This is a genomic window from Nitrospirillum guanabarense, assembly GCF_034653355.1.
Classification (GTDB): domain Bacteria; phylum Pseudomonadota; class Alphaproteobacteria; order Azospirillales; family Azospirillaceae; genus Nitrospirillum.
The window spans coordinates 208,188-264,694 of the sequence record NZ_JAYEER010000004.1; the positions used below are offsets into that span (position 1 = coordinate 208,188).

Annotated in this window: 48 protein-coding genes and 1 pseudogene (2 of these 49 cut by a window edge); 19 read left to right on the plus strand and 30 right to left on the minus strand. The window is 67.1% G+C overall.

Translation table 11 applies throughout. The features are described 5' to 3' along the window. Positions 1-1,920 carry the end of an AAA family ATPase gene (locus tag UAA55_RS19005; RefSeq protein WP_322954708.1) on the plus strand. The gene continues 2,118 nt to the left of window position 1, outside the view, so the window shows 1,920 of its 4,038 coding nt (coding positions 2,119-4,038); its start codon lies off the left edge, out of view; its stop codon occupies positions 1,918-1,920. A 13-nt stretch (positions 1,921-1,933) separates the two neighbouring features. Here the strand turns inward: UAA55_RS19005 and UAA55_RS19010 are convergent, their stop codons facing one another. From UAA55_RS19010 to UAA55_RS19030, 5 genes are all read right to left on the minus strand, one after another. Beyond that, complete coding sequence (locus tag UAA55_RS19010; protein WP_322954709.1) at positions 1,934-3,097, minus strand: hypothetical protein; 1,164 nt, start codon at positions 3,095-3,097, stop codon at positions 1,934-1,936. A gap of 42 nt (positions 3,098-3,139) precedes the next feature. Continuing rightward, on the minus strand, positions 3,140-5,374 hold the full coding sequence (locus UAA55_RS19015) for a type IV secretory system conjugative DNA transfer family protein (RefSeq protein WP_322954710.1): 2,235 nt from the start codon (positions 5,372-5,374) through the stop codon (positions 3,140-3,142). An 18-nt stretch (positions 5,375-5,392) separates the two neighbouring features. Next, positions 5,393-5,620: a hypothetical protein gene (locus tag UAA55_RS19020; RefSeq protein ID WP_322954711.1), complete on the minus strand. Its 228-nt coding sequence runs from the start codon at positions 5,618-5,620 to the stop codon at positions 5,393-5,395. 101 nt (positions 5,621-5,721) lie between these two features. Next, positions 5,722-6,840 carry a helix-turn-helix transcriptional regulator gene (locus tag UAA55_RS19025; protein ID WP_322954712.1) on the minus strand — a complete coding sequence of 373 codons (1,119 nt, stop codon included), beginning with the start codon at positions 6,838-6,840 and terminating at the stop codon, positions 5,722-5,724. 211 nt (positions 6,841-7,051) lie between these two features. Next, positions 7,052-7,297, minus strand: coding sequence for a helix-turn-helix domain-containing protein (locus UAA55_RS19030; protein WP_322954713.1), 246 nt, complete (start codon positions 7,295-7,297; stop codon positions 7,052-7,054). A 200-nt stretch (positions 7,298-7,497) separates the two neighbouring features. Between UAA55_RS19030 and UAA55_RS19035 the strand changes: the two genes are divergently transcribed. The 4 genes from UAA55_RS19035 to UAA55_RS19050 all read left to right on the plus strand — a co-directional run bounded on the left by UAA55_RS19035 (position 7,498) and on the right by UAA55_RS19050 (position 9,688). Next, positions 7,498-7,845 (plus strand): hypothetical protein, encoded by a 348-nt coding sequence (locus tag UAA55_RS19035; RefSeq protein ID WP_322954714.1) that lies wholly within the window; start codon positions 7,498-7,500, stop codon positions 7,843-7,845. A 59-nt stretch (positions 7,846-7,904) separates the two neighbouring features. After that, positions 7,905-8,609 (plus strand): hypothetical protein, encoded by a 705-nt coding sequence (locus UAA55_RS19040; protein ID WP_322954715.1) that lies wholly within the window; start codon positions 7,905-7,907, stop codon positions 8,607-8,609. A gap of 177 nt (positions 8,610-8,786) precedes the next feature. After that, a complete protein-coding gene (locus UAA55_RS19045; RefSeq protein ID WP_145619456.1) occupies positions 8,787-9,053 on the plus strand; it encodes a hypothetical protein in 267 nt (88 codons plus the stop codon). Continuing rightward, the gene (locus UAA55_RS19050) at positions 9,053-9,688 is read left to right on the plus strand and encodes a hypothetical protein (RefSeq protein ID WP_322954716.1); all 636 of its coding nucleotides are present in this window, start codon (positions 9,053-9,055) and stop codon (positions 9,686-9,688) included. Before UAA55_RS19045 ends, UAA55_RS19050 begins: the two co-directional genes overlap by 1 nt. Positions 9,689-9,709: 21 nt before the next feature. On the opposite strand, the gene UAA55_RS19055 is transcribed toward UAA55_RS19050, so the two are convergent. From UAA55_RS19055 to UAA55_RS19070, 4 genes and pseudogenes are all read right to left on the minus strand, one after another. Continuing rightward, the gene (locus tag UAA55_RS19055; RefSeq protein WP_322954717.1) at positions 9,710-10,168 is read right to left on the minus strand and encodes a hypothetical protein; all 459 of its coding nucleotides are present in this window, start codon (positions 10,166-10,168) and stop codon (positions 9,710-9,712) included. 2 nt (positions 10,169-10,170) lie between these two features. Then, positions 10,171-11,670 (minus strand): annotated as a pseudogene (locus UAA55_RS19060) (type IV secretory system conjugative DNA transfer family protein). 142 nt (positions 11,671-11,812) lie between these two features. Beyond that, positions 11,813-13,495, minus strand: a complete 1,683-nt coding sequence (locus tag UAA55_RS19065) for an AAA family ATPase (protein WP_322954718.1) — start codon at positions 13,493-13,495, stop codon at positions 11,813-11,815. 51 nt (positions 13,496-13,546) lie between these two features. Beyond that, a complete protein-coding gene (locus UAA55_RS19070) occupies positions 13,547-14,614 on the minus strand; it encodes a dsDNA nuclease domain-containing protein (protein ID WP_322954719.1) in 1,068 nt (355 codons plus the stop codon). A gap of 576 nt (positions 14,615-15,190) precedes the next feature. Here UAA55_RS19070 and UAA55_RS19075 point away from each other — a divergent pair. Both UAA55_RS19075 and UAA55_RS19080 read left to right on the plus strand, forming a co-directional pair. Further along, on the plus strand, positions 15,191-16,123 hold the full coding sequence (locus UAA55_RS19075) for a S1/P1 nuclease (RefSeq protein ID WP_322954720.1): 933 nt from the start codon (positions 15,191-15,193) through the stop codon (positions 16,121-16,123). Between the two features lie 208 nt (positions 16,124-16,331). Further along, on the plus strand, positions 16,332-16,568 hold the full coding sequence (locus tag UAA55_RS19080; protein ID WP_322954721.1) for a hypothetical protein: 237 nt from the start codon (positions 16,332-16,334) through the stop codon (positions 16,566-16,568). A 125-nt stretch (positions 16,569-16,693) separates the two neighbouring features. Here UAA55_RS19080 and UAA55_RS19085 read toward each other — a convergent pair whose 3' ends face one another. Then, positions 16,694-17,320 (minus strand): YitT family protein, encoded by a 627-nt coding sequence (locus UAA55_RS19085; protein ID WP_322954722.1) that lies wholly within the window; start codon positions 17,318-17,320, stop codon positions 16,694-16,696. Positions 17,321-17,597: 277 nt separating this feature from the next. Between UAA55_RS19085 and UAA55_RS19090 the strand changes: the two genes are divergently transcribed. Beyond that, positions 17,598-17,837 carry a hypothetical protein gene (locus UAA55_RS19090; protein WP_040846647.1) on the plus strand — a complete coding sequence of 80 codons (240 nt, stop codon included), beginning with the start codon at positions 17,598-17,600 and terminating at the stop codon, positions 17,835-17,837. 67 nt (positions 17,838-17,904) lie between these two features. Here the strand turns inward: UAA55_RS19090 and eat are convergent, their stop codons facing one another. From eat to UAA55_RS19145, 11 genes are all read right to left on the minus strand, one after another. After that, positions 17,905-19,296: an ethanolamine permease gene (gene eat, locus UAA55_RS19095; RefSeq protein ID WP_322954723.1), complete on the minus strand. Its 1,392-nt coding sequence runs from the start codon at positions 19,294-19,296 to the stop codon at positions 17,905-17,907. Positions 19,297-19,358: 62 nt separating this feature from the next. Next, positions 19,359-19,643 (minus strand): transposase, encoded by a 285-nt coding sequence (locus UAA55_RS19100; RefSeq protein ID WP_322954724.1) that lies wholly within the window; start codon positions 19,641-19,643, stop codon positions 19,359-19,361. A 41-nt stretch (positions 19,644-19,684) separates the two neighbouring features. After that, positions 19,685-20,827 (minus strand): N-acetylglucosamine-6-phosphate deacetylase, encoded by a 1,143-nt coding sequence (nagA, locus tag UAA55_RS19105; protein WP_322954725.1) that lies wholly within the window; start codon positions 20,825-20,827, stop codon positions 19,685-19,687. Next, positions 20,827-21,864, minus strand: coding sequence for an SIS domain-containing protein (locus UAA55_RS19110; protein ID WP_322954726.1), 1,038 nt, complete (start codon positions 21,862-21,864; stop codon positions 20,827-20,829). Before UAA55_RS19110 ends, nagA begins: the two co-directional genes overlap by 1 nt. A gap of 34 nt (positions 21,865-21,898) precedes the next feature. After that, entirely contained in the window at positions 21,899-22,795 is an 897-nt protein-coding gene (locus UAA55_RS19115; RefSeq protein ID WP_322954727.1) for a glucosamine kinase nucleotide-binding domain-containing protein, read from the minus strand. Between the two features lie 296 nt (positions 22,796-23,091). Beyond that, the gene (locus tag UAA55_RS19120) at positions 23,092-23,994 is read right to left on the minus strand and encodes an ABC transporter ATP-binding protein (RefSeq protein ID WP_322954728.1); all 903 of its coding nucleotides are present in this window, start codon (positions 23,992-23,994) and stop codon (positions 23,092-23,094) included. Then, positions 23,991-24,848 (minus strand): ABC transporter ATP-binding protein, encoded by an 858-nt coding sequence (locus UAA55_RS19125; protein ID WP_322954729.1) that lies wholly within the window; start codon positions 24,846-24,848, stop codon positions 23,991-23,993. The genes UAA55_RS19120 and UAA55_RS19125 overlap by 4 nt, the downstream gene beginning before the upstream one ends. Then, entirely contained in the window at positions 24,845-25,711 is an 867-nt protein-coding gene (locus tag UAA55_RS19130) for an ABC transporter permease (protein ID WP_322954730.1), read from the minus strand. Before UAA55_RS19130 ends, UAA55_RS19125 begins: the two co-directional genes overlap by 4 nt. Before the next feature lie 5 nt (positions 25,712-25,716). Continuing rightward, a complete protein-coding gene (locus UAA55_RS19135; RefSeq protein WP_088870783.1) occupies positions 25,717-26,694 on the minus strand; it encodes an ABC transporter permease in 978 nt (325 codons plus the stop codon). Between the two features lie 55 nt (positions 26,695-26,749). Then, positions 26,750-28,504, minus strand: coding sequence for an ABC transporter substrate-binding protein (locus UAA55_RS19140; protein WP_322954731.1), 1,755 nt, complete (start codon positions 28,502-28,504; stop codon positions 26,750-26,752). 80 nt (positions 28,505-28,584) lie between these two features. Continuing rightward, positions 28,585-29,688, minus strand: coding sequence for a glycoside hydrolase family 3 N-terminal domain-containing protein (locus UAA55_RS19145; RefSeq protein ID WP_322954732.1), 1,104 nt, complete (start codon positions 29,686-29,688; stop codon positions 28,585-28,587). Between the two features lie 291 nt (positions 29,689-29,979). Between UAA55_RS19145 and UAA55_RS19150 the strand changes: the two genes are divergently transcribed. The 5 genes from UAA55_RS19150 (at position 29,980) to UAA55_RS19170 (ending at position 41,246) form a co-directional block, all read left to right on the plus strand. Beyond that, complete coding sequence (locus UAA55_RS19150) at positions 29,980-31,479, plus strand: hypothetical protein (protein ID WP_322954733.1); 1,500 nt, start codon at positions 29,980-29,982, stop codon at positions 31,477-31,479. A gap of 323 nt (positions 31,480-31,802) precedes the next feature. Continuing rightward, positions 31,803-34,463 carry a TonB-dependent receptor gene (locus tag UAA55_RS19155; RefSeq protein ID WP_322954734.1) on the plus strand — a complete coding sequence of 887 codons (2,661 nt, stop codon included), beginning with the start codon at positions 31,803-31,805 and terminating at the stop codon, positions 34,461-34,463. 365 nt (positions 34,464-34,828) lie between these two features. Then, complete coding sequence (gene ptsP, locus UAA55_RS19160; protein WP_322954735.1) at positions 34,829-37,420, plus strand: phosphoenolpyruvate--protein phosphotransferase; 2,592 nt, start codon at positions 34,829-34,831, stop codon at positions 37,418-37,420. Further along, positions 37,420-39,177 carry an N-acetylglucosamine-specific PTS transporter subunit IIBC gene (nagE, locus tag UAA55_RS19165; protein WP_322954736.1) on the plus strand — a complete coding sequence of 586 codons (1,758 nt, stop codon included), beginning with the start codon at positions 37,420-37,422 and terminating at the stop codon, positions 39,175-39,177. The genes ptsP and nagE overlap by 1 nt, the downstream gene beginning before the upstream one ends. A gap of 47 nt (positions 39,178-39,224) precedes the next feature. Next, the gene (locus UAA55_RS19170; RefSeq protein WP_322954737.1) at positions 39,225-41,246 is read left to right on the plus strand and encodes a beta-N-acetylhexosaminidase; all 2,022 of its coding nucleotides are present in this window, start codon (positions 39,225-39,227) and stop codon (positions 41,244-41,246) included. On the opposite strand, the gene UAA55_RS19175 is transcribed toward UAA55_RS19170, so the two are convergent. Then, positions 41,243-42,160, minus strand: a complete 918-nt coding sequence (locus tag UAA55_RS19175) for a LysR family transcriptional regulator (RefSeq protein ID WP_322954738.1) — start codon at positions 42,158-42,160, stop codon at positions 41,243-41,245. The two genes, UAA55_RS19170 and UAA55_RS19175, sit on opposite strands and share 4 nt — an antisense overlap. Before the next feature lie 95 nt (positions 42,161-42,255). On the opposite strand from UAA55_RS19175, the gene UAA55_RS19180 reads away from it, so the two are divergent. Next, positions 42,256-43,047, plus strand: coding sequence for an NAD(P)H-dependent oxidoreductase (locus UAA55_RS19180; RefSeq protein ID WP_322954739.1), 792 nt, complete (start codon positions 42,256-42,258; stop codon positions 43,045-43,047). Here UAA55_RS19180 and UAA55_RS19185 read toward each other — a convergent pair. From UAA55_RS19185 to UAA55_RS19200, 4 genes are read right to left on the minus strand one after another with little or no spacing between them, the layout of a single operon-like run. Continuing rightward, positions 43,037-43,963 carry a branched-chain amino acid ABC transporter permease gene (locus UAA55_RS19185; RefSeq protein WP_322954740.1) on the minus strand — a complete coding sequence of 309 codons (927 nt, stop codon included), beginning with the start codon at positions 43,961-43,963 and terminating at the stop codon, positions 43,037-43,039. The genes UAA55_RS19180 and UAA55_RS19185 overlap by 11 nt on opposite strands. Continuing rightward, positions 43,963-44,832 (minus strand): branched-chain amino acid ABC transporter permease, encoded by an 870-nt coding sequence (locus UAA55_RS19190; protein WP_322954741.1) that lies wholly within the window; start codon positions 44,830-44,832, stop codon positions 43,963-43,965. Before UAA55_RS19190 ends, UAA55_RS19185 begins: the two co-directional genes overlap by 1 nt. A 1-nt stretch (position 44,833) precedes the next feature. Next, positions 44,834-45,538: an ABC transporter ATP-binding protein gene (locus UAA55_RS19195; RefSeq protein WP_322954742.1), complete on the minus strand. Its 705-nt coding sequence runs from the start codon at positions 45,536-45,538 to the stop codon at positions 44,834-44,836. Then, positions 45,531-46,295, minus strand: coding sequence for an ABC transporter ATP-binding protein (locus tag UAA55_RS19200; RefSeq protein ID WP_322954743.1), 765 nt, complete (start codon positions 46,293-46,295; stop codon positions 45,531-45,533). Before UAA55_RS19200 ends, UAA55_RS19195 begins: the two co-directional genes overlap by 8 nt. 205 nt (positions 46,296-46,500) lie before the next feature. Here UAA55_RS19200 and UAA55_RS19205 point away from each other — a divergent pair, with 205 nt between their 5' ends. Both UAA55_RS19205 and UAA55_RS19210 read left to right on the plus strand, forming a co-directional pair. After that, complete coding sequence (locus UAA55_RS19205; RefSeq protein WP_322954744.1) at positions 46,501-47,748, plus strand: ABC transporter substrate-binding protein; 1,248 nt, start codon at positions 46,501-46,503, stop codon at positions 47,746-47,748. 159 nt (positions 47,749-47,907) lie between these two features. Beyond that, on the plus strand, positions 47,908-49,860 hold the full coding sequence (locus UAA55_RS19210) for a potassium transporter Kup (protein ID WP_322954745.1): 1,953 nt from the start codon (positions 47,908-47,910) through the stop codon (positions 49,858-49,860). On the opposite strand, the gene UAA55_RS19215 is transcribed toward UAA55_RS19210, so the two are convergent. Further along, entirely contained in the window at positions 49,857-50,765 is a 909-nt protein-coding gene (locus UAA55_RS19215; protein WP_322954746.1) for a LysR family transcriptional regulator, read from the minus strand. The two genes, UAA55_RS19210 and UAA55_RS19215, sit on opposite strands and share 4 nt — an antisense overlap. Positions 50,766-50,936: 171 nt before the next feature. Between UAA55_RS19215 and UAA55_RS19220 the strand changes: the two genes are divergently transcribed. From UAA55_RS19220 to UAA55_RS19230, 3 genes are read left to right on the plus strand one after another with little or no spacing between them, the layout of a single operon-like run. Further along, on the plus strand, positions 50,937-52,379 hold the full coding sequence (locus UAA55_RS19220; RefSeq protein ID WP_322954747.1) for an MFS transporter: 1,443 nt from the start codon (positions 50,937-50,939) through the stop codon (positions 52,377-52,379). 55 nt (positions 52,380-52,434) lie between these two features. Further along, complete coding sequence (locus tag UAA55_RS19225; RefSeq protein WP_322954748.1) at positions 52,435-52,710, plus strand: hypothetical protein; 276 nt, start codon at positions 52,435-52,437, stop codon at positions 52,708-52,710. Beyond that, the gene (locus tag UAA55_RS19230) at positions 52,707-53,387 is read left to right on the plus strand and encodes a DUF1826 domain-containing protein (RefSeq protein WP_322954749.1); all 681 of its coding nucleotides are present in this window, start codon (positions 52,707-52,709) and stop codon (positions 53,385-53,387) included. The genes UAA55_RS19225 and UAA55_RS19230 overlap by 4 nt, the downstream gene beginning before the upstream one ends. A gap of 4 nt (positions 53,388-53,391) precedes the next feature. Here UAA55_RS19230 and UAA55_RS19235 read toward each other — a convergent pair whose 3' ends face one another. From UAA55_RS19235 to UAA55_RS19245, 3 genes are all read right to left on the minus strand, one after another. Continuing rightward, positions 53,392-54,684: a DUF1501 domain-containing protein gene (locus UAA55_RS19235; protein ID WP_322954750.1), complete on the minus strand. Its 1,293-nt coding sequence runs from the start codon at positions 54,682-54,684 to the stop codon at positions 53,392-53,394. Between the two features lie 18 nt (positions 54,685-54,702). Further along, on the minus strand, positions 54,703-56,301 hold the full coding sequence (locus tag UAA55_RS19240; RefSeq protein ID WP_322954751.1) for a DUF1800 domain-containing protein: 1,599 nt from the start codon (positions 56,299-56,301) through the stop codon (positions 54,703-54,705). A 174-nt stretch (positions 56,302-56,475) separates the two neighbouring features. Further along, positions 56,476-56,507, minus strand: the end of a protein-coding gene (locus UAA55_RS19245; protein WP_322954752.1) for an OPT family oligopeptide transporter. It continues 1,996 nt past the right edge of the window; the window shows 32 of its 2,028 coding nt (coding positions 1,997-2,028); its start codon lies off the right edge, out of view; the stop codon is at positions 56,476-56,478.

The window sequence follows — 56,507 nt, forward strand, 5'->3', positions numbered from 1 at the left end:
CTTGCCGCCAGCGAGCATGCGCTGGCGGCGCAGATGTCCCGGGCCAGCGACGACGAGGCCAGCCTGTCCTACGCCACCGGGGCGGAGGTGATCGACCTCGACAAGGCGCGTGAAGGCCGGGGCGATCAGGGGCGCGGCGGCCAGGGCGATGGTCAGGGCGATGCGGGCGGCAGCGCGCCGACGGCGGGACGCCTGCCGCGCGAAGAGGCGGACAGGCTGCGGCGGCTCGACCTCACCGAATATGCGCGCACCGCGCACGGCTATACCGTCACGCCCGATGCGAAAGACCCCGCCCGATATATACTGACACGCGAGCGGCCCGAGAGCGGCGCGGATCGGCTTGAGGCGCGTCGTGCCGATGATGGGCGTTGGATGTGGCGCAACCCGTCTGATGCCCGCCAGCGCGGCGACATCCTCGATTTCGCGCGGCGCGAGGGGGCCGCGGATTTAGCCGCGGCGCGGGCGGCGGTCGCGGCCTATGAAGAGCGGAGCAGCGAGATGGCGAAGGAGCCTGAGAACCGCAAGCAGCGCGCCGAGGCCGAGCTATTGCCCGAGATCGCGGCGGACGATCCCGCCCGCGCCGCCAAGCTGGCCGACGCCGCCGACGAGCGGCGACGCAAGATCGTCGGGGCCGAGGAAGAGGACCGCCGCGACGCCATCGTTGCCGATGAAGAGAAGCGGCTGGAGGCCGTGCGCGAAGCGCAGGAGGCCGAAGCGGCGCGCATCGGGCGGATGGATGGCGAAGCGTTTGAGGCCAGCCGGACCGAGCAGGCCCGGCTTGCCGGGATGCGCGAGGAACGGCCCCGGCATCATGCGGCCTTTGTCGCCGAGCGCAACGCCGAGGCCGAGACGGCGCGGGTTGCGCAGGACGAGGAGCCGCCGCGCGAGGCGGTGCGGATTCAGCCGGTTGTTGATGACCGGGCCTTTCCGGCATCGGCGCAGGTCCGCTACAGCGAGGCGTTGGCGCGGCACTATAGCCCGCGCAATCCTTACGGCTCGCTGGCCCAGGCCAGCCTTGCCGAGGCCGCCGCCTGGCAGCGCGAGCGGCATGAGTTGGATCGCGCGATAGCGACCGAAGCCGATCCCGCCAAACGCGACATGCTGGCGCTGCGCCGGGATATCGAGCATGCCGATTACATGGCGCAGGCGTATGACCGCATCGCCGGAATGGACCGCGCCATCGGCGGCGATGCGCATGAGCGTGCCGCCATTGAGGACGCGGTGCGGGCGGAGGGCTTCCGCGACCAGGCCAAAGAGGCGCGGCAGGAATGGGAGGCGCGCGGCGTCGAAGAGCCGTCGCTGTATCCCGCGCTGAATGAGGAGATGCGCGCGCGGCAGGACGAGGCTCGTGCGGTTCAGGAGCGCCAGCAGGCCGCCGAACGCGAGCCGCAGCAGCAGCCCGAGCCGGAGCCGCCGGGCCTTGAACGGGAAGAGCAGCCGACCGTCGAGCGCAGCTATGAGGAAGAAACCCAGGCCATGCGCCGCATGGACCTTCCCGGTTACGCCGAACAGGCCCACGGCTATGCGGTCGAATGGAAGGGCGACACGCACCACGCCGCGACGCTGCGCAAGGGGCATGAGACCTTGCACGCCAGCCAGGGCGAGGATGGCAGTTGGAGCTATCGCAACCCGCAGCGGCCCAATGACAAGGGCGATATCGTCCGGTTCGAGGCGACGCGCAGCGGCGTGACCGTCGGCGATGCCCGCGAAAACCTACGGCCCGCACTGGCCCAGGAAGAGGCCGAGCGCGGGCCGCTGCATGATGCACCGGAGACACGGGACAGGAACGCGCGCAGGAACGGGATGGGCGCGAGCGGGATGACGAGCGGGAAAGGTAAATTCGACATCTCACATGCCAGAATCTCGCTTCCTCAAATAAGTGATGCAATAACAGTGGGTGACAGGTATGCCATCTACTAAGCGTACCGTGGAGCTAGCGGCCAAGGCATTTTTCTGCCGGGAAATTATGTATCTCACAACGCTTAAGAGCTTCATAGTATAGGCCCGTTGAGCGGAATTGCGCAGAAGTGCTCTCTCTTTCCTTCTGCGTCGCGGCCGAAAGTCTATCTATACCGTCTGTTGCCGTTTTAAGGCTGTCGCCACGCATACCACTCGTTTTAAGGGCACTTGCTATATCGGTGCGGGACATTTTTAGATCGCGTTCGGGGGTAGTAGACAAGGCGCTCACTTGTAGTTGGGCTCTTTCTTCGACCGGAGGTGCGGCATTTACGAAAAGCATGACATACGGATTATTCAATGGAGAATAGTGACCGTCATCGCATGTTCCGTCGTTATTTTTTGTGGTAAATTTTATGCCATAGGATGCGCCCAATAGAGGCTTAAAGCAGAATTTGTCATTCTTTATATCTCCTATGTTTATATATCCTTTTCTTATGTCTCCATTTTCGTATCCCTTTCGAGGATACACTATAGCCTTTGTGCCGGTTCTTTCTTGGTCTCCAGTACAGTTGTACGAATCGGCAAAGCTCATATAAATATTAGAATTATATCTCGCCTCCGATTTCTTTTCTGCTCCTTTGATAAGTGGGTCTAATGCGCCGGTTACATAGGCAGACGCGGTCTTATAGCCATTTTGCAAAAGACCGGAGCCGGGGAAAGTTATAGTTCCAGCCAAGGATGAAAGATTTTTTATTACTTCAACCGCTTGAGACGCTCCTTGTTCTTTAATTAACGTAATCGATAGACCAATTGAATGGTAGGATACGCTTCCATCCGTAAGTGAAAAATCATCCAAAAGTCCATCTTCAATTCCAGCGGAAACCAATCCGTCGTCATACTCGGTAGTTCCGACTGCGATAGAACGAGAAAGAGAGATGGTTGGAGATTCATCTTGGCTTCTGATTTTGACCCTTGTTGCGATATATAAGGTTACGCTTTGATCAGCGCGGAACCATCCGTCTTCATGTTCCAAGATAAACTTCCGAAGATTGATAACAACATGGTCCTTCTTGTAATTTATGCACGTTGATTTTACGCCGTCATCCATGCGGATTATTTCCGCTCCCTGTTGGGCAAAAGAAGCATGCGGTATTAGGAAAAGGAACGGGAGGAAGGCGGCGATCTTAAAGCGCTTCATTGTCGGCTCCTTTCATCTTGAAGTGTAAATGGCGGATGCTTTCTAAACTATTCCAGGGCGTAACCTGACCACATCCCGCCTCGGCACCCTTGCGCGCGTCAGTACGGCGAGGGCGGTGTTGGGTTCGACGACAAGTTCGTTGACCTCTTCCGCCGTCACGATGGGCGCGACGGCGATTTTCGAGGTGGGGCGGTCTTGCTGGCCTGCGAGGTTGGCCTTGAAGAGTTGAAAGGGGTTGATCGCGGATAGCAGGTCGGCGACGCGCCCGCCCTGACCGAGTTCGATGGTGCTGGCGAGCAGAGGCTGATTTTTTGCGGCGGCGATGCGGCCTGTCGCCTGTTGCGCCCAGACCGCGCCGCGTAGCGTCGGCACGCCGGGGATCGTGTCGAGCGTCGGGCGGTACGTCGCACCGATGCGGCTGGCGACGAGGGCCGCCGTTTTCGGCGAGCGGTTTTGCAGGGCGATAACCGAGCTGAACAGCGTCAGCCACTTTGCGGCGTCGAACTCGCCAAGCTGGGCCTCGACGCCCTCGACCGTCTGCGTCGCGGCGACGACGGCGAGTTGCAGGCTGCGGGCGATGCCGAGAATGTCGGCATCCTCCTTCATCGCAATTTCCTGCGCCTCGTCCATGATCAGGACCACGGGCGTTTCGCCTTCCGCAAGGCCCTTGTCGGCGCGGTCGCGGATGGCGGCGTAGAGGCGCGCCTTGATCAGCGCCATCACGACGCGGCCCGCCGCGCCGTAGCGGTGCGCGGGGGCGAGGATGCCGACGCGCCCGCCGGTGAGCGCGCTCTTGATATCGGCGTCGCTGCCGCCCGCCGCCGTCATCGCCCATTGCAGCGTCGCGGGGTGGCCGGTGATCGTCATGTACCAGGTGCGCAGGGTCGCGAGGATCGAGGCGCGGGTTTTCGCTTCCAGCGCGGGCCATTCGGACGTGAAGAAGGTCGCCGCTTCATCCTGTTCCGGGATCGACGGGTTCACCTTGTCCAGAAGCTCGGTCGGCGGGCCGTCACGCGCGATTTGCCAGATGCTGGCCAGGCTGAAGCCCGCCGCGTCATCGAGCTTGGCGATGACGGCGGCGAAGCGCAGCAGCGCCATCGCGCTGTCGTCGAAGAATTTATCCTTGGCGTCCTTGCTGGCGAGGATATCGCGGATGGTGCTGGCAATCTCGGTCGGGGTCAGGCCCTCGACCAGCGAGATCGCTGTGCTGGCCGGGTCGATGACCGTGAAGCCGGGCAGCATCGCCGCGACTTCGCCCGGCAGCGCGCCTTTGCCGTCCAGTACGATCAGCCCGACCTTTTCGAGGGCGGCGATCTGCTTGCAGAGCGGGCGCAGGACGCCCGCCGTCTTGCCCGAGCCGGTGCCGCCGAAGACGATCAGGTGTTGCATGAGGTCTTTGAGGCTGAGGACCATCGGCAGGCCCTTGCTCGGGGCCAGCGCGTCGCCACGCGCGGCGAGGATGCCGAGGGCGGTGCCGATGTTGAGGATCGGCGAGGTGTCGCGGATGGCCTCTTCGATCTGCGCTTCGCGGGCGGCTTCGGCCTGGCGTGCCCATTTCGACGCGCCGCCGGTGGACCAGGCGGCGGCTTCGGCGCTGTGCGCGGCGGCGACATCCAGCAGCCGCGCCCGCACGGCGGCGGGGTTGGGATCGAGTTTCGATTTGATGAGCGCGAGGATCAGCAGCGCCGCCAGCGGCACGAAGGCCAGCAGCGTTGCCGCCAGCGGCAGCAGGCCGATGACGAGCGCCAGCCACAACCAGGCGCTGGCGCGTTGCGCGGCATCGGTCGAGCGCAGATCGGTTTCGGCGATTTCCGAAGCGACCGGGCGGCCATCGGCGAGAAGCCAGCCGTGCCGCCACGGGTCTTCGAGATCGGCGGGGGTGCCCGTGGGATTGAGGCGGAAGCAGACGCGCGCCGTCAGTGCCAGAGCCGCTTGCGTCTGCGCATTGCCGTGGGGCGATAGCCAGCGAACGAGAAGGCGCGCGCCGCCCGCAATGGCCACCATTAGCAGCAGGCAGACGGCGAAAGTGAGGAGGCCCGGCAAGGCGGGCCTTGAGATCCAATGCAGCAGCAGCGCGGCCACGCCCGCCGCGAGCAGCGCTTGCCATTCGGCTTGCCACAGCCGCGCCGCGAGAAGATGAGCGAGGTGCCGGTGATAAAGCTCGCGCGCGAAGGCGAGATCGTCGTCGGGCGCTTCGAGCGGCGGATGCAGCACCAGCGCATCCAAACTCTCGGCATCTTGCCAGAGATAACCGACATAGATATCGCGCAGGCCCATTGTCGCCCTCGCCGTATATCAAGGATGGCGCGAATAGCTCTGACCGGCCCCCATGAGGCCGAGGATCAATCGATAGCCTGAAACGCCGAAGGTCAGGGCGAGCGCGAGCACCAGGAAGACAATCGCCACGTTTGGCGTGACCAGAGCGCCGCGCCGCCATTCGGGCCGGATCGGCTTCCGGACGATGATGACGCGCATGAGCGCTTTGGAACTCATGTCCTTGTCTGAAAAGAAAGCATCGAACATCGCCGCCCCCGCTTCGACGTTTACGCGAAGCGTATCACTGCCGGAGTAGCGGTTGGAGTCGAATCTACGCCGTTTGCGTGCGTATATGGCTTCCACGTCTACTAAAAAGCGGGTGCGGCCATGGCTGCAAGGCAGCGCGTCATGACGGCGATCAGCTCTTGCTGGCTGGCGGTCTGCGTCTTGGCGAAGACGTTATCAAGCTGGCGTTTGACGGTATTGATGCTGACGCTTTGTGCCCGCGCATAGTCGGCGCGGTTGAGGCCGTTGAGCAGTCCCTGCGCCAGCCGCGCCTCGGCGGGCGTCAGGCGGAATGCCTGCCGCAGCGTCTCTTCCGCCGCCAGCGGCATCAGCACCGGGTCGCTGATGAAGATGCAGGCGCGCGGTTCGAGGAAGAGCGGCCCGCCGATGCTTTCGCCGGGGCGCGTCAGCGTCGCGTGCAGCACGAAATCCGGCAGGCCCGAGGGGCGCTTGGCGCGCAGCAGCAGTTGCGGCGCGGCCCCGGTGATGTGGCGGTCGAGTTGCCGTTGCGCCGCCCGGTCGTCCAGCACCAGGCGGCCCGCGCGCAGATGCAATCCGTCGCCCAGAGCGGCGATCCGGCTGGCGCGGCTGTTGGCGAAGATCACCTTGCCGTCGGGTGCGGCGAGGATGACGGCGCTGTCGATCCGCTCCAGAGCGGCATGCGCCGCATCCTGCTGCGACAGGACCGCGCCGAGCTTGGCGGTTGCCGCCATGGCCCGCCGCAGATGCGGCAGGAGGAAGGTCAGCAAGCGCTTTTCTTCCGGGCCATAGACTTCGGCCTTGTTGGGGCGCAGCAGTTGAAAGCCGACGATGCGCCGGGGGCCGGTCTCGAACGGCACCGACAGCAGCGGCCCGAAATCATAGGCCGGGAGATAGCTGCGATAAAAGCCGTGCGTCCGGCGCACCTCGGGCGGCAGTTGCTCATGGTCGGCGATCACATGGCCGACATTCGGCACGCCATAGGCCCAGCGCGGATCGTCGGCGTACCAGTTGGCGTCATAGTCTTCCTGCGCCTCTTTCGGCACGCCCTGCTGGACGAGGTAGCGGCGCACCGGAGCCGCGCCGGAGAAGTCCGAATCGAGGATGTGGCCGCCGACCGCGCCGACGGCGCTACGCACTTCGCGCAGCACGACCGCCCAGCCGTCCGGCTGCCAGGGCGCGTCATAGATGAGGTCGAGCAGCCTTTCGATATCGTCCGTCATGGCCCGGAATCCGACGCGGCGAGTAACTATCGTCCATTCGCACGGCTCACGGGAGGAATTTATCACCCAGGTGGGTGATGCGGCTGAAAAGGCTCACGGCAATCATCGCCCAGGTTTTGCGCTTGGCCGGGAGGGATGATGTATCGGGGAGGCACTACCGACATTTTGCGCGGCGCGTGGGGCGTCGGCTGCAAAGGCCCGAAATCAACCGTCAGATATCGTGCCGCGTCAGCCGCACCCCTTCGCCTTTGCCGGAGGCGTCGGCGCGGAGGAATTCGATGCCCGCTTTTTCGAGCGTGAGGATCACCGCCGAGAGGGTCGAGGCGCGCGGATTGACGTCATTGCGCTCGATATCGGCGACGGTCGTGACGGACAGGATGGCGCGATCCGCAAGCTCGGTGCGGGTCCAGCCGAGCAGGCCGCGCGCGGCGCGGATTTGGCGAGGCGATACGATCATGGGCGGATCACGGCATCCCAAAGCGGGATTTGACCAGCCATCGCGTAAAAATGAGCGCGAAGGCGTAAATTTGTAGATTTTCAACTGGCGGTGCAGAGTCCCTTCGCTTATTCTGCCTGCGGCGGTGCGCGGGGCCGTTGGCATCCCGCCCGCTTGCATGCGCCGCCTTCCTTCCGAACGGGTCACGGAGTCTTGTGACGATGATCAAGCGGTCCATTTTTCAGCATTCCGGCCTGGCAGCGGCCCTCATCGGTTTGACCGTGCTGACGGCCTGCGACCGGAACCCTGTTCTCGGCAAATGGCAGGCGACAGGGCAGGCCAGCGCCGCGCAGGAGGCGCTCGGCAAGCAGGTCGAGTTCACCTCCGGCATGATGACGCCCTCCGGCGGCGTGTGGCCCTCGATGGCCGTCCAATACAAGCATGAAGGCGATAAATGGTTCGTCGTCGTCGCGCAGGGACCGGCGATTGTCGCCCAGGTCTCGGGCGACCGGCTGCAAATCCAACTGCCGATGATGGGCGCTGCGACCTATCGCAAGACGGCGCAATAGCGCCCATTCGCTTGCGGATTGGAACAATTCATAGCGCCCCCTATCTGATGGAGACGTGCATGCGTGCGCGTGGAGTTCTTGCGATTGGTATTGCCGCGCTTTTCCTGGGCTCTTGCGGGAAGCTCCCCGACAGCGACGGGCTGCGGCAAATGCTTCATAACGTCCAGGGCGATACGGCCCCTGTCTACAAGGGGCCGCCGAAAACGAACCCTCTCGCGCCCTATGGGCTGGCGGACATTTTCCCGAACTACAATTCCCAACTGCCGATCATGCAGCAATGGCCGCATGTCGCCGTGACGGTGATTCATGCACCGCCCTTTCATTTCAAGGATGTTGGATATGCTGGTGCAGATGTGGACCAGCCCGGATGCTGGACGCTTCGTGCCCGCATTTGGCGCTCGCGTGTCCTTTCGGAAACGCGTCAGTTCGATTGGTGTTTTCCACGCGATACGACGAAGCTGTATGGCGGCGGAAATCAGGCATTCACCCGAATACCGAGCATCACCGACGAGACGACGGGCAACACATATACCGAAGGCCCGGTGCCGCCAGACGGAATGCTTCCGATGGACAAGGCACATCGGCGTTTCTACGACAAGTCGGGCTCGCCTTTCATTGTGGATAATGAGGAGTTTTCATTCCGCACCACAATGGACGCCCTCCTTTTTATGAATCTGGCCGATCAAATGGGGATGGTCATGGAACAGCATGACATCCGCTTATGGTTCGCAGGCTTCGAGGAAGCGAAGGCCGGGGGATCGTAACTGTGCCGCCATTTGCGCTGGCGACAGATGGTTCGTCGTCGTGGCGCAGCGCCCGGCGATTGTCGTCGAGGTCTCGGGGCACGGCTGCAAATCCAACTGCCGATGATGGGCGCTACGACCTACCGCAAGGCGGCGCGGTAACGCCCGGCCCATTCACTCCAAACCGAGGTTATTCAGATGATCTGCGGTCATTGCGGAAACTTGGTCAAAGAAGGCTTCACCACCTGCGCCGCCTGCGGCGCGATGTACCGGCGGCATCCCGGCCCGCTGGCGCGGCTGATCTATGCCTTGCTGACGCCCGTCATCCTCGTTGCCATCATTTGCACGGTTCCGGCGTTCGAAGGCGACGGACCCGCCGCCACGACGCTGTTTGTGATGCTTATTCTGCTTTTCGGAGGCATGGCGTTGGGCCGTGTCGCCAGCCCGCTCCGCTGGTGGCGCTGATGCCGGACGCGCCGCCTTTTCAGCCGGATCGGGTCGCGACTGCCGGCTACCAGATCATCCCCGACGGCGATGACATCCGGATTGTCTACAGGCAAGTCGATGTCGGCATCCTTGGCGTTTGCGCCGCCATCCCCGTCGGCGCATTCGCCGGGCTTTGCGTGCTCGGAGTGGCGGCCATCCTCTGGTCCCCGCCATTCCCGACCCTGGTCTATCTGCTGAGTCTGGCCGCCGCAGCGGGGGCCGGTGTCAGATATTACAAATGGGTCAATGCCGGACGCGGCGGAACGAAGACGGCCATTGTCTCGCGGGAATTCGTGATCGCCGAGGACCGCCGTTATGACAATTGGCGCATCAACTCCTTCATGGTCGGGCAACCGGCAGTGAATGCGGGACAGGCATTCAAGCTGTTCACGCTTGGCGCATCCTCGTTCATTTTGTCGGTGGCGCTATATATTCTCCCGGTTCTGCTATGGTTCGGATTGGCTCCGCTGGCAATTCGGGAGCTTACTTCAGGCATCTATTTTGACTATGGCGAAGAACAGGGTGTTCTCGTCCGCAATGTGGGATCGCGCCGTGCCAGCGCGATCCTGGCCGACCTGGAAAGTGTGAGAGCCCGTCATTTCTTTCTGCGCTAAACCGGCGGCGACGGATGCCCTTCAGCCCTGAGAGGGGCCGCCCGGCTTCCGCTTGGAAGCCGGGCCGCTCGTCGCCGCCGGGGGACGCGGCAGGGTTGGCGTTGGCGGCGTTGCAGGGGCGGCCTTGGGCCAGTGGACCAGCCGCATCGGCGGCGAGGCCGTCGCCGCCAGATGCTCGAATTCGATTTGCAGCAGCGCGGCGAATTGCCGGTCGGCAAAGGCGTCGTCGAGACAGGACGCGATGCTGACCGGCACCCGCCAGGCGGCGCAGCCGCGCTTGGCGTAGCGTTTTAGTGCGCTCAATCCATTCTTCGCTGCGGCGAGCCTGTGGAACAGCGGCAGCCATATGGCCCGTTCGGGCAGGCGCGGCCTGCCCGATGCGGCCTTGAAGCCGTTGAGATCGGCCCAGCCATAGGCGGCATAGATCAGGATGGTTTCGACCGGCGGCGGCAGGCGCGCGGGCGGCGCTGCGCGGAACATGGTCAAGCGCCCTCGGGATGAACCACGAGGTCGCGGAAGCGGCGATCCTTGTAATAGACCAGTTTGCGCGCGCGGATCGGCGGCAGGCCGTTCACGAACAGCAGTTCGTCCGTTTCCGGCAGCCGCGCCACTTCCGCCGCATAGAGCAGCGGGCGCGCGACGGTGCTGTAATTGACGCCGCTGTCCTTCCCCTGGCGCCGCGCGTTGTGGGACTCGCTGCGCACCGAGGCCGTGCGCGCGCCCAGCATGCGCGAGACGGTTTCGGCGGTGGCGGGATCGTTGACGCCGAAGACCTGGATCACGCCCGCATTGGCGATGAAGGAGGTCCAGCGCTCGCGGTAGAGGTCGCGCAGTTGCGACAGGTCTTGCACGATGGGTCAAAGCTGGACGCCGTAGCCCGCCAGCAGCCCGAGCGCGGTTTCGATCATGTCGAGCCGCCCCAGCGCCGCGAATTCGTCCAGCAGGAACAGCACCGGATGCGCGGGCCGCCCGGCCAGGCCGGAAAGTTCGGCCAGCGCCAGGCTGACCAGCAATCGCAACCAGCGTGCATAGCTTGTCAGGCGGCTCGACGGCAGCACCAGATAGATTGTCATCGCCCGCCGCTTGAGATCGGCGAGATCGAAATCCGACCGGCTGAGAACGTCCGCCATGCGCGGGCTGTCGAGGAAATGCGTGTGCGCCTGGGCCGCCGAGAGGACGGAGGCGCGCTCCTTGTCCGGCTTCTGCTTGATGCGGTTGGCGGCGCGGGCGACAAGGCCGCCAATCGCGCCGCTGGCCGCCATATCGTCGAGCAGCGCGGCGAAGGCGGCGGGGTCGAGCGTCAGCAATTGCCGCAGGCGCGGCAGCGTCCGCCGGGCGGGCGGCTCGCGGGCGAGGATATGGAGCAGCAGCCCGCCGATCAGCGCCTTTGCTTCCGTATCCCAAAAGGGATCGAGGCCGGATGCGCCCTTGGTGGGCACCAGCGCGTCGGCGATCAGCAGCACGTCTTCCGCGACATCGGCGCTGTTGCCGTCGAGCGGATCGAGCGGGTTGAGGGCCGACGCTGGCAGATGGGTGATGCCCCACGGGTCGAGGATATGCACCTCTTGCCCCATCGCCGCCCGGCGCAGGGCGGTCGCCTTCGCATTCTCGCCCTTGGGGTCGATGACCAGCGCCGAGCCGGGATAGGTCAGCAGATTGGGGATGACCGCGCTGACGCCCTTGCCCGAGCGGGTCGGGGCGATGGTCAGCAGATGCCGGTCGGTGGCGACGCGCAGCAAGGGTGACAAGAGTCTTCCCGGCCACCGCCCCAACATCAGCCCATCATTGCCCAGCAGCCCCGCCCGGCGCAGATGGTTGAACGTCGCCCAGCGGGCCGAGCCGTGGGCGGAGGCGGTTTCATCGACGCGCGCCCGCAAATCCTGCCGCAATTCGCTCGCCGCAAACGCCGCAGCGCCGCCGAGCGTCGGGATCGAGAGATAAGGCGATGTCGATTTGAGAAGAGAGAGAAGATCGTGCAGCATAACACCCTCCTGTCCTGCCGACAGGAAGGAATTATACCGGTGGTAGAATTAAAATAAGACTAATGGTAGGCAATTCCCCATAACATACTAAGTGATATCTCAAGAGCATAGTGGATAGCGCGGTATGTTCTTGCGTGAATCCTCATGAATAAAGGAGGTGTATTCTAGGATTTATATGGCTTGAGACTTCCTCAAATTCTCCTTCTTGGAGAAGTGAGTACTTGTCGCTCAATGTTATTGAGTGTCCTTCAAATGTTACATCTGGAAGGGAAACTGTTCCTAATATCAGCTGAGTGTCATCGGGCATCTGTGAAAATATCAGATCGAATGTCGCAATAGTGTTATTAGGATCTGGATCCTGTTGTTTGGGCGAATCTATAATGACCGGACAAAAACAGGATGTTGTGAATTCCCGTACAGTATGAAGGTAGGCATAAAAATATGCCAACATTGCCCGTGGACGATCATTGCCCGTTTCTTTAATTTTATAATCGATGAAGGGCGGAAATTCTAAGTTCAGATTCAGAGAACGCGAGAATTTGATAATTTTCTCATGGTAAAATCCCTGAATATTACTTTTCCTATCGGGATCATCATATTTCTTTATATCGTCCTGCAGTCGCGCAATTCGCAAGTTGCATTTTTGCAAATCGCGTTCAATTCCCTCTATCTCCGCTACCATTAGCTGGTGTGCCTTCTTTTCAGCTTCAGCATCGATGACATCTCGAAGTCTCAGCTTCTTTTTCTTTTGGTCGAGGATGGAGTTTATTTTCGTGATTCGAAAATTACCGTGATTGATCTTAGCGTTAGATTTACTAATTTTCGTGGAAATCGCCTCTAAATTCGAGGAATTCTTGGACAGAAATTGGCGGCACGCCTCACGGTCTTCAATTAAAGAAAAGCGATGAAAGAACGAATTCTCGTATTCAGCGCCGCATGTTGGACATGATATGGCATCATGATCATGCCCTTGGATGAATTTATAATCTTTGTCAAACTCAGAGAGGGCGGCGCGTACAATGCCCATTTGCTCTTCCAACATGGCTTTCTGGTTGTGATGATCACTCAATTGCGCCATTAATATGCTTCGTTGTCCTTGAAGAGCGGAAAGTTCTTTAAGAAGGTCCGCGATAGCTTTTTTGTAAGACTCTGCATCAATATCGATAGATATTGCTTTTTGCCGGCCTTTGATCCGTAGTGCGGCGGAATTAATGGTTCGCCTCTCACTCTCTTTTTCTAATTTTCTCTGGCGCTCCTGGGTAAGCTGAGCATTGATAATAAAAAATTCATTCGGCTTTATCCCGGAATGGTATGGGATAATTGACTTTTTCCAACTGCTGTATTGGCCCAAATTCTGGAATGAATTCCACTGCGCCACCCAGCCCTGATCTTGATCAATATAAAACGGTAGGAAGCAATAGGCTGGGGGCGGGATTTCAGGATCGCCCTCTCGGTTTGTGAGATGGAGTCCGAAATCGAGTAGCCGACTTATAAACGGCGTAATGCCTTCGGCTACACTGGCCGTTTTCAGGAGAAGGCTGCCATACGCGTTAAAAATTCCGAATAGATTTCCAGTGCGTATGACGCTGTATTCTTCGCCGTCTACAGAAAATTCAAGAACACCAGTGGGAGAAAGTTCTTTCCATCTATCGCTAATAACGGCTGGTTCGGCACCTAAGCACCAATATATCGATTTAATGATAGATGATTTTCCAGTATCATTCTCGCCCTTGATAACCGTCACTTTCTCGTGGAAGGGAATTTTCTTTGCCTTCCTTTCTGTCATCGAGATTAGATACAAGTTCTTTAAGCGCAATATTTTCATGGTTCTTTTTCCGTAAATGCCTGATTAGGAGTTTATAGCTCTCTTCCCGTCTCATGATGATTGATACTCATGTAGCGTCGCGGCTCGAATGTAGTTAATTGAATATAATTTGTGCTCAGTTTCGTAAACCTCTGCGATAGTATCGGCGACGTTAAATATGCAGTCTTTCACCGGCGAGTGAGGATTCTGATCAAGATATTTATCTATTTCCAATCTAATAGATGAACGCATATGATGCAGGACTATGTTTGTGACGTTAAAGCGATCTGCTTCATATTTTTCCCATTGTTGACGGATGCCACGTAAATCTGCTGCGGAGATCGGCTCAAGGTGGTGTTGAGCTTGATCCCACGATGGGCGACGTTTATGAGCCTCTTCAAAACTCTTAATCCATCCTTCGAGGTCGCTCCGTCGAATGAACTTCGCAGCCAGCAATTCCGGAACGGATTTAACATCTCGCATATGTTTGGAACGGCTTCTGCATTGATCAAGTAGCGCAAGCCGAAAAGCATCGTGGCCAGCATCAACGTTGCACGTCTTGATGATAAATTCCGATATCTTCCCTCTCAGATGAGTCTCGTAAGCCTCAAGTGGCATGGCCGTCTTATGAAAGTGAAAAAGCTCGCCATCTTGATCGGCAACTGCGGAGGGGAACTCGATTTTGAGGGCGGCGATTAAAGCTTTGAATGCAGCTTGATCTCCCTGCGAGAACCGACAGGGATATGCTACCTTTATGAATGAAGCGGGAGCATTGCTGACAAATCCGAGATGCTCTGTAACGTCCGGAAATTTCTCCTTATTATCAAAAAGCTTGCCAGCAATCGACCGAGCGACTGACTTTTTGGATTTTGGTTGCTTTATTATTTCCTTGATGTCCCATGAACCTAAAGATTTTGTCTTTATCTGATAAAAACTAATCTTTGGCTGATCTTTCTCATACCGGACCACAAAAATGTCGTCATGGAATTCGAATCCGATAGCGTAGTCATTACCTTTTTCATGCAATTCAATTAGATGATGAATGCCCCAACAGGTCTGAAAGTCGAAGCGATCCTGAGCGAGGCTTCCCGCTTTTTCTCTTTGTGGTTTTGTAAGCAAGGTATCAAAGAGGTCAAGCATATGATTCGGGGCCGGATAATAACGGGGCTGCAATTATAGCGGGCGTCGATATTTATGCAACGATCAAGTGTATTCACTTCCATATAGAGCCACCGCCATGAGTGGCCCCTACTCGATATCGGCTGGGACAGTCGTGACATTTGGCCCGGGTCTATTTTGATACCGTATCGTTCACATGGCGGCGCTTAGGGGCCGTTATGCCAGTTGGAATCCCCGCAAATCACGCAGTTTAACGTCCAAAAGCGGATGCTTTCCATCTGGCGGTTTCGCTTGCACATTTTTGCCGAAGGACTTACACATATTCTTACACAGCGCCTTGGCGCTCGGAGGAAATCTTATATTTTACAAGGACATAACCTATGTGGCGGCAAACTCAAAATCTGTTGGCCGCAAGGTCGTGTTGGTTCGAGTCCGACCGGGGGCACCACTCAATCCCTTGAAATCGCCGACTGTCAAAGATGGCCCCTCGCGGGCCATTTTTCGCGACCATGCCCAGCGCGCGCCAACGTCGCGCCCGACATGACAGCGCAACGTTAAGCGGTTAATTTGGCGGCCTTCTCCAGATCGGGACCGTCCATGACCGCCTTCCGCCGCCTCGCCGCCGCCGCTTTCATTTCCACCGCCGCCCTCGCCGCCGGCCCGGCGCTGGCCTGGGGCCCCAACGGGCACGCCATCGTCGGCGACATCGCGCAGGACCGGCTGACGCCCAAGGCCAAGGCGGCGGTGGATCAGCTGCTGTCGCTGGAAGGTCACCACACCCTGGATGAGGTGGCGAGCTGGCCGGACACCGTGGGCCATTTGCCCAAGGACAAGGGCGGTTTGCCCGACACGTTGCCCTGGCATTATGTCGACGTGCCCACCGATCAGCCGGCCTATGATCCGGCGCGCGACTGCGCCGGTGAGAACTGCGTCATCGCCCGCCTGCCGGAGCAGGCCCGCATCCTGGCCGACACCAAGGCCGCGCCCGAGGCGCGCCTGGCGGCGCTGAAGTGGGTGGTGCACCTGGTGGGCGACCTGCACCAGCCGCTGCACGCCGCCGAGCGCGACCATGACAAGGGCGGCAACGACGTCAAGGTCCGCTACTTCGACGACGACCGGAACGGCCACCTGAACCTGCATTCGGTGTGGGACGGGTCCATCATCGACCGTGAGTTGGGCCTGTCGGTGAACAAGGATTATTCCATCGACCTGGCCAAGGCCAAGGTGGCCGCCACCACGCTGGAACCGGCCATCACCGCCTATGACGTCAAGGCCTGGACGCCCAAGGCGCGGTCCACCAAGCCCCCGTTCAAGGGCGCCGGCCTGGACAAGGCGGTGCAGGCCTGGGGCGAGGAAAGCCACGGCCTGGCGCGCGACGTGGTCTACGGCCTGCTGCGGTCGCCGGAATCCGATGGGGTCGAGCGCCTGGCCCAAGGTTACGAGACCGCCGCCTGGCCGCTGGTCCGCATGCGCCTGGAAATGGCCGGTGTACGCCTGGCCTGGGTGGTGAACCAGGCGGTCGGCCACTGATCCCACGGGGCCTTCCTACCTGAAGACCGGTTGAGCCGGCGCGGTGGCGCCCCCGGGCCGATGCCGTGGTTCGGCGAAGCATCTGCTTTATCAGATAATATTCGGCCCAATTACTTAATGTGCGTCAAATAGGTGGACCAATACGAGAGAACAGTTGCGAAGGCGTCCGGTCGGGACTTTCATGGGAGTACCAAGGTGGAGGTGTCCCATGACCCAGTACAGCACCTATTCCCTCGTCCTGAGGGAGCACATCGCGGATCTCGACCCCCTCATCGACCGCTGGACCAGCGGGCATTTCCTGCTGACCGGTGCCGCCCATGACGAGGCCGAGGAATTCGTGGATCGCCTGAAGGATCTGCGGGCCGAACTGGTCAGCCGCATGGCGCGGCCCGATCTGGATGGGCGCACGGCCCCCCCGGTCGCCGACGGCATGACGGTCCGTTAGCGGCGCTCTCCTGGCTCCCCTTCTCCCCGCGCTCCGCCCTGGGGCTGGTCCCTGGGCGCGGACGTGGGGACGGGGTGGTTTTGCGCCCTGTTTTCCCCCGCCCCGTTTTCCCCCAGATCCCGATGTCAGCGCGCCGGATCGGCGGTCAGGCCCAGGTAGCGGTCGGCGCGGTGGTTCATGGCCACGATCATGTTGGCGATGACCGCCCCCGCGACCGATAGCGTCAGGCGCCCCGGTGTCAGCACGAAGCAGGCGGCCGCCAGGATGGCCGCGTCCAGACCCAGCTGGACATAGCCGGCGCGGATGCCGAAGCGTTCCTGCAGGTACAGCGCCAGGATGTTGATGCCACCCAAGCCGATGCGGTGGCGGAACAGGATCAGCAGGCCCGTGCCGATCAGCCCACCGCCGGCCAGCGCCGCGTAGACCGGGTTCAGCACGGCGAAGTCCACCCAGCCGGGCGTCAGCCGCGTTTCCACCGTCACCAGGCACACGGCGGCGAAGGTGCGCGCCGCGAAACGCCAGCCCATGCGCCGCCAAGCCAGCACGTAGAAGGGCAGGTTCAACACGAAGAAGAATATCCAGAAGCCCTGGCCCGTCACATAGTGCAGCAGCAGGGCCAGGCCGGCGATACTGCCCACGAGCAGCGTCGCCTTGGCGTACAGCACCGTTCCCAGTGAGACGAGCAAGGTGCCTATGCCCAGCGCCGCCAGGTCCTCATAAGCTCTGTGTTGCTGTTTGTTGTCCGAACTCATCGTTAATCGCCCAACGAGTACTGTATCGATCTCATTGTATATTACTTCACATGATGATGAGATCTTCCGTGATCACACGGCTGGCCGGTTCGCCGGGAGGGGCGGCGGCCCTCCACCGCGGTACGACGCCGGGCATAGACGGCCGCACCTAGTCGGACCGCATAGAGGGGGCGGCCGTTACGGGCTTTCGGCGTAGGGGCCTTGAACCATTGCCCCGTTGCCGATCTTCCCGGCGTTTGAAAGGCTTGGGGGGACGCATCATAGCAGGAGGAAAGCCATGAGCACGAACCAGAGCGCCGCGTACGCCCGCATCCTGCAGGAGCGCATCGCCGACCTGGATCCCCTGATCGAACGGTGGAGCAGCGACAGCCTGATCCTGACCGACACCGCCGGCGACGAAGCCGAGGAATATCTGGAACGGCTGAAGGTGGTGCGCGCCGAGATGGCGGGTCGCCTGGGCCGCCCGGACCTGGAGGTGCCTACCCCGGGCATCACCAACAGCATGCTGGCGCGCTGACCGTCGTCAGCGTGCCATCTGGCGAGAGGAAGCGGCCCGGACGCCTTCGCCCGGGCCGTTCGCCTTCCTACAGTCCCGCCTCCGGCAGCACCCCGCCCGCCGGGCGGCGCAAGACGGTCAGGCGGCAGTACAGCCAGCCCAGGGCCAGCAGGGCCACGAAGACCCCGAACAGCAACAGGTTGTAGTAGATCAGCGCGGCCAGGCACAGGCAGGCCAGGCCCAGCGCCACGGCCGGCACCAGCGGATATCCCGGCGCGCGGAAGGGGCGGGCCATGTCCGGCGCCGCGCGGCGCAGGCGGAACAGGCTGGCCATGCTGACGATGTACATGACGATGGCGCCGAACACCGACAGGGTGACGATGTTGGCCGTCAGCGGCTGGCCGCCGAAGGCCAGCACCTCGTCGGAAAAGATGGCGGCGATGCCCACGGCGGCGCCCGCCAGGATGGCCCAATGCGGCGTGCGCCGCGTGGGGTGCAGGCGGCTCAAACCCGCCGGCAGGAAGCCCGCCCGGGCCAGGGCGAAGATCTGTCGGGAATAGCCCATGATGATGCCATGGAAGCTGGCCACCAGACCGAACAGGCCGATCCACACCAGCATGCGCAGCCAGCCGCTGTCCGCCCCCACCACCGCCTTCATGGCCTGGGGCAGGGGGTCGTTGATGTTGGCCAGGTCCCGCCAGTCGCCCACCCCGCCCGCCAGCACCATGGTGCCGAAGGCCAGGGCGACAAGCGTCAGGATGCCGGCGATGTAGGCGCGGGGGATGGTGCGGGCGGGGTCCTTCGCCTCTTCCGCCGCCATGGCCGCCCCTTCGATGGCCAGGAAGAACCAGATGGCGAAGGGGATGGCGGCGAAAACGCCGCCCAGGGCGGCGCCCGACAGCGGTCCCGCCTCGCCCGACCAGCCGTGGGCGGCGAAGTTGCCCCAGGTGAAGCCCGGCGACACAACGCCCATGAACACCAGCAGTTCGGCGATGGCCAGCAGCGTCACGCACAGCTCGAAAGTGGCGGCGATGGTGACGCCGGCGATGTTCAGCGCGGCGAAGACGCCATAGGCGCCGACGGCGGCCAGCTTGGGGCTCAGGCCCGGGAATTGGACGTTGAGATAGGCGCCGATGGCGAGCGCGATGGCCGGCGGGGCGAACACGAACTCGATCAGGGTGGCGTAACCGGCGATGAATCCGCCCAGGGGCCCGAAGGCGCGATGGCTGTAGGCCAAGGGGCCGCCGGCATGCGGAATGGCGGTGGTCAGCTCGGTGAAGCTGAAGATGAAGGCGGTGTACATCACCGCCACCAGGATGGTGGTGGCCAGGAAACCCAGCGTTCCTGCCTGGGCCCAGCCGTAGCTCCACCCGAAATACTCGCCCGAGATCACCAGCCCGACGGCGATGCCCCAGAGATGCCACCCGCCCAGGCTCTTGTTCAGCCCAGCCCCATCCGCCGCCATGCCCCGTGCCCCCATGTCGTTTTCCGGACCAGTATGCCCAGGAAACACCGGTGTGGGGAGGGGGATTTGCCCGTGTTTTAGGCGAAGGAGAAACCGCCCACCGATTGGGCATCGGTACCGCCGGCGGTCAGTTGCGCCAATTGGCGACGCAGGGCGGCGTTCTCCTCCTCCAGCCGCATCAGGCGGCGGCGCAGGTCGGCGTCGGCGGGCGTGCCGGCCTGGTCGCGACGCCAGCGATAATAGGTCATGCGGCTGACGCCCAGGATGCGCGCCACGTCCACCACCTTCACACCCTCCTCCAGCAGGCCGTCGGCCTTGGCCAGGCACTGCGCGATCTCCTCCGCGCTGTGATTCCGTTTCATCGCCCTCTCCCGTTCTTGACCCTTGTTCGCCGCTTTGCGCCTTACCGCTCCGTGCCGGCGCTCCATACCCGCCGCACGGTCAGGGCTTGCGACAGCTCCACGAAGTCCGCCCGTCCGCCCGGGGCGATGCGGCCCAAATCGTCCAGGCCCAGGAACGCGGCCGGCACGCGCGCCGCCATGGCCAGCGCCGTTTCCGGCGACACGCCCATCAGGGCCACCGCCCCCCGCACCGCCGCCGCCATGTCGATGTCCGCCCCGGCCAGTACGCCGTCCACCGTCACCAGCCGGCCGTCGCGGCGATAGATGGTGTGGCCGTAAAGCTCGAAGCTGTCGACGTCGGTGCCGGTGGGCGGCATGGCGTCGGTCACCAGAAACAGCCGGTCGGGCCCCTTGGCCACCAGGGCCAGGCGCAGCACCGCGCCGTGGACGTGCACGCCGTCGGCGATGATGCCGCACCAGCCGCGCGGGCTGGACAGGGCGGCGCCGGCGATGCCCGGTTCCCGGTTCATCAGGGGTGGCATGGCGTTGAACAGGTGGGTGAAGCCGGTCAGGCCGTGGTCCAGGGCGCTGTCGGTGCGGGCATAGGTGGCTGCGGAGTGGCCGCCCGCCAGGATGAGGCCGGCTTCCGCCAACTGGGCCAGGGTCCCGTCGTCGACCACTTCAGGCGCCAGGGTCAACAGGACGCGGCCGCCGGGGAAGCGCGCGGGCAGGCCCAGCAGGAAATCGATATCTTCCTCCGTCGGGGCACGGACGTAGGCGGCTTCATGCACCCCTCGGCGTTCCATGTTCAGGAAGGGGCCTTCCAGATGGATGCCGACCACGCCGCCGCCGGGCACCTGCGCCGCTTCCGCCGCCGCGTCGACCGCCAGCCGCCACTTGCCGGCGGCATCCGTGATGAAGGTGGGCAGCAGCGACGTGGTGCCGAAGCGGCGGTGCGCGGCGGCGATGGCCAGGGCCGCCTCCGCCGTGGGCGTCTCGTTGAACAGCACGCCGCCGCCGCCGTTGACCTGGGTATCGACGAAGCCGGGCGCCAGCAGGCTGTCGGGCTCCAGCGCCACCTCTTCCACGGATGCCGGCACCTGGGGCAGCAGGTCCAGCACGCGGCCGTCCTCCACCAGGACGCCAATGCCCTCCAGTGTCTGATCGCCGGTGAAAACCGGGCACCCGTGGAAGAAAGTCCGCATCACACCGTCTCCGTCACCTTGCGCAGGTTGGGCGGCACGTCAGGGTCCAGGCCCCGGGCCCGCGCCACCTTGTGGATGGCCATATAGAAGCTGGCGACCGCCGCCAAGGGGCCGACCTCGGCCGGCAGGCCCGCCACCACGGGCAGGGCCTCCACACCGTCGATGCCGGTCTCCGTGGCCAGGATGGGCGCGCCCAGGCCCGCCGCCTTGGCCAGGGTGCCGCGCGTCACCTCCGCCGTCACGTCATCCTGGGTCAGCGCCAGGATGGGGAAGCCGGGACCCACCAGGGCGAAGGGGCCATGCACCACCTCCGCCGCGCTGAAGGCCTCGGCATGCAGGCGCGAGGTCTCCTTGCACTTCAGGGCGATCTCCGCCGCCGCGCCGCTGCCGATGCCCCGGCCCAGGACGTAGAGGCCCGTGGCCAGCTCCAGCCGGCGCAAGGCCGGATACCAGTCCAGGGCCACGGCGGCGTCCAGCCAGCCGGGGACCTTGGCCACGGTGTCGAGCAGGCCAGCATCCTCCCGCCAATGGGCCACCAGTTGCAGGAAGGCGACGCAGGCGGTCAGGTAGGATTTGGTGGCGGCGACACTCTTCTCCGGCCCGGCGCACAGCGGGATGAAGACGTCGGCCAGCTCGGCCAGGGGGGAGGTCTCGTCATTGACGAAGCCCACCACCAGCGCGCCGCCGGCCTTGGCCGCCTCCGCCAGGCGCAGCAGGTCGGGGCTGCGGCCGGACTGGGACACCGCCACGAACAGCGCGCCCTCCATCTGCAGCGGCGCGTTGTAGAGGGAGACGACGGACGGCCCGACGGAGGCGACCGGCACGCCCACCCGCGTTTCGATCAGGTACTTGCCGTAGGCGGCGGCGTGGTCGCTGCTGCCCCGGGCGCAGGTGATGACCACCTTGGGCTTCAGCGCGCGCAGGCGGGCGCCCAGGTCGCGGAACAGGGGGGTGGCGCGCTCGATCTGGCGGGCGCTGGCGGTTCCGGACTCGGCGGCCTCGATGGCCATCAGGGGCGTGATTTGGGCGGCGGTCATGATGGGTCCTGTGTCGCGATAAGGGTGTAAGCGGTCATGCGGCGCGCTCGGCCAACGGCAGGCCGGCGGCGGCACGAGCCAGGTGCAGACCGCCGTCCAGGGCGTCGCCCCGCGCCGGCACCAGTAGGCGCCGCGCCCAGGGGGCCAGCCACGGCTCGATCACCGGGGCCAGGCCGCCCATCAGGCAGACCTTGGGGGCGCCCAGCTCCACCAGGCGGCGGACGTGGGCGGTCAACTGGCCGGCGGCGGTTTCCACCAGCTGGGTGGCCACGGGGTCGCCGGCGGCGGCGAAATCCAGGGTCAGGGGCGCGAGCGTGCCATAGTCGCCGGGCTTGGCCGCGCCGGCCCAGGCCACCACCGCGGCGGGATCGCCCCCCAGGCGGGTCAGCACATGCAGGGTGAAGGGGGTATGCGGCCCCAGGCCGTCATGGCCGCGCAGGGCCGCCCGCGCCGCCTCCCGCCCCAGATGGGCGCCGCTGCCCTCATCCGACACCTCGAAACCCCAGCCGCCCACCGGCCGGCCGATGCCGCCCACCAGGGCGTAGCCGATGCTGCCGGTGCCGGCGATCAGGATGGCGCCGTCGGCTCCGTCGAAGGCGCCCAGGCAGGCGGTGTGGGCGTCGTTGCGGGCGGTCACGCTGGCGAAGCGGGCGGGCGCGCCGGCCTCCACCGCGCGCTCATCCTCCGCCCGGCAGATGCCGGCCAGGCCCAGGCCGACGTGGGTGCGGGACAGGGCATCACGGTCCAGGCCGGCCTGGGCCAGCGCCTGGTCGCACGCGGCCAGGATGGCGGCCCAGCTGACGTCCAGGCCCAACCGGATGTTGGCGGGGCCGCCCCGGCCCTCGCCCAGCCGGTCGCCGGCGGCATTGGTCAGCCGTGCGCGGCAACCGGTGCCGCCGCCATCCACGCCCATGTAGAGAAAGTCGCCCATGCCCAGACCCGTTCGTTCGGTGATGGTATGATACCAGATGTGGACCAGATCAGAAGGTCGAGCTTTCGATATTCACGTTCCGCTGCCTGATCTCATCCGCAAAATAACGCTGAAACCGTCGAAAATGGCGTACTGATATCATAAGAAACAATGCACTAACGCAGATCGTCCCGATGGCCATTCGTCGAGCCGCGAGACTCGGCTGTATAAGGCCAGGAAAAGACCACATCGGGATGGCGCTGCCGAAAGGGGCCAGTCGCAGCCGCCGCCGGATTGCGTCAGGATGGCCCCGGCACTCATGCGGCAACCCTTTCATCCACAGTCCGGGCCTGGTGCCCCGGACCCACGTAAACCAGGTTTCCCGGCCCTTCGCTCAGGCGCCGCACGGCGTCGGCGCGGCTGATCAGCGATCCTCCCGTGTCGAACGGCCGGCCGGCATCAGGCACGGCCGACAGCAGCAGGCGGGTGTAGGGATGCCGGGGTCCATCGATCACGGCGGCGGTGGGGCCGGATTCCACGATGCGGCCCCGGAACAGCACCGCCGTCTCCTCCGCCACATAGCGGGCGGTGGCGATGTCATGGGTGATGTATAGCAGGGCGATGCCCCGTTCGGCCTTCAGGCGCTGCAGCGTGTCCAGCACGCTGAGGCGGATGGAGACGTCCAGCATGCTGGTGGGCTCATCCGCGATGATGACGGCGGGGTTCACCGCCAGGGCGCGGGCCAGGTTCACCCGTTGGCGCTGGCCGCCCGACAGCTCGTGCGGGAAGCGGTGCAGCACGGCGTTGGCATCCAGCTCCACCTGGGTCAGCAGGGCGCGCGCCTCCTCCCCCCGCGCCCGGCGGTCCAGGTCCGGCCGGTGCAAGGCCAGGGGACGCGCCAGATGGTGGGCCACGGTGTGGGCGGGGTTCAGGGCGGCGAAGGGGTCCTGGAACACCATCTGCACGATACGGCGATAGGCCAGCAGATCCCGCCGACCGGACAGGCCCGTCACGTCCCGGCCCTGGAACAGGATGCGGCCGGAGGTCGGCCGCATCATATGGGTCAGCAGCTTGGCGCAGGTGCTCTTGCCCGATCCGGACTCGCCCACCAGGGCCAGGGCGCGGCCAGGGTGCAAGGTCAGATCCACGGCATCCAAGGCCTTGGTCCCGTTGGCGAAAACCATGGAAAGCTTTTCGGTCTGAAGCACGGGCGTGGTCATGGCATCACCAGGTCGGGCTGGGCGCGGACGGGTTGGGCCGGGTGCAGCGGCGGAATGCTGTCCCACAGGCGGCGGGTGTAGGGATGGTTCGCACCCTCTTTCCCTTCTCCGGCCGCGATGGCGGCGGGCGTGGTCAGTTCCACCAACCGACCCTGCAGCACCACGCCCACCCGGTCGCAGAACTGGCTCATCAGCGCCAGGTCATGGGTGATGAACAGGACGGAGAAGCCCAGGCGACGGCGCAGGTCGGCCACCTGTTCCAGGATTTCCCGCTGCACCACCACGTCCAGGGCGGTCGTCGGCTCATCCATGATGACCAGCTTGGGCTTCAGGGCCAGGGCCAGGGCGATCACCAGGCGCTGGCGCATGCCGCCGGAGAACTGGTGGGGATGGTCGCGCAGCCGGTCGGGGGAGATGCCGACCAGGCGCAGCAGGCCGGCGCTGCGCTCCGCCACCTCGGCCCTGTCGGTGATGCCGTGGGCGCGGAACATGTCGCCGAACTGGTCGGATAGGCGCAGCACCGGGTTCAGGGCGTTCATGGCGCTCTGCAGCACGACGCTGACCTCGCGCCAGCGCCACTGCCGCAGCTCCTTGGGGCCCAGGGCCAGGACGTCGGTGCCGGCCAGGGTGACGCTGCCGCCGGTGATGTGGGCTGGCGGGCGGTGCAGGCGGGCGATGGCGAAGGCGAGCGTGCTCTTGCCCGATCCGGACTCGCCCGCCAGGCCCATGACCTCCCCGGCGCCCAGGTCGAAGGACACGCCGTCCACGGCACGGGTGGCGCCTTGCGGTGTCGCGTAATCGACCGTCAGGCCGCGCACCTGTAGCAGGGGTGCGGGGAGAAGCGGGGCATTCATGCCGCCACCCGCTTCAGCTTCAGGCGCAGGGTGCGCAGACGGGGGTTGGCCACCTCATCCATGGCGAAGTTGATCAGCGACAGGCCGCTGCCGAACAGCACCAGGGCCAGGCAGGGGCAGGCCACTTCCCACCACGCGCCCACCTGCAGGGCCGACGTGGTCTGGGCGTTGTACAGCATGGTGCCCCAGGAGACCTTGAGCGCGTCGCCGAGCCCCAGGAACTCCAGGGTCGCCTCCGTCACCACGGCGTACAGCACGCTGCCGATGAAGTTGAAGCCGAGGATGGAGACCAGGTTGGGCAGCAGCTCGCAGGCCAGGATGCGCCAGGTGGGCTCACCCAGCAGCTCGGCGGCGTGGATGTAGTCGCGGCTGCGCAGGCTCTGCGTCTGGGCACGGGTGACGCGCGCACCCCAGCCCCAGGCGGTGCCGGCGATGATCAGCGCGATGGTGGCGGGGCTGGCCGCGCCGATGAAGGCCGCCAGCACCAGCATCAGCGGCAGGTTGGGGATGACCAGCACCACGTTGGTGATCAGGTTCAAGGCCTCATCCAACCGGCCGCCGATGTAGCCGGCGGTCACCCCCACGGCGGTGCCGATGGCGGTGATCATCAGGCCGGCCGACAGGCCCACCAATAGGGAGGTGCGGGTGCCGTGGATGGTCTGAGCCAGCACATCGCGGCCCATGCGCGTGGTGCCCATGAGGTGGGCGGCGCTGGGCGCCTCATGCGAGCGGCCAACGCGCTGGTTGGGCCCGGCGGGCGCCACCAGGGGTCCGAACACCGCCAGCGCCAGGAAGAACGCCACGATGCCGGCGCCGATGCTGGCCTTGCGGTTGGCGAGGAGCGAGGTGAAGAAGGCGCGCATGGCGCTCAGGCCCTCCGCAGGCGGGGATCCAGGGCCAGGCACAGCAGGTCCGCCGCGAAGTTCGCCGTCAGCATGGCCAGCGTCATGAGCATGAGCTGGCCCTGGATCAGGGGATAGTCGCGGGCGGTGATGCCCTGGTACAGGGTGTAGCCCAGGCCCGGATAGTTGAAGACGATTTCGGTGATCAGCGCCCCGCCGAAGGTGGCGCCCAGGGTCATGGCGAAACTGGTGACGGTGGGCAGCAGGGCGTTGCGCGCGGCATAGGCGTAGCGCACGCGTCCGTCCGACAGGCCCTTGGCCGTGGCCAGGGTGATGTAGTCCTCGCCCAGCAGGTTGATCATGCTGTTGCGCATGGTGACCAGGTAGCCGCCGATCTGGGCCACCACCAGGGTCAGGATGGGCAGGGCCGCGTGCACCAGCACGCTGCCGATGAAGGCCGGGGTGAAGCCGGGGTCCAGCTCCGGCGCCCAGGCGTAGCCGGTGGGCAGCCACTTCAGCCGGATGCTCAGCACGAACAGCGCGACCAGCGAGGTCACCAGCGGCGGCACCGCCTGGATCATCAGGGCGGCCGGCGCGCCGAAGCTGTCGAACGCCCCGCCCCGCCGCCAGGCGGCGCGGATGCCCAGGGCCGAGCCCAGCAGGAAGGCGATGAGGGAGGAGGTCAGGACCAGCAGCAGGGTCCAGGGCAGGGCCTGCATCAGCACGGCGTTGACCGTCAGCGGGTGGAAGCGCACCGACAGGCCCAGGTCGAAGGTGAAGACGCTAGCGAGATAGCGGCCGAACTGCACCGGCCAGGGCCCGTCGACGAAACCGAAGGTGGCCTTCAGCGCTTCCAGGCTTTCCGGCGGCAGTACGGTGCCCGCCTGGGCGAACATGATGTCGACCGGGTTGCCGGGCATGAGCCGCGGCAGCAGGAAGTTGAAGATCGCGGCCACGACGAAGGCGACGACGTAGAACCCGGCCCGGCGAAGCAGGAAGGACATGGGATATCAGCCTTGGCCCAGAGTGTCTGAGGGAAGTGTCCGAGGGGCGGCGGTATCACCCGCCGGCGGAGGGGGTGGGCTGGGATGACGCCGCCGCCTGGCCCTTCGCCGGTTCCAGCGCCAGCAGGTGCAGCAGGCGTTCGGGCGTGCCGTCGAAGACGTCGGGCCGGGCCACCGGGTTGTCGGCGTTGAACCAGCCCTTGAAGCGGCGGGTGTTGTATTCGTACCAGGTGGGGTTGCTGAACAGCGGCACGTAGGGGCTGTTGGCCGCCACGATCATCTGCACCTTGTCCATGGCGCGGCGCTGCTCCGTCGGGTCGATGGTGGCCACGAAGGCGTCCAGCGCGCTGTCCAGGTCCGGGTCGGTGAAACGGGTGGGGGCGAAGCGCGTCTTGCCGCTGTAGCGGGAATGGAAGCCGGTGTCGAAGCTGCGGTAGGGCGTCTCCCCCGGGAACAGGCCGTTGATGGCCATGTCGTAGTCGCCGCTGATCAGCTTCTGCGCCCAGGACGCGGGCTCGACGGTGGAGACGCGCACATTCAGGCCCAAGGCGTTCAGGCTTTCCGCCACCAGCTGGGTGGAATTGACCCAGTCGGTCCAGCCGGTGGGCACCAGGATGTCGAAGGCGATGGGGCTGCCGTCGGCATTGTCGATATAGCCGTCGCCGTTGACGTCGCGGAAGCCGCTCTCGGCCAGCAGGGCCTGGGCGCCGTTCTTGTCGAAATGGGCGTAGCGGCCGTACTGGCGCTCGGCTTCCGGGTTCACCCAGTCCTGGTAAGTGCGGCCGATGCCGCTGGCATACTCGTTGACCTCGGGATAGCCGTAGCCGGCGATGTCCACGATGGCGCGCCGGTCCACCGCCATGCTGACGGCGCGGCGGAAATTGACGTTGCGGAAGGCGGCGCGGTTGCCCCGGCTGGGGCTGTTCAGGTTGATGTCGATGGCGACCGTGCCGCCCGGCGGGAACCAATAGCGGTGATGCTTGGGATCGGCCGCCACATAGGTGCGCTCGATATCCGGCAGGAAGGCGCCGAACCAGTCCAGCCGCCCCTCGGCGGCGGCGGTCAGCAGCTGCTCGTTGTTGCGCACCTGGGGAAAGCTCATGCAGTCGACCTTCAGGTCGGCGGCGTCCCAGTAGTTGGGATTGCGGCACTGGACGTAGACCTGCGGGGTGAAGCGCTTCACCTCCGTCATGGGGCCGGTGCCCACGGGCGTGTCGTTGGTGAAGGTCACCGGGTCCGCGACCTTGGACCAGACATGGCGGGGCACCACCGGCACGCGCACGATCTCGAACACGATGCTGGTGTTCACCTTCTTCAGGGTGAAGACCACGGTGTGGGCGTCGACCGCCTCCACCGCCGCGACGCGGTTGCCCATGTCCAGCGTGTCCAGCGCGCGGAACCGGCGCAGCAGGTCGAAGGTGTAGGCGACATCGGCGGCGGTGAAGGGCTGGCCGTCCGACCATTGCACCCCCTCGCGCAGCTTGAAGGTCAGCTTCAACAGGTCGGGGGAGAAGGCGTAGTCCGTGGCCAGGCGGTATTCCGGCCGGCCGCCGTACATGGAATTGAAGACCACCAGCGGCTCATAGATGAACTCGCGCACGCTGGGCAGGCGGCTCGTCTCATTGAATGGGTTGAAATTGCGCACCCAGCCGCTGGACATGGCCGCCAGCACCGTCAGCGTCGCCGGGGCTGGCTGGCTGTCGGGCGCCGCAGTGGGAGCCGCGATGGGCGCGGTCGCTGTCGGGGCCGCCAGCGCCGTGGCGGCCAGGCTCAGGGCAACACCCGTGATGGAAACGAAACGTCGGATCAAGGCCGTCCCCAAAGGTACTGAAGCTCCCGGACTGGAGCGCCGCCGGACTTTAATCGGTCTCTGGCGCCCCGTCCCGCCTTTCACTGTCGCCGCCCGGGCCGCCCCAGGCCAGGGCGCAAACTCGTCAGTTTCGTCAGAGCGCCGTTTACGCCAGCTGGGCCGCCAGAATCCCGGGCGGCCGCGGCCACGTCGTCGATCAGGCCGCCGGGCGATCCCGTGGCGGGCACGGCCGTGCGGGTCAGGCGCGCCAGGCTGTCGGGCGTCAGGGGGCGGGCGGCAGCCGCGATGGGCCGCCACTCATCCACGTCGCCATGGCTGGACAGGCAGATGTCGATGCCCGAGGCCAGCACGGCGGCGCAGCGTTGGGCCAGGGACCCCGCCAGCGCCTCCATATAGATGCAGTCGGAAATCAGCACGCCGTCGAAGCCGATGCGGCCGCGGATCACCTGCTCCACCACCAAAGGGGAGATGGAGGCGGGGCGGGCCTGGTCCACGGCGCTGAACACGATGTGCGCGACCATGGCCCAAGGTGCGGCGGCCGCCAGCCGGCGGAAGGGCAGGAAGTCGCTGTCGGCCAGGGTGTCCAGGTCGGTATCCACCACCGGCAGGCGCTCGTGGCTGTCCACCATGGCGCGGCCGTGGCCGGGGATGTGCTTGATGATGGGGGTGACGCCGGCGGCGATCATGCCGGCCATGAAGGCGCCGGCCAGTTCCGCCACCTCGCCCGGTTTGTCGCTGAAGGCGCGGTCGCCGATGACCTGGTGGCTGCCCGGCACCGGCACGTCGGCCAGGGGGGCGCAGTCGACGGAAATGCCATGCTGGCGCAACAGGCTGCCGATGGCCGCGCCATCCAGGCGGGCCGCCGCCAGCCCGGCCGCGCGGTCGCGGCGGTACAGGGCGCCGATGCGGGCGGGCGGGGGGAAGGCCGGCCACACCGGCGGGTCCATGCGCTGGTGCTGCCCGCCCTCATGGTCGATCAGGATGGGGGCGTCGGCGCGGCCCACGGCGTCGCGGAAATCGCCGCACAGGCGGCGCAGCTGATCGGGTGTACCGCAGTTGCGCTTGAACAGGATCAGGCCCAGCGGGTCGGCGTCGCGGAAGAAGGCCTTCTGGTCGGCCGTCATCTCCAGCCCCGGCACCCCGAAGACGACGGCGAGCGGCGGTTGGCGGGTGCTTGGGGTCATGGGACGTCACCTTTTCTGATGCCGTGCGCGGGCGCGGCTGGGGCCCGCGGCGCGGGCGGGGCGCCGGAAGCGGTGGGGGGCGGAATATCGAGGAAATCCGCGCCTCGGCGGGCCGGTCGCGGTCCCCGGCAGGGGAGCCCGGGCAAGGCCTGGCGATCAAGGCCCGCTTTGCGGATTGACGAAATTGACGGTATGCTCGCAGCCGTGCGCCGGTAAAGCCGATTTAAAAACAGTGATGTCGGTGGATTTGGATGTATTCCTGTCCCCATCAAAAAACAGGGGGTGATCGGGGTGGTCGGGTTTGAGAGGTGGGCTATCAAGGCGCCGGCCAGCCTCGTCACGCTTGCGGTGCTGCTCTGCCTGTCGCTGATGACGGCGCTGTACGCCGTCATGGATCGCACCGACACGGCCGTGGCCACCGCCCGCGACATGGCGGCCCATGATTTGGGCATCCTCTATGAGTCCGCGCGCGACCAGAGCGCCGCCTTCTCCAGCACCAGCTTCATCGGTTACAGCGTGGGCCGTTATTACGGCTTCGCCTCCGCCTTCGCGCAGATTTCCCCCAATCCCGAGCGGGCCGCCGCCCTATTGCGTACCGCCTTCGCGGCGGGCGACGCGCAGCAGCAGGGCGCCTCTTCCGCGCTCGCCCCCTATATGGCTGTGCACGACCGCTTCCACGCCAGCTTCGTGGACATGATCGGCTCCTCCGTCTTCAACGACCTCTACCTCATCGACCGGCTGGGCCGCGTGGTCTACAGCCTGCGCAAGGACGGCGCGTTCGGCCAGGACCTGAACGACGCCCGCGCCCGCGACACCCCGCTGGGCGAGGTGTTCCGCGAGATCATGGCCCGGCTGCAGAAGGTGGACGACCCCACCCAGGTGCTGGTGGTGACGCCGCCCAAGGATCTGGATGGCGCCACCGCCAGCGATGGGCCGGATGGGATAGGCATGCTGGTGGCCCGGCCGGTGGTGCGCCATGGCTCGGTGGAGGGTGTCGTGGCCTTCCGCCTGCCGCTGGCCACTGTGGACCGCCGCCTGGGCACCCTGGCGCGCCAGGGCGTCGGCTTCACGCTGATCGATGCCGGCGGGCACCCGGCGGACCAGCCGGCGTCGGCCCGTGGCCTGTCTCCTTATGGTGTGTACGGCGTGCCCGGATCGCCGTGGCAGTTCCAGGTGCTGTCCAGCGGCTGGGCCCTGTCGGGCTGGCTGGGCTGGTGGACCTGGGGCCTGGCCCTGGCCAGCGTCGCCGCCGGTGGCTGGACCTGGCGCCAGTCCCGCCGCGCCGCGCCCAGCGCGCCGATGGTGGCCGAGGCGCCCGCACCGCCGCGCGTCGTGGTGCCGTCCCCCGTCATCCCGCCGCCGCCCGTCATCACCGCCGTGGTGCCGCCCCCGGAACCGGCTTTGGACGCGCCGCCGTCGGCATCAGCCCCGGTGCCGGAGGGGGAACCGGCCAACGACCTGGACGCCAACGAGGAGTTCCGCCGCTGCATCGTCGACGTCATGACCCTGGCGCTGGACTTCTGGCACCACGCCAAGCGCAAGGGGAAGATCGAACTGGCGGAGGAAAGCGGGCTGTGGCGCGTCTACATGGATCGCAGCTCGCTGCAGACCCGCACGCTGGACAAATACCTGCTGGTGGAAACGCTGCCCCGCAATCCGCGCTGGCGCGACGTGGTGCGCACGGCGGAATTCGTGCTGCGGCATTGCCCCGACACCGGGGCGGAGCGGGAAGGGGTGCGCGAGGCCCTGGGCCGGCTGAAACAGCACCTGCGGCACGCCGAGCGCATATAGCGTCGCCCAATCCGCTGCCCAGTCCATAAGTAATACATTGTAATGTTACAGATTTCACCGGCCCGGACAGTCAAAATCCCCGATTTTGCCGTCATTTTCGACATTCTGCCGGAACCAGCCTTTCGCCCCCGCCCCCCTCTCATGCCTGATATGCCGGAACGCACGGTCACCCCGGGTTGCCCCGGTGGGCTCCCCAATCGGGCAAGAGGGGGTTGGCGGTGTCTGGTTCCAGGCATGGCGCCGTCGGTTGGGTCTGACGGTCGGCCGCGCCGGTAAACACAAAAGATGGGCCAGAGGAGGGTTTGATGGGTTTTGGGAGAAAGATGCTGCGCGGTTCCGCCAGCGTGGTGGCGGTGCTGGCCATGTCGGCCACGGCCTATGCGGCCGACGCGCCCGCCCCGGCGGCGGACTCCAGCCTTGATGAAATCGTGGTGACGGGCTTCCGCAAGTCGATCCAGGACAGCATCGACGTGAAGCGCGACAAGACCGCCGTGGTCGACGTGGTCAGCGCGGAAGACATCGGCAAGCTGCCCGATAAGAACGTGGCCGACGCCCTGCAGCGCGTGCCCGGCGTCATGATCCAGTCCGCCGCCTCGGGTGAAGGCGGCTTCGACGAGGCCGACCGTGTCAGCATCCGCGGCTCCAGCCCCTCGCTGACCAACACCACCATCAACGGCCATGGCGTGGCCACCGGCGACTGGTTCCTGCTGGACCAGTTCTCCACCGTGGGCCGTTCGGTCAGCTTCTCGCTGCTGCCGTCGGAAATCGTCGACAAGACCCTGGTGTACAAGAGCCAGCAGGCCGACCTGGTGGAGGGCGGCGTCGCCGGTTCCATCGACATCCTCACCCGCAAGCCGCTGGACTTTAAGGACAACTTCACCGCCGCCGCCGATATCGAGGGCGTCTACGGCGACATGGCCGAGAAGGTGTCGCCGCAGTTCAACGGCCTGGTGTCCTGGAAGAACAAGTCCAACACCTTCGGCGTCCTGGCGCAGGCCTTCTATGAGGAACGCGACGTCCAGCGCGAGGGCCAGGAAGTCCTGGGTTATTCGCAGTTCGCCGCCACCGACGCCGCCGTCAAGGCGCACCCGGAACTGAACGGCGTCTATTACCCCACCCTGATCGGTTCCGCCCTGTTCCAGCAGAAGCGCAAGCGCATGGGCGGCGACATCGACGTGGAATTCACGCCGACCGACAAGCTGACGGTGGATATCAACGGCTTCTACTCGCACATGGACGCCGATAACTCCAACCGCAACTTCATGTACTGGGGGTCCAGCATCTTCTCGACGCAGCAGGCGGTACCCACCGCCTACACCGTCAAGAACAACACCCTGACCTCGGCCACCACGCCGTCGGTGACCAACGCCATCGTCTACGACCAGATCTCGCGCCCCGGCGCCTCGGCCGAGACGTCCTACATCGACGCCGACGTGACCTACCAGGCGACCGACCGCCTGAGCTTCACCGGCAAGGTCGGCTACACCTACGGCCTGGGCGACACGCCCAGCGAGCCGGCCTATGAGGCGGTGGCCGCCTCGTCCGCCAGCTACGCCCTGAACGGCCTATCGGCCCCCGCCACCGTCAATTTCGGCATCCCCACCGGCACCCAGAACGGCAATTACGCCACCGGCTGGGCCTGGACCGACGTGCTGACGGCCGTGGACCAGGAGTATTACGGCCAGCTGGACGCCAAGTACGACGTCAAGTCCGGCATCTGGGACTCGGTGAAGGCCGGCGTGCGCGTCAGCGCCCACCAGCGCAACACCCAGTTCAAGGTCGATGGCGGCTGCTGCGCCAACGGCGGCTGGGGCGTGGCCACGCCCTCGTCCAGCGGCACCTATCCCGCCGGCTTCGGTTCCAACCTGGGTGGTCCCATCCTCAGCAACATCTGGAACCTGTCGAACGACCAAGTCGCCGCCTTCTTCAATTCCTACGGCATCGGCAACGCTGATCCCATCAATGGCGCCGATGGCACCTCACGCTACTACTGGCCGGGTTCGTTCAAGGTGTCGGAGACCGACAGCGCCGCCTATGTCATGGCCAATGTCGGCGGCGCCGGCTGGTCGGGCAACTTCGGCGTCCGCTTCGTCGACACCAACCTGACCAGCCTGGTGTACTTCGCCTCCACCGCTGGGGCGCCGGGGGCCATCAACACCTCCGCCTTCGGCCCCTATGTGCCGACCAACATCAGCCACGACTACGTCAACGTGCTGCCCAGCGCCAATCTGAAGCTGGAGGTGACGGACGATGTGGTGGCCCACTTGGCGGTGGCCAAGACCATGGCGCGGCCCGACTACAGCGCGCTGGGCGGTTCGGTCAGCCTGAACGACGTGGCCTCCTCCGGCTCGGGCGGCAACCCCGACCTGAAGCCCATCGAGTCCACCAACTACGACGCGTCGCTGGAATGGTACTACGGCCCGCAGTCCCTGCTGTCGTTCGCCGTGTTCTACAACGACATGAACTCGTACGTGACCTACGGCGTCACGCCGCAGACCTTCTATTCCGACTTCTACAAGGCCAACCACACCTACCAGGTGACCCACCCGTTCAACACCTCGGCCAAGAACCGCGGCTTTGAACTGGCGATCCAGCAGCCGATCTACGGCGGCTTCGGCGTCCAGGCCAACTACACCTACGCCTACGGCACCGAGGAAAGTGGCGCGCCGATGATCGGCAACTCCCGTCACACCTACAACCTGACGGGTTATTACGAGAACGACTGGATCAGCGCCCACCTGTCCTACACCTTCCGCTCGCACTTCGTGGTGGGCTTGGATCGCAGCACCCTGGAAAACCAGGATGACTTCGGCACCCTGGACGCGTCGGTCAACATACCGGTCAATGACTACCTCAGCCTGACCTTCTCGGCCCTGAACATCACGGATGAGCTGATGAAGTACTACGCCAACAACACTGACCAGCCGCGTGCCATCTACGACAACGGCCGTCAGTACTACTTCGGCGCCCACTTCAAGTACTGAGGTTCATGAGTGTGTGGCGGCCGGCCCAGGGGACGTTCCCCTGATCCCCGGCCGCCGCCAGTGCCCCGTCGGCTGGTTCGTCACGGACGGCGGGTTGTTTCCGTGAGGGCGTACTTTCTTTGGATTGTGCTCTCGATCTCCCCGAACTTGGAAAGGCCCGGACGTCCGTCCGGGCCCCTTTTTCCCGGGGTTGGGGTTTCGCGGGATGAGGCGTCCCGCCGCTTGCCCGCTACCGGGGGCGGCGTGCTTTAGTCGGGTTGAATGCCGAAACGGTGCCCCAGGGTGCCGGGAAATGAGGAAGAGGCGTGGGCGGTTCGATGGTGGGAAATGGGGCGCCAGCCGGTGCGACGCCGGGAACGGCAAACGTGACGCGGCTCACCTTGCTGGCCCCGCTGGACGGATGGGCGACCCCGCTGGACGAGGTGCCCGATCCCGTCTTCGCCCAGCGCATGATGGGGGAGGGGCTGGCGCTGGACCCGACGGGCGCCACCCTGCGGGCCCCGTGCGACGGCGTGGTGCTGACCGTCCACCGCGCGCGCCACGCCGTGACCTTGCGCGCCGACTGCGGCGTGGAAATCCTGATGCACGTGGGGCTGGAGACCGTGGCCCTGGGCGGCCGGGGCTTCACCGTCCATGTGGCCGAGGGCGCGCTGGTGCGGGCCGGCGATGCCCTGATCGACTTCGACATGGACCTGCTGGCCCGGGAAGCCAAAAGCCTGCTGACCCCGCTGATCGTCGCCGGCGGCCCGGCCGCCACGGTGGTGGAGGTCAGGACCGGCGTGCCGGTGCGCGCGGGCGAGGTGCTGCTGACCCTGCTGGTGCAGGGCGACGGTGCCGCCAGTGCCGCCACCGGGGAACGCACCCAGAGTGCGGAACAATCAGTGGTGCTGCCCCTGGTGCATGGCCTGCACGCCCGGCCCTCCGCCGTGTTGGCCGCCGCCGCCAAGCCTTATGCCGCCGCCGTCTTCCTGGCGGCGCAAGGCCGCCGCGCCAATGCCAAGAGTGCCGTAGCCGCCATGTCGCTGGGCCTGCGCCATGGCGACGCCCTGACCGTGCTGGCGGAGGGGGAGGACGCTGCCGCCGCCGTGGCCGCCGTGGCCGCCGCGATCTCGGCCGGCCTGGGCGAGACACCAGTTCCCCTTGCCGAGGCGCTGCCCGTGCCCTCGCTGCCCAGCGCCGCCGTGCCGCCGCACGATGAACCGCCGGCGCTGGAGGCCCAGCCGCCCTTCGCCCCGGGCGAGACGGCCGTCATCCGCGCCGTCACCGCCGCCCCGGGCCTGGCGCTGGGCCGCGCCTTCCGCCTGCAGGAAGAGGAGGTGGAGGTGCCGGCCAGCGGCCTGGGCGCCGATGCCGAGCGGCAGGCCCTGGCCGCCGCCCTGGACCGGGTGCGCGCCCGCCTGGCCGCCGCCGTGGCCCACGCGGAGGAGACGCGCCAGACCCAGCGCCGCGACATCTTCCAGGCGCACCTGGCCATCCTGGACGACCCCGACTTGCTGGATGAGGCGCAGGCTGCCATTGCCGGCGGCGAAGCCGCGGGGAGTGCCTGGCGCGCCGCCACCGACCGGTCCGCCGCCGCCCTGCGCGCCCTGGGCAACCCGCGCATGGCGGAGCGTGCCGCCGACCTGATCGACCTGCGCCGCCAGGTCATGCTGGCCCTGGCCGGGCGGGAACCGCAGCCGGTAATCCTGCCGCAGGGCGCCATCCTGGTGGCGGAAGAGCTGATGCCCAGCCAGCTCAGCAACCTGGACGGCGGCCGCTTGGCCGGCTTCTGCACTGCGCGCGGCGGTCCCACCAGTCATGTGGCCATCCTGGCGGCCTCCATGGGCGTGCCGGCCCTGGTGGCGGGCGGGGCCGCCGTGCTGCGCATCCCCGATGACGCCCCGCTGATCCTGGACGCCGATCGCGGCCTTCTGCACGTACAGCCGCCAGCCGATGACCTGGCCAAGCTGGAGCGCGAGACCGCGCGGCGCAAGGTGCTGGCCGAGGCCAACCTGAAGGCGGCGGCCGCCGACTGCGTCATGGCCGACGGCACCCGCATCGAGGTCTACACCAATGTCGGCAAGGTGGCCGACGCGGTGAAGGGTGTGGCCAAGGGGGCGGAGGGCTGCGGCCTACTGCGCACCGAATTCCTGTTCCTGGACCGCCAGACGGCGCCCGATGAGGATGAGCAGGCGGCCCAATACCAGGCGGTGGCGACGGCCTTGGCCGGCCGGCCGCTGATCATCCGCACCCTGGACGTGGGCGGGGACAAGCCCTTGCCCTACCTGCCGCTGCCGCGGGAGGAGAACCCCATCCTGGGCCTGCGCGGCGTGCGCATCGGCCTGCGCCGGCCGGAGATTCTGCGCACCCAGTTGCGCGCCATCCTGCGCGTCCGCCCCGTGGGCCAGTGCCGCATCATGGTGCCCATGGTCGCCACCCTGGATGAGGTGCGGGCCGTGCGCGACATGCTGGACCACGAGCGCGAGGCCCTGGGCCACGCCCCGCCGGTGCAGCTGGGCGTCATGGTGGAAACGCCGGCGGCGGCGGTGACGGCCGACCAGCTGGCCACCGAGGCCGACTTCCTGTCCATCGGCACCAACGACCTGACGCAGTACGTGCTGGCCATGGACCGGGGGAACCCTGACCTGGCCGCCCGGCTGGACGCCCTGCACCCCGCCGTGCTGCGCCTCATCCGCCAGACGGCGGAGGGGGCGGCCAAGCACGGCCGCTGGGTGGGCGTATGCGGCGCCCTGGCCTCCGACCCCGCCGCCGCCCCCCTGCTTGTGGGCCTGGGCGTGACGGAGCTGTCGGCCACCCCGCCCACCATCCCGGACATCAAGGCGGCCCTGCGCCCGCTGGACAAGGCCGCTTGCGTGGCGCTCGCCACCGAGGCCCTGGCGCAGGAGTCCGCCGCCGCCGTGCGCAGCCTGTTGGCCCGCGCCGGTCTCGCCGTCGCCATCACCGAGGGAGCCGCCTGATGCGCGACCGCTTCGCCCTGATACAGCAGCTGGGCCGCGCCCTCATGCTGCCCATCGCCGTGTTGCCGGTGGCCGGCCTGCTGCTGCGTCTGGGGCAGCCCGATCTGCTGGGCATCCCCTTCATCGCCGCCGCCGGCGAGGCCATCTTCACCAACCTGGGCCTGGTCTTCGCCATCGGCGTGGCGGTGGGCCTGGCGCGGGAGAACAACGGCGCCGCCGGCCTGGCTGGTGTGGTGGGCTTCCTGGTGGCGACGCAGGGGGCGCAGGCCCTGGTGCGCGTGCCGCCCGAGGTGGTGGCCGGCCTCACCGGAACGGCGCTGGACGCCGCCGCCACCAGCTACAAGATCAAGGCGGTGGCCAAGATCGGCGTGCCGGCCGGCATCCTGTCCGGCCTGCTGGCCGGCGGCCTCTACAACCGCTACAGCGAATTGAAGCTGCCGGAGTTCCTGTCCTTCTTCGGCGGCCGGCGCTTCGTGCCCATCGCCACGGGCTTCGCCGGCTTGGGCCTGGCGCTGGTCTTCGGCTTCGGCTGGCCGGTGCTTGAGGCCGGGCTGGACGGGCTCAGCCGCGCTGTGCTGTCGGCCGGCGACGTCGGCCTGTTCCTCTACGGCCTGCTGAACCGGGTGCTGATCATCACCGGCCTGCACCACATACTGAACAACGTCGCCTGGTTCATCCTGGGCGACTATCACGGGGCCACGGGCGATCTGAAGCGCTTCTTCGCCGGCGACCCCACGGCCGGCGGCTTCATGGCCGGCTATTTCCCCGTCATGATGTTCGGCCTGCCGGCGGCCTGCCTGGCCATGTACCGCGCGGCCAAGCCCGAACGGCGGGCGGCCATCGGCGGAATGCTGCTGTCCATGGCGCTGACCGCCTTCCTGACCGGCGTGACCGAGCCCATCGAGTTCACCTTCATGTTCGTGGCCCCGCCCCTCTACGCCTTGCACGCCGTGCTGACGGGCCTGGCCATGGTGGTGATGGACGTGCTGGGGGTGAAGCTGGGCTTCACCTTCTCCGCCGGGCTGGTCGACTACATCGTCAATTTCGGCAAGGCGACGCGGCCCCTGCTGCTGCTGCCCGTGGGTGCCGCCTACTTCGCCGTCTATTACGCCGCCTTCGCCTTCGTCATCCGCCGCTTCAACCTGAAGACCCTGGGGCGGGAAGATGCGCCGGTGGCGGTCGTGTCCACCCAAGCGCTGGCCGAGCAGGGTCGGGGCGGCGGCTTCGTCGTCGCCTTGGGCGGGGCCGGCAACATCCGTACCGTGGATGCCTGCACCACCCGACTGCGCCTGGTGCTGGCCGACAACCGCGCGGTGGATGAGGCGGCGCTGACGGCCCTGGGTTCCCGCGGTGTGGTCCGCCCCAACGCCACCGCCTTGCAGGTGGTGCTGGGCCCCGTGGCCGACCAGGTGGCGGGCGAGATCCGCAAGGCCTTGACCCATCTGCCGGCGGGCGGTGCGCTTGCTGTCGCCGTTGCGGTGGAGGAACCGGCGCCGGTCGCCGCTCCGGCCCCCTTGCCCGATGTCGCCGCCGTGCTGGCGGCCCTGGGCGGCACGGCCAACGTCCAGGCGGTGGAGGCCCGCGCCACCCGCCTGTTGCTGGGTGTCGCCGACGCCGCCGGCGTGGACGAGGGGCGCTTGCTGTCCCTGGGCTTGCGCGGTGTGGCCCGGGTCGGCGCCGGCCGCCTGCACCTGCTGCTGGGGGGGCCCGCCGCCCCGCTGGCCGATGCCCTGACCCACGCCATGACCAGGGGCTGACGGCCCAACCCCATCCACGGTTCCGCTTTCCTCAGGGGCACTTACCCATGCGATTGAAGGCCTTGCTTGTCTCCGGCGTCACCCTGATGGCCGCCAGCGTCGGTTCCGCCGCCTACGCCCAGCAGGCGGCGCTCATGCCCCTGCCGGCGGCCATGAGCGCGGGCACGGGGCAGTTGCTGGTGGATGGCGGCTTCACCGTAGCGCTGGCGGGGCCCGCCGACCCGCACCTGACCGCGGCGGCCCACACCCTGATCCAGCGCCTGGCCGCCAAGACCGGGCAGTTCCTGGCCGGCGCGCCGACAGCAAAGGGGAAGGCGACCCTGACGCTGACCGTCACGGGCGTCAGCGCCGCCGTGCCGGCGCCCCAGGAGGATGAGGCCTACACCCTGACGGTGACGCCAACCGGCGCCAGCATCACGGCCGCGACATCGATCGGCATCAACCGGGGCGTCGCCACCTTCGCCCAGCTGGTGGCCAACGGCCCCCAGGGCTGGGCCGTGCCGGCGGTAACCATCCACGACCAGCCGCGTTTCCCCTGGCGTGGCCTGCTGTTGGATGTGTCGCGCCACTTCATGCCCATCGCCTCGGTGGAACGCACCATCGACCTGATGCAGGCGGTGAAGCTGAACGTGCTGCATTGGCACCTCGCCGACAACCAGGGCTTCCGCGTGGAAAGCAAGGTCTTCCCCAAGCTGCACCAGTTGGGGTCGGATGGCGACTTCTACACCCAGGACCAGGTGCGCCAGATCATCCGCTACGCCGCCGACCGGGGCATCCGCGTGGTGCCGGAATTCGACATGCCCGGCCACACCACCGCCTGGCTGGTGGGTTATCCGGAACTGGCCAGCGCGCCCGGCCCCTACACCGTCGAGCGGCACTGGGGCGTCTTCGATCCCGCGTTGGACCCGACGCGCGACAGCACATACCAATTCCTGGATCGTCTCGTTGGCGGAATGACTGCGCTGTTCCCCGATCCTTACTTCCACATCGGTGGGGATGAGGTGAACGGCGAACAGTGGAAGGCCAGCCCCGCCGTCCAGGCCTATATGAAGGCCCATGGCCTGAGGGACACCGCCGCCTTGCAGGCCCTGTTCACCACCAAGGTGCAGGCCATCGTCGCCCGCCACGGCAAGCATGCCATCGGCTGGGATGAGATCATGGACGGTGACATGCCCAAGGACGTGGTGGTGCAGTCCTGGCGGGACACGGAATCGCTGAAGAAGGCGGCGCTGGCCGGCCATGCCGGCATCCTGTCCGCCCCCTACTATCTGGATCTGAGCTGGCCGGCCGGCCGCCACTACGCCGCCGACCCCATGCCGGAAAACCTGCCGGCGGGGTTGGAGGGCCTGATCCTGGGCGGCGAGGCCTGCGCCTGGAGCGAGCGGCTGTCACCGGAGAACCTGGACATCCGCCTATGGCCCCGTGCCGCCGTGGTGGCGGAAAAGCTGTGGTCGCCCAAGGACATGACGGCCGATGTCCCGGCCATGTACGCGCGTTTGGACAGTGTGGCCGATGACTTGGCCTTTGCCGGCTCGCGGCATGTGACGGCGAGAGACGCCATGCTTACCCGGGTGGCGGGGCCGGCGGGCGTTGGCGCCCTATGGCCCCTGGCTCAGACGGTGGAACCGCTGAAGGACTATAACCGCTCCACCCGGCGGCCGGACGCCGTGCAGTCCACGCCCCTGAACCGCCTGGTGGACGCGGTCCCGGCGGAAAGCGCCGTGGCGCGGGAGTTCGGCCTGGCGGTGGACCGCCTCATCGCCCAGCCCGGCGCCGCCGCCGCTCAGGCGCAGGTGCGGGGCATGTTGGAGCGGTGGCGGACGGCGGAGACGCTGCTGACCCCCTACCGGCAGGCCACGCCGTTGCTGGCGGAACTGACGGGTCCGGCGGCCAAGCTGACCCGCCTGGCCGAGGCGGGGCTGGCCGCCGCTGATGCCGTGGCCACCGGCAAGCCCCTGGCCGACCGTGCCGCCGCGGACAAGGCGCTGGCGGAGGCGGTTGAACCGGGCGCCGAGTTGGAGTTCGCCATCCTGCCGGCGGTGACCAAGCTGGTGAAGGCCGCCCGCTAAGGCCCCATGCCCGGGATGCCCGGCACGGTGTCCGCCAGGAAGTCGATCAGCAGGCGGACGCGGGCGATGCCCGCCCGTTCCGGCACGATCAGCATGTTGAAGGGCACCGGCGGCGGACTATGGCCGGGCAGGACGATCTCCACCCGGCCATCGGCCAGCAGGTCATCCACCAGCCAATGGTGGGTGGGGCCGATGCCCCGGCCGGCCGCCAGCGCCTCGCGCGCACCCAGGCCATGGTCGACGCGGAAGCGTCCGCCCGCCGGCACCTCGGTCAGGCCGCCATCGGGTCCGTGCAGCACCAGGGTGTCGCTGCCGGATACGTTGGACATGCGGACGATGTCGTGGCCTGCCAAGTCTTGCGGCCGGGTGGGCCGGCCCCGCCGCGCCAGATAGCCCGGCGAGGCCATCAGCGATCGGCGTGAACGGCCCAGGGGCTTCAGCTTCAGGGTGCTGTCGGTCAGGGGGCCGAGGCGCAGCGCGATGTCCACGCCCTCCCGCACCAAGTCCACACGCTCATCCGTCAGGCTCAAATCGATGCCAATGTCCGGGTGACGATCCTGGAAGGCGAACAGCAGGCGACTGATATGGCGTACGCCCAGGGCCGCCGTGCAGGATAGGCGGATGGTGCCCGCCGCGCCCTGCCGGCCACCACGCGCCTCATCCGACGCCTGATCCACCAGTCGCAGGATCTGGACGCACTGGGCGTGATAGCGCGCGCCTTCCTCCGTCGGGGTGACGCGCCGGGTGGTGCGGCTCAAGAGGGGCACGCCCACCGCCTCTTCCAGTTCGCGCAGCTGGCGGGTGACAGTGGACTGGCCCACCCCCAGCTCCCGCGCCACGGCCGACAAATTGCCCCGCTCCGCCACGCGGACGAAGGCGCGCATGCGCTCTAGCGTGACGCCGGACTTATCCATAATTCGGCATGATCTTATGCATTGCCCATCTGTAGCGCATGGATGGGATCAGGTCTACCTGAGGGGTCGGTTCGCTAATCTGGAGCACCAACCCCATGAACGTTCTTCTCGTCTTTGCCCATCCCGATCCCCGGTCGTTGAATGGCGCGTTGCGCGATGTCGCCGTCGCCGAGCTTCAGGCCCAGGGCCACACCGTCCAGGTGTCCGACCTCCACGCCATGGGCTGGAAGGCCGTGGTCGACCACGCCGACTTCCCTGACCTTAAGCCTGAGGATCGCCTGGTGCCGGTGCTGGCGTCGCGCGACGGCTACGCCGCCGGCCGGTTGACGGCCGACGTGCTGGCGGAACAGGAAAAGCTGCGCTGGGCCGACATGCTGATCCTGCAGTTCCCCCTCTGGTGGTTCACCATGCCGGCCATCCTGAAGGGCTGGGTTGATCGCGTGTTTGCCTATGGATTCGCCTATGGCGTGGGCGAACATAGCGACCGTCGCTGGGGCGACCGCTATGGCGAGGGCGTCTTCCAGGGCAAGCGCGCCATGGTCATCACCACCGCCGGCGGCTGGGCGCCGCACTATGGCCCGCGTGGCATCAATGGCCCCATCGACGACCTGCTGTTCCCCATCCACCACGGCATCCTCTACTACCCGGGCTACGCCGTCCTGCCGCCCTTCGTCCTGTACCAGGCGGATCGGCTGGACGCGGCGGGCTTCGAGCGCGAGGCCGAGCGTTTGCGGGAACACCTGCGCACCTTGGAGCAGACGGCCCCCATCCCCTATCGGCGGCAGAACGGCGGGGACTACCGGATCCCCAGCATGGAACTGCGGGAGGGATTGGGCGGCGGCGCCACCGGCTTCGCGTTACATCTGCGGGAGGGGGTCAAAGCCTGATCTTCAGTCGCGCCCCGATTTCGCCCACCAGGCCCCGGCGGAAGACCAGGACGCAGGCGATGAAGACGGCGCCGATGACGGCGGCGACGGGCAGGCCGCTGGTGGCCAGCGCGCTTTCCAGGCCCACGGACAGGAAGGCGCCAACGGCTGGGCCGGCCACGGTGCCGATGCCGCCCAGCAGGGTCATCAGCACCACCTCGCCCGACATCTGCCACTGCACATCCGTCAGGGTGGCGATCTGGAAGACCAGGGCCTTGGTGCCGCCGGCCAGGCCCGCCAGCGTCGCCGACAGCACGAAGGCCGCCAGCTTGTAGCGGTCGACCTCATAGCCCAGCGACCGGGCGCGCGCCTCGTTGTCGCGCACCGCCTTCAGCACCTGGCCGAAGGGCGAATGGACGATGCGGTAGAGAGCCAGGTACCCGAGGGCCGCGACGGCCAGCACGGCGTAATAGGCGCTGGTGGGTTGGCCAAGGTCGACCAGGCCCAACAGGCGGCCCTGGGGTACCCCCTGGATGCCGTCCTCACCGCCGGTGAAGGGAGCTTGCAGGAACAGGAAGAACAGCATCTGCGCCAGCGCCAGCGTGGTCATGGCGAAATAGATGCCCTGCCGGCGGATGGCCAGCGCGCCCATGGCCAGGCCCAGCGCGGCGGCGGCCAGCGTGCCGCCCAGGATGGCCAGTTCCGGCGGCCAGCCCCAGACCTTGGCGGCATGGGCGGTGACATAAGCCGCCCCGCCGAAGAACGCGGCATGGCCGAAGGACAGCAGGCCGGCGTAGCCCAGCAGCAGGTTGAAGGCGGCGGCGAACAGGGCGAAGCACAGGGCCTTCATCAGGAAGGCGGGGTAGACCACCCAGGGGGCGGCCACCAGCAGGGCCAGGGCGATCAGGGCCAGGAGAGCGATGGGAGGCGCGCGCATCAGCTGGCCCGCCCGAACAGCCCGGCGGGACGCACCATCAGCACGCATGCCATGATGACGAACACCACGATGTTGGCGGCGGGGGGATAGAACACCTTGGTCAGGCCTTCGGCCAAGCCCAGGCCATAGCCGCTGAGGATGGCGCCGGACAGGGACCCCATGCCGCCGATGACCACCACGGCGAAGACGACGATGATCAGATTGCTGCCCATCAGGGGGTTGGCCTGGTAGACGGGGGCGGCCATGACCCCGGCGAAGGCCGCCAGTGCCACCGCCACGCCGAAGGTGACGGTGACCAGCAGGGGCACGTTGAGGCCTAGGGCCTGGGCCACGTCCGGCCGTTCCGTCGCCGCGCGCAGGCGGGCGCCCAGGGCGGTGCGTTCGATGGCCAGCCAGGTGGCGAGGCAGACGACGATGGAGGCCGCGACCACCCAGCCGCGATAGAGCGGCAGGAACATGAACCCCAAATTCACCCCACCCTGCAGCGCGTCCGGCACCGGGTAGGGCTGGCCGGAGGACCCGTAGACCTGCCGAAAGGTGCCTTCCAGCACCAGGGCCAAGCCGAAGGTGGCCAGCAGTCCGTACAGCGGGTCCAGGCCGCCCAGCCGCTTCAGCATCAGTCGCTCCACCCCCATGCCCACCAAGCCCAAGGCCAGGGGCACCAGCACCAGGGCTGGCCAATAGCCGATGTCGAGATACGTGGCCAATCCCCAGGCGGCGAAGGCCCCCACCATGTAGAAGGCGCCATGGGCGAAGTTGATGATGCCCAACACGCCGAAGATGACGGCCAGGCCCAGGCTCAGCAGGGCGTAAAAGGCGCCGTTGATGAGGCCCAGCAGCAGCTGTCCCGACAGGATCTGAACGGACATCTCACACCCCCAGGAAGCGGTCCAGCCGGCCGGGGTCGGCCGCCAGGTCGGCGTTGTCGAGAGTGTCCACCACCCGCCCGTTCTCCATGACGATGTGGCGGTCGGCCACCGTGGCGGCGAAGTGCACGTTCTGCTCCACCAGCAGCACGGTGTGGCCCCGGCCCTTCAGGTCGCGGATGATCTGGCCGATCCGCTGCACGATGACGGGGGCCAGGCCCTCCGTCGGTTCGTCCAGCAGCAGCAGGCGGGCGCCGGTGCGAAGCGCGCGGGCGATGGCCAGCATCTGCTGCTCCCCGCCCGACAGCTTGGTGCCGGGGCTGGCCCACCGCTCCTTCATGCGGGGGAACAGGGCGTCGATCTCACCATCGCTCAAGGCGCCCGCCTGCGCGCGCGGTGGCAGGGCCAGGTTCTCCGCCACCGACAGGCTGGCGAAGATGCCCCGGTCGTCGGGGACGTAGCCGATGCCGGCGCGGGCGATGCGGTGTGGCGGCAGGCCGATCAACTGCCGACCTCTCAATTCGATGGAGCCGCTACGGCGGGGCAGCAGGCCCATGATGGCGCGCAGGGTGCTGGTCTTGCCCGCGCCATTGCGCCCCACCAGGGTCACGATCTCCCCCGCCTGGACGTTGAATGCCACGCCGTGCAGCACATGGCTGTCGCCGTAATGGCCGTCCAGGCCGCTGACCGACAGCACCGTCTCAGGCATGCCCGGTCCCCATGTAGGCTTCGCGCACCGCGCGGTCGGCTGCGATGTCGGCGTAGCTGCCCTCGGCCAGGATTTCCCCCCGCTGCAGTACGGTGATGCGGTCCGACAGGTCGGCGACCACGCCCAGGTTGTGTTCCACCATCACCACCGTCCGTCCGCCGTTTTCCCGTTGCGCCGCGCGGCGGATCAGGGCGGCGGTGCGGTCCACGTCCTCCCGCCCCATGCCGGCCAGCGGCTCGTCCAGCAGCAGGACGGCTGGGTCCAGCGCCAGCGTGGTGGCGATCTCCAGCGCCTTCTTGGCGCCGTAGGGCAGGGTGCCGGCCGGTTCTTGGGCGCGCGCTTCCAGCCCGACCTCGGCCAGCAGGGACAATGCCTGGTCGTTCAGCGCGGCCAGTGTGGATTCCGTCCGCCAGAAATGGAAACGGCCGGGCGTGCGCCGCTGCAGCGCCACGCGCACGTTCTCCAGCGCCGACAGGTGGGGGAAGGTGGCGGAGATCTGGAAGGAGCGGCCTATGCCCCGCCGGGCGATGGCGGCCGGGCTGGCGCCGGTGATGTCCGCGCCGTCATGCAGGATGTGGCCGGACGTCGGCGCCAGGAACTTGGTCAGCAGGTTGAACACGGTGGTCTTGCCGGCGCCGTTGGGGCCAATCAGGGCGTGGATGGTTCCCCGGCGCACGGTGAAGTCCAGGTCGCGCACGGCGGTGAAGCCCCGGAAGGACTTGGTCAGTCCCCGTGTCTCCAGGATCACGTCCGTCATTGGCTCGGTCATCGGGCCTGCCCTGTCGCGCATCCTGGCCGGCTTGACGCCGGCATCCTGATCTCCCGCCATCATTAGGCCCAGGGCAACAAGATATTTCAAGGTGTTGCATTCCCGGATCGCCCGGGATGCGGCATAGTGGCGGGCAGCGGCGCCGGGATCGGCAGGGTCGGGCGCCGACCATAACGATATCGGGAGGAAGCGGATGAGCGGAACTCTGACACGGCGCGGCCCCCTGCTTCTCGGGGCGCTGCTGGGCGCCGCGGCGTTCAGTCTGCTGGCGCTGGGGGCGGCACGGGCCGCTTCCGAGGCGGACACGGCGAAGCCGGTGCGCATCGGCATCCTGAACGACCAGTCCGGCACCTACGCCGACTTCGGCGGCCGAGGCTCGGTCGTGGCGGCGCAGATGGCCATCGAGGATTTCGGCGGCAGCGTGCTGGGGCGCAAGATCGTGCTGCTCAGCGCCGACCACCAGAACAAGCCGGACACGGGTGTCGCCATCGCCCGCCAGTGGTTCGACGCCGACGCCGTGGACATGATCGGCGAGCTTACCACCTCCTCCGTCGCTCTGGCGGTGCAGGACCTGGCCAAGGAACGGGGCAAGATCGACATCGTGGTGGGGGCCGCCACCTCCAAGCTGACCAATGAGGCGTGTTCGCCCACCGGCTTCCACTGGGCCTACGACACCTACGCGCTGGCGCGCGGCACGGGCGGGGCGCTGGTGGAATCGGGCGGCAAGTCCTGGTTCTTCATCACCGCCGACTACGCCTTCGGCCACCAGCTGGAAAAGGACACGACCGACTTCGTGACCGCCAAGGGCGGGTCGGTGGTGGGGGCGGTCAACGCGCCCTTCAACAACAGCGATTTCTCCTCCTTCCTGTTGCAGGCCCAGGCGTCCAAGGCGCAGGTCATCGGCCTGGCCAACGCCGGCACCGACACCACCAACGCCATCAAGCAGGCGGCGGAATTCGGCATCACCAAGGGGGGGCAGAAGCTGGCCGGCCTGCTGTTCACCCTCAGCGACGTGCATGCCCTGGGCCTGAAGACGGCGCAGGGGCTGGTGCTGACCGAAGCGTTCTACTGGGACCGCGACGACGCCAGCCGGCAGTGGGCGGAGCGCTATTTCCAGAAGGTGAAGCGCATGCCCAACATGATCCAGGCCGGAACCTATTCCTCGGTCCTGCATTACCTGAAGGCGGTCAAGGCGGCCGGCACCACCGACGCCAAGGCGGTGGCGGCCAAGATGCGCGAGCTGCCGGTGGACGACATGTTCGCCAAGGGCACGGTGCGCCAGGACGGCACCATGGTGCACGACATGTACCTGTTCGAGGTGAAGAAGCCGGAAGAAAGCAAGAAGCCCTGGGACTATTACAAGCTGCTGCGCACCATTCCGGGTGAGGAGGCCTATCAGGCCCAGGACAAGGGCGCCTGCCCCCTGACCAAAGCCCATTGAGGCCAAGAAGGCACCGTGATCCGGCTTCGGGTTTTGAAGCCCCATTCGCCGCATTGCCGCCCCGACCACACCGGCGGTAGAAGGTCGGGCGGGGCGGCCTATCTCCAGTAGGCCCACCTGGGCAGGACTCATTGCGGGATTGGGGCGGGGACCGGACGGATGACCAACACGGAACCGATGGCGAAGGACGGGGGCGCGGCCGCCCCCGCGCCTGACGGCCTGCATGAGCAGCACGGCCACGGCCATATCCATGGCAGCCGCGGCATGCTGATGCTGGGGGCGCTGGGCGTGGTCTTCGGCGACATCGGCACCTCCCCCCTCTATGCCATGCAGACGGCCCTGGGGGCGGTCACCCACCACGGCCGCCTGCCCAGCGAGGGCGATGTGCTGGGGGTGGTCAGCCTGATCATTTGGGCGCTGATCCTGATCGTGGCGGTGAAGTACGTGGCCCTGGTGCTGCGCGCCGACAATGACGGCGAGGGCGGCATCCTCTCGCTCTTGTCGCTGGTGCATCCGCCCAGCGCCAAGGAGATGGTGCCCATGGTGGTGTTCCTGGGCATCTGCGGCGCCGCCCTGCTATTCGGCGACGGTGCCATCACCCCCGCCATCTCCGTCCTGTCGGCCATGGAGGGACTGGTCGTGGCCGACAGCCACCTGGGCGCCTTCGTCCTGCCCCTGACCGTGGCGGTGCTGGTGGCCCTGTTCGCCATCCAGTACCGGGGCACCGGCGCCATCGGCCGCCTGTTCGGTCCCATCATGGCCCTGTGGTTCGGTGTGCTGGCGGCCGTCGGCCTGTGGCATGTGGCACAGCGGCCGGACATCCTGCTGGCCTTCAACCCGCTGTCGGCCGAGCACCTGCTGGTGCATGCGCCGGGCGTGGCCTTCGCCGTGTTCGGCGCCGTCTTCCTGGCGCTGACGGGGGCGGAGGCCTTGTACGCCGACATGGGCCACTTCGGCGCCGGCGCCATTCGCCGGGCCTGGTTCGTGGTCGTCTTCCCCGCCCTGATCCTGAACTACCTGGGCCAGGGCGCCTTGCTGCTGGACAAGCCGGAGGCGGTGGACAATCCCTTCTACCGCCTGGCGCCGGACTGGGCGATGGTGCCCCTGGTCATCCTGGCCACCATGGCCACCGTCATCGCCAGTCAGGCGCTGATCTCCGGCGTGTTCTCCATGACGCGGCAGGCCATCACCCTGCGCCTGCTGCCGCGCATGTCCATCTCCCCCACCTCGCGCAAGTCCTATGGCCAGATCTACGTCGGCGTGGTCAACTGGCTGCTGATGCTGGCGACCCTGATGATCGTCCTGGGCTTCCGCCATTCCGAGGCGTTGGCCGCCGCCTACGGCATCGCCGTGTCGGCCACCATGCTGATCACCACCATCCTGCTGCGCCGGGTGATGCGCGAGCTGTGGAACTGGCCGGCCATCCCCACCAACCTGATGATGGGCTTCTTCGCCGCCGTGGACCTGGCCTTCCTGGTGGCCAACAGCACCAAGCTGCTGGAGGGCGGCTGGCTGCCGCTGGCCATCGGCGGCTTCATCGCCTTCCTCATGGTCGCCTGGCGCAAGGGCACCGCCATCGTGCAGATCAAGCTGAGCGAGGGCGGCACCACCTTCGCCGACTTCATGCGCCAGGTGGAGGAGACGGTGGTGCACCGCCTGCCCGGCACGGCGGTGTTCGTGACCCGCACGGCCGACCGGGTGTCGCCCATGCTGGTGCACCACGTCACCCACAATCGCGTGCTGCATGAGCACGTCATCCTGCTGACCCTGGTGCCGACCAAGCGGCCCCGCGTGCCGGCCGGTGAGCGCCTGGCGGTGGAGCAGGTGGGCAACGGCTTCTGGCGGGTGACGGTGCGCATCGGCTTCATGCAGAAGCCCGACGTGCCCACGGTCATGCGCGGCTTGGCCCGCCTGGGCCTGGCCTTCTGCCGGGAGGAGGTGACCTACTACATCTCGCATGAGCGGCTGATCCGCGCCGAGCGGAACCCCGCCCTGTCCGGCCCCATCTGGACCGCCTATCACCTGATGCAGCGCCTAGGCCTGCGGGCGTCGGATTACTTTCACTTGCCGCCGGAACAGGTGATGGAAGTGGGATTCAGGCTGGAGGTCTAATTTTCCCCGCAGACCTGGCGCACGCACCCGCGCAGCCAGCGATGGGCGGGGTCGGCGTCCAGGCGGGGGTGCCAGAGCAGCGACACGGTGATCTCCGGCACATCGACCGGCAGGGCGAAGCTGAACAGGCCCTCGCGCAAGGTCAGGGTATGCCGCTCCGGCACCGTCGCCACCAGGTCGGTGGCGCGGGCCAGGGTCAACGCCGCGGAGAAGTCGCCGACGATGACGGCCACATCGCGTGCCAGGCCCAGCGGTTCCAGCGCCGCGTCCACCGGGGCATGACGGCGATCCGGGTCGTGGTCGCGGCGGGCCACGGCGATGTGGCGGGCGGCGGCGAAGCGGGCGGGGGTGAGGGCGCCCTCACCCAGGGGATGCCCCGTGCGCGCCACGCCGACGAAACGGTCGCGGAACAGGGCTTGGGCGCGGACCTCCGGCCCCATGCTGTCGCCCAACACCCCGGTTTCCAGATCCACGGCGCCGTCGCGCAGCGGCGTGCTGCCCTTGTCCGGCTTGGGCGCGAAGCGCAGGCGCACACCCGGCGCCTCCCGCGCCACCCGGGTGACGAGCGCGACACCGAAGCTTTCCACGAAGCCTTCCCGCGTGCGCAGGGTGAAGGTGCGGGTGAGGCGCGCCAAATCCAGCCCCTCCGCCGGGCGCAGCACGGCCTCCGCCTCCCGCACCAGGGGCGCCACCCGCTCGCGCAGGTCCAGGGCATGGGGCGTCGGCACCAGGCCCCGGCCCGCCCGCACCAGCAGCGGGTCGCCCGTCACCTCCCGCAGGCGGGCCAGCGCCCGGCTCATGGCCGAGGGGCTGAGCCGCAGGCGGCGTGCGGCCTTGGCCACGCTGCCCTCGCTCAGCAGCACGTCCAGAGTGATCAGCAGGTTCAGATCGGGCAGGGTGGCCATGATGTAATCCTAACACGCGGCGCGACGCGACATAGCGCGTGGCATGCACGAATATGCTGCAATCCGTGCGCGTTCCGCCATGTCATCCTGCCGGCTACCGTCCGCTTGAACCAATGAGCGGAGGGTGACATGGCCTCAATGAGTATGGATCAACCAGTGACGGTGGCGCCGATGGGGACCCGGTGGGTTCTGGCCACGCTGTCGCTGTGCGTGCTGTTGTCTTCCCTGGGCACCAGCGTGGCCAACGTGGCGCTGCCCACCCTGGCGCGGGCCCTGGGCGCGCCTTTCCAGCAGGTGCAATGGGTGGTACTGGCCTATCTGCTGGCCATGACCACCCTGATCGTCAGCGTCGGGCGGCTAGGGGACCTGACGGGTCGCCGCCGCCTGTTGCTGGCCGGCCTGGCCCTGTTCACCGGCGCCTCGGCGTTCTGTGGGCTGGCGCCCGGCCTGGGTGTCCTGGTCGCCGCCCGGGCGGCGCAGGGGCTGGGCGCATCGGCCATGACGGCGCTGGCCCTGGCCTTCGTCGGCGGAACGGTACCCAAGGATCGCATCGGCCGCGCCATGGGCTTGATGGGCACCATGTCGGCCGTGGGCACCGCGCTGGGCCCGTCCCTGGGCGGCGCGCTGATCGCCGCCTGGGGCTGGCGGGCCATCTTCCTGGTCAACCTGCCGCTGGGCGGTCTGGCCCTGCTGCTGGCCTGGCGGGCGCTGCCGGTGGACAGGGCGCCGGTGGACAAGGGGCTGGCGGACGAGGCGCGCGCGCACGGCGAACGGCCCGGCTTCGACGGCGTGGGCACGGTGCTGCTGGGTGGGACGCTGGCGCTGTACGCCCTGGCCATGACCCTGGGGCGGGGGCAATGGGGCCCGTTGAACCTGGCGCTGCTGGCGGGTGCCGGGGTGGGGGCTGGGCTGTTCTTGGCGGTGGAGGCCCGGGTGGCGTCGCCCCTGGTGCGCCTGGGCCTGCTGCGCCATCCGGTGGTGGGGCCCGGCCTGATGGGCAGCGGCGCCGTGGCGACGGTCATGGCGACCACCTTCGTGGTGGGGCCGTTCTACCTGGCCCGCGCCCTGGGCTTGAGCCCGGCCGGCGTGGGGCTGGCGATGTCCACCGGGCCGCTGATGTCCGCCCTGGCCGGGGTGCCGGCCGGGCGCCTGGTTGACCGCCTCGGGGCGGTGCACGTCAGCGTCATCGGCCTGGGCGCCATGGTGGCGGGTGTCGCGCTGATGGCGTCGGCGGGCCTGATTCTGAAGGGGCCCGTCATGGGCGTCGCGGGCTACATCGGGCCCATCGCGGTGCTGACCGCCGGCTACGCCCTGTTCCAGGCGGCCAACAACACCGCCGTGATGTCGGGTGTCGCGGCCGACCGGCGGGGCCTCGTCTCCGGCATTCTGAACCTGTCGCGCAACATGGGGCTGATCACCGGCGCCTCCGCCCTGGGGGCGGTGTTCGCGTGGGCCGCCGGTGTGCCGGACCTCACCGCCGCCCCCGCCGAGGCGGTCGCCACCGGCATGCGCGTCACCTTCCTGGTGGCAGGCGGCCTGGTCGTTCTGGCCTTGCTGCTGGTGGCCGCCAGCGCGACGGGGATGAGGCGCCGGCATTCTCCGCTTGAAATGTAATGTTATAACGTTACATTTCTCGGGCTTTCCTTATCCCATGGAGCCCATAGCCCTCATGTCCACCCTCACCGCCGCCCTTGGCCTGCCACCCGGCGTGGTGCCGCCCCGCTTCGCCGAAGCCCTGCTGACCTTCCAAGGGGCGCTGGCGCGGTGCGAGGCGGCGGGCATCCCGGCGCACAGCGCGCTGGCCGCCGGCCTGGTGGAACTGCTGCCGCGTCTGATCGCCGTTTATGGGGCGGAAGGGGTGGCCGACGTGCTGGCAACCCTGGCGGCCCATGTTGGCGGTGATGTGGTGGGGGACAACCTGGTGGCCGGGCACACGCGGCAATGACTGGCGCCGGCATTCTCGAGGACGTCAATCCCGCCGTGCTGGGGCGTGTGTCGGATCCCACCGTGGGGCTCGCCCTCTGGCGGCGGGACCGGTTCCCTGGCGTGGCGCTGGACCCCTGGCTGGACGCGCTGCCGGCGGACCGCCTGCCCCGCGGCCGTTTCCTGGTGCGCCTTGGCGATGTTGACACTGTCCTGGTGCCGCTGCTGGACGGGGCCGGCGCGCCCGTGGCCTTGGCCGCCGACATCGTGGATCTCAGCCGCCGTTTCCTGGATGTGGCGGGTGGGGACTGGGTGGATCTGCGGCTGGAGGTGGTGGAGGGTGACGCCTGCTGGAAATTCCACCGTGACCACGTGCGGCTGCGGCTGATCGCGACCTATCGGGGACCGGGCACCCAGGTGGTGGCGCCCATCGATGCCGCCTGCGCCTTGGCGCGGCAACGGCGGTACCAGGGCCCTTTGTATGAGATGCCGCGCCATGCCGTGGCGCTGTTCAAGGGCTGTGGCGAAGCATGCGGCGAGGGGGTCGTGCACCGTTCGCCCCCCATCGCCGGCACGGGCCAGGCGCGCCTGGTCCTGTGCCTGAACCAGCCGTCCGCCGCGTCACCGGAACCGTGGGGACTTGGCGGGGGCGAGGCCGTGGCCATCGCCGAGCGGGCGGCGCACGTCCTGGCGCGCTGACGCCTTAGACCTTGAACAACTCGGGATCGCCGCCGCCTGGGCGGAAGCCGGGGAAGACGGCGTCCACCTGGCCGACGCCCATGCGATGCTTCAGCACGCTGGTCAGCACGTCGCGATAGTCCGTGGTGACGGCCAGGTCCACGCGCTCATCCAAGTCCTGCGGCTGCAGGCCCGGCCAGCGGCCCAGCAGGCGGCCGCCCGCCACGCCCCCGCCCAGCACCATCATGAGCGAGCCATGGCCGTGGTCGGTGCCGCCGCTGCGGTTGGCGCGCAGGCGGCGGCCGAACTCGCTGACCGTCACCAGGGTGATGCGGTCGTGATAGGCCGACAGGTCGTTCCAGAAGGTGGCCAGCGAGCCCGACAACTGGTGGACCAGGCTCTTGAACCGGCCGGCCTGGCCCTCATGCGTGTCCCAGCCGCCCATGTCGACGCAGGCGACCTTCAACCCCGCGTCCATGCGGATCAGGCGGGCCACCGTCTCCAGCGACCGGCCGATATCGCCCTCGAAGGCGCCGCCATGCTCCGGCTGGTAGGCCAGGACCTTGCCGTCCGGGCCCTTGGGCAGGGCGGCGTTCAAGCGCAGGGCGGCGTCCAGCGCCACGCGGCCCCCGCGCGCGACATTGGGGTTGAAGGACGCCGGCTGGCCGGCGGCGGGGTACAGCCGCTCCAGCACGGCTTGGGTGCTGGGCCCGCCCGGCAGTCCGAATCCACCGCGCAGGTCGGGAATGGACAGGGCTTCGGGATAGCCTTGCAGCAGCTTGGGCACGCCCCCGGCGGTGCTGACCGCCACCAGCTCGCCATTGCTTCCCATCTGGCGCAGCAGGCGGGCGACCCAGCCACCCTCCGTGCCCAGGACGCCGTTGCCCTTGGGCTCCTCCGCCAGGCCGCGCTCCATCAGTTCCTGCGCCTCGAAATGGCTGCGGGTGGCGTTGGACAGGCCGGTGGCGTGGACGATGGCCAGGTCGCCCTGGCGGTAGATCTCATGCAGGGCGGCCGCCTCGGGGTGCAGGCGGAAATCCACACCCCGGGCCAGATCGCTGTCCAGCGCGATGCCTGCCTTGTCGCCGCTGTCCAGCAGCCGCAGGTCGGCCGGCCGCGCGTCGATGTAGACGGCGTCGTTGGCCGGGCCGATGAAGTTCAGCACGTCCATGCCACCGCGAAAGAACAGCACGATCAGGATTTTGCCGTTGGGCGCGCCGCCGGGTGCGGCGAAGGCCAACTGGCCCAGGCCGGGCACGGTGGTGAGGGCGCCCGCGGCGGCCAGGGTCTTCAATATCTCGCGTCGATTGAACGCCATGATCGTTCCTCCTCCCGCTCAGCGCAGCTGGAACGCGGGGCTCATGGCCACGTAGGCGGCCAGGCGGCGGTTGGCGAATTCGCCGGTTTTATTGTCCACCATGGGTGGAGCGTCGGCGGCCAGTGACAGTCCGCCCAGCAGCGCGGCGGCGTCGATGGCCGTGGGGCTGCCCAGCAGGCGGTCGGACCAGAAGGCCACCGCCTGGCCGCTGTGGGCGGCGGCCGGGCCCATCTGGGCGGTGGCGGACAATCCGGGCGGCATCCACCATCCCTCCGCCAGGCCCAGCGCCAGATTCCAGCGCGCCCGCATGTTCTGTGCGCCCAGCCAGTAATCGTCGGCCACGGGATGACCATCCGGGCTGGGCCACGCGTACAGCTTCTGCCCGGCGCTATCCATGGTGCCCACCAGCGGCTCGCTGGCGGTGACGGGGATGCCGGTGGCGCGCGCGAAGCTGGCCACCAGTTCCAGGGGCCGCTTTGGCCGGGCGCCCCAATTGGCCGTGGCCTGGGGCGACAGGGCGATCAGCCGCACCACCCGGGCGATCTGGTCAGGGCGCTGGCGGTTGTCCAGCCAGGTCGCGGCGGCGGCCTTGACCAGCTCCGGCGACGGTTCCCCGCCCAGCAGGGAGCGCACCATCTTGGTGCAGATGAAGTGCGCGGTGGCGGGGTGGTTGGCCACCAGGTCCAACACCTTGTGCCCGTCGTTCTGCGGCGGCTGATAGCTGTCGAACTCCGCCGCCAGTACGCGCTTCTGGTAATTGTCGTGCCAGGATTCGATGTAGGTGAAGCGGCCGTCGTTGGGCGCCTTGTAGCCGCCCAGGTCCTGGCCGCTCTGGATGCTCCACCCCGTGAAGGCGCGGCTCGCCTCATAGACGTCCTGGTCGATGTAGCCTTCGGGCGCGCCCTTCAGGGCGCCGGGCACGTCGCGCCAGCGGTCGTACTGGGTGTTGAGGTAGGCGTCGCGGCCCAGGGTGTGCAGCTCGAACAGCTCGCGGGCGTAGTTCTCGTTGGCGGCCCCGCCACGGGAGGAGCGGTTGTTCAGGTAGATCAGCATGGCCGGGCTGGTGGCCACCGCCTCCAGCAGGTCGCGGAAGTTGCCCAGGGCGTGGGTGCGCAGGGCCGCGTCATAGGCCGGCAGGGCCGGAGCGGTGTAGCTGTCGGCCGCGTTTACGGAGAAATGGTCGTGCCAGAACAGCGTCATGACTTGGCGCAGTTGGGCCGGGTCGTAGACGGCGCGGATCACGGTGGCCGCCGCCAGATCCAGGCGCGGGCGTACCCGTTCCTGGTAGGGCAGCTTGCGGTCGGGCTGGTTCAGCGACCACAGGGCGTCCACCGGCTGGTCCAGGGTGCGCAGCGGGCGCATCTCATCCAGCGCGGCCCATCCTTCGCCGGCGTCGTACTTGATGCGCATGACCGCGCTGTCCAGCTTCTGCTGACATTCCGGCCCCGGGCCGGTGCCGGCGGCCAGGCGCAGCTGCTCATCCAGCCAATGCGGGATGCCCTGCTGCTTCAGGGCCTGGGCATCGCCGGGCCGGGGGCCGTAGGCGAAGCGGTTCAGGAATATCCATTCCTGTGACGGGGCGGCGCCAGCGGCCGCAACTGGGGTGGGGACGACCATTCCCGGCCCTCCTTGATCAATCGATCCGACCCCCATGCTACTCTATTTCCGGTCCCAACCCGGCGTCCGCCAGTAGCGGTAGGGTCTATGGATAGAAAAAGGGGGCCCCCATGGGACCCCCTTTCTAACCCTTTCGGGATGAGGCTTTTCGCCCCACTTGATGTTTGGCCTCGTTTACTTCCGCTCGGCCAGCACCCAGCGGACGC

What these genes read in the sequence shown, in the direction of transcription:
- UAA55_RS19230 (WP_322954749.1), top strand. Translation starts at nt 52,707, where the DNA reads ATGACTGGCGCCGGCATTCTCGAGGACGTCAATCCCGCCGTGCTGGGG.
- UAA55_RS19180 (WP_322954739.1), top strand. Translation starts at nt 42,256, where the DNA reads ATGAACGTTCTTCTCGTCTTTGCCCATCCCGATCCCCGGTCGTTGAAT.
- UAA55_RS19070 (WP_322954719.1), bottom strand. Translation starts at nt 14,614, where the DNA reads ATGCTTGACCTCTTTGATACCTTGCTTACAAAACCACAAAGAGAAAAA.
- UAA55_RS19100 (WP_322954724.1), bottom strand. Translation starts at nt 19,643, where the DNA reads ATGAAACGGAATCACAGCGCGGAGGAGATCGCGCAGTGCCTGGCCAAG.
- UAA55_RS19075 (WP_322954720.1), top strand. Translation starts at nt 15,191, where the DNA reads ATGACCGCCTTCCGCCGCCTCGCCGCCGCCGCTTTCATTTCCACCGCC.
- UAA55_RS19220 (WP_322954747.1), top strand. Translation starts at nt 50,937, where the DNA reads ATGGGGACCCGGTGGGTTCTGGCCACGCTGTCGCTGTGCGTGCTGTTG.
- UAA55_RS19225 (WP_322954748.1), top strand. Translation starts at nt 52,435, where the DNA reads ATGTCCACCCTCACCGCCGCCCTTGGCCTGCCACCCGGCGTGGTGCCG.
- UAA55_RS19010 (WP_322954709.1), bottom strand. Translation starts at nt 3,097, where the DNA reads ATGAAGCGCTTTAAGATCGCCGCCTTCCTCCCGTTCCTTTTCCTAATA.
- UAA55_RS19130 (WP_322954730.1), bottom strand. Translation starts at nt 25,711, where the DNA reads ATGCGCGCCTTCTTCACCTCGCTCCTCGCCAACCGCAAGGCCAGCATC.
- UAA55_RS19030 (WP_322954713.1), bottom strand. Translation starts at nt 7,297, where the DNA reads ATGATCGTATCGCCTCGCCAAATCCGCGCCGCGCGCGGCCTGCTCGGC.
- nagE (WP_322954736.1), top strand. Translation starts at nt 37,420, where the DNA reads ATGCGCGACCGCTTCGCCCTGATACAGCAGCTGGGCCGCGCCCTCATG.
- UAA55_RS19040 (WP_322954715.1), top strand. Translation starts at nt 7,905, where the DNA reads ATGCGTGCGCGTGGAGTTCTTGCGATTGGTATTGCCGCGCTTTTCCTG.
- nagA (WP_322954725.1), bottom strand. Translation starts at nt 20,827, where the DNA reads ATGCGGACTTTCTTCCACGGGTGCCCGGTTTTCACCGGCGATCAGACA.
- UAA55_RS19170 (WP_322954737.1), top strand. Translation starts at nt 39,225, where the DNA reads ATGCGATTGAAGGCCTTGCTTGTCTCCGGCGTCACCCTGATGGCCGCC.
- UAA55_RS19090 (WP_040846647.1), top strand. Translation starts at nt 17,598, where the DNA reads ATGAGCACGAACCAGAGCGCCGCGTACGCCCGCATCCTGCAGGAGCGC.
- UAA55_RS19235 (WP_322954750.1), bottom strand. Translation starts at nt 54,684, where the DNA reads ATGGCGTTCAATCGACGCGAGATATTGAAGACCCTGGCCGCCGCGGGC.
- UAA55_RS19085 (WP_322954722.1), bottom strand. Translation starts at nt 17,320, where the DNA reads ATGAGTTCGGACAACAAACAGCAACACAGAGCTTATGAGGACCTGGCG.
- UAA55_RS19135 (WP_088870783.1), bottom strand. Translation starts at nt 26,694, where the DNA reads ATGTCCTTCCTGCTTCGCCGGGCCGGGTTCTACGTCGTCGCCTTCGTC.
- UAA55_RS19115 (WP_322954727.1), bottom strand. Translation starts at nt 22,795, where the DNA reads ATGGGCGACTTTCTCTACATGGGCGTGGATGGCGGCGGCACCGGTTGC.
- UAA55_RS19020 (WP_322954711.1), bottom strand. Translation starts at nt 5,620, where the DNA reads ATGTTCGATGCTTTCTTTTCAGACAAGGACATGAGTTCCAAAGCGCTC.
- UAA55_RS19055 (WP_322954717.1), bottom strand. Translation starts at nt 10,168, where the DNA reads ATGTTCCGCGCAGCGCCGCCCGCGCGCCTGCCGCCGCCGGTCGAAACC.
- UAA55_RS19050 (WP_322954716.1), top strand. Translation starts at nt 9,053, where the DNA reads ATGCCGGACGCGCCGCCTTTTCAGCCGGATCGGGTCGCGACTGCCGGC.
- UAA55_RS19080 (WP_322954721.1), top strand. Translation starts at nt 16,332, where the DNA reads ATGACCCAGTACAGCACCTATTCCCTCGTCCTGAGGGAGCACATCGCG.
- UAA55_RS19015 (WP_322954710.1), bottom strand. Translation starts at nt 5,374, where the DNA reads ATGGGCCTGCGCGATATCTATGTCGGTTATCTCTGGCAAGATGCCGAG.
- UAA55_RS19065 (WP_322954718.1), bottom strand. Translation starts at nt 13,495, where the DNA reads ATGAAAATATTGCGCTTAAAGAACTTGTATCTAATCTCGATGACAGAA.
- UAA55_RS19175 (WP_322954738.1), bottom strand. Translation starts at nt 42,160, where the DNA reads ATGGATAAGTCCGGCGTCACGCTAGAGCGCATGCGCGCCTTCGTCCGC.
- UAA55_RS19120 (WP_322954728.1), bottom strand. Translation starts at nt 23,994, where the DNA reads ATGACCACGCCCGTGCTTCAGACCGAAAAGCTTTCCATGGTTTTCGCC.
- UAA55_RS19215 (WP_322954746.1), bottom strand. Translation starts at nt 50,765, where the DNA reads ATGGCCACCCTGCCCGATCTGAACCTGCTGATCACTCTGGACGTGCTG.
- UAA55_RS19125 (WP_322954729.1), bottom strand. Translation starts at nt 24,848, where the DNA reads ATGAATGCCCCGCTTCTCCCCGCACCCCTGCTACAGGTGCGCGGCCTG.
- UAA55_RS19185 (WP_322954740.1), bottom strand. Translation starts at nt 43,963, where the DNA reads ATGCGCGCGCCTCCCATCGCTCTCCTGGCCCTGATCGCCCTGGCCCTG.
- eat (WP_322954723.1), bottom strand. Translation starts at nt 19,296, where the DNA reads ATGGGGGCACGGGGCATGGCGGCGGATGGGGCTGGGCTGAACAAGAGC.
- UAA55_RS19205 (WP_322954744.1), top strand. Translation starts at nt 46,501, where the DNA reads ATGAGCGGAACTCTGACACGGCGCGGCCCCCTGCTTCTCGGGGCGCTG.
- UAA55_RS19210 (WP_322954745.1), top strand. Translation starts at nt 47,908, where the DNA reads ATGACCAACACGGAACCGATGGCGAAGGACGGGGGCGCGGCCGCCCCC.
- UAA55_RS19045 (WP_145619456.1), top strand. Translation starts at nt 8,787, where the DNA reads ATGATCTGCGGTCATTGCGGAAACTTGGTCAAAGAAGGCTTCACCACC.
- UAA55_RS19110 (WP_322954726.1), bottom strand. Translation starts at nt 21,864, where the DNA reads ATGACCGCCGCCCAAATCACGCCCCTGATGGCCATCGAGGCCGCCGAG.
- UAA55_RS19145 (WP_322954732.1), bottom strand. Translation starts at nt 29,688, where the DNA reads ATGACCCCAAGCACCCGCCAACCGCCGCTCGCCGTCGTCTTCGGGGTG.
- UAA55_RS19195 (WP_322954742.1), bottom strand. Translation starts at nt 45,538, where the DNA reads ATGCCTGAGACGGTGCTGTCGGTCAGCGGCCTGGACGGCCATTACGGC.
- UAA55_RS19190 (WP_322954741.1), bottom strand. Translation starts at nt 44,832, where the DNA reads ATGTCCGTTCAGATCCTGTCGGGACAGCTGCTGCTGGGCCTCATCAAC.
- UAA55_RS19035 (WP_322954714.1), top strand. Translation starts at nt 7,498, where the DNA reads ATGATCAAGCGGTCCATTTTTCAGCATTCCGGCCTGGCAGCGGCCCTC.
- UAA55_RS19025 (WP_322954712.1), bottom strand. Translation starts at nt 6,840, where the DNA reads ATGACGGACGATATCGAAAGGCTGCTCGACCTCATCTATGACGCGCCC.
- UAA55_RS19200 (WP_322954743.1), bottom strand. Translation starts at nt 46,295, where the DNA reads ATGACGGACGTGATCCTGGAGACACGGGGACTGACCAAGTCCTTCCGG.
- UAA55_RS19155 (WP_322954734.1), top strand. Translation starts at nt 31,803, where the DNA reads ATGCTGCGCGGTTCCGCCAGCGTGGTGGCGGTGCTGGCCATGTCGGCC.
- UAA55_RS19240 (WP_322954751.1), bottom strand. Translation starts at nt 56,301, where the DNA reads ATGGTCGTCCCCACCCCAGTTGCGGCCGCTGGCGCCGCCCCGTCACAG.